The organism is Sphingomonas swuensis, from assembly GCF_039538045.1.
In the GTDB taxonomy this organism is placed as follows: Bacteria; Pseudomonadota; Alphaproteobacteria; order Sphingomonadales; family Sphingomonadaceae; genus Sphingomicrobium; species Sphingomicrobium swuense.
In genome coordinates this window covers 380,671-436,974 of sequence record NZ_BAABBQ010000001.1, presented here as the reverse complement: position 1 = coordinate 436,974, position 56,304 = coordinate 380,671, and the positions used below count along the sequence as shown (strand labels likewise).

Sequence of the window (56,304 nt, the reverse complement as noted above, 5' to 3'; positions counted from 1 at the left end):
CGCGGCTTCGCGGTCGTCGCCGATCTCGTCAGCGCGCTTGCCATGCGTGCCGAGGAGGAGGCGAAACGCGCGCGCGGCCAGCTGACGGTGACGCAGACCGACATCGTCGCCGCGGTGGAAGCGGTCGAGAAGGTCGACCACGCGCTCCAGAACATTTCGTCCGACGTCGACGAGGTTCACCAGCTGCTCGGCCAGATGGCAAGCGACAACCAGGCGCAGGCATTGGCCATCACCGAGATCAATGCCGCCATCGCCAGCATGGACCAGTCGACCCAGCAGAATGCGGCGATGGTCGAGCAGACCTCGGCGGCGGCGCGCAACCTTCTCGCCGAAGCGAGCAGGCTGGCCGAGCAGGCCGGGCGCTTCCGCGGCGCCGATGCGGGGCCTGCGCTGGTCTCACCGCCGACCGGGGAGGCTCCTGCACCAGCGGCCAAGGGACCCGTCCCTGTGGCGGCGAAGGCGAAGACTGCGGCTGCGGAGGAGACCCCCGCCAAGGCGCCTGTGTCCCTTCCGAAGCATGGCAAGGAAGGCAGCTACCAGTCGCCGGTCCGGTCGCTGCCGGCGGTTTCACTCCACGCGCTGGCTTCGGGGAGCACCGTCTCCCCGGCGATCGTCGGGGCTACCGCCGGCGAAGACGACGACTGAAAGGAATTCTGACGCTCGGCCCTTCTCCCCCACCGGGTCGGCGTAGAGCCCGGCAGCGAGGATGCTGCCGGGCTCTTTTGCTTAGGGGTGACGAATAGAGCGGCGGCCCGGTGCGGACCGGCGCCGCTCATGCCGCGAGGTGATCGCCGTCGGGGCGCCGGGTGGCGGACACGGGAGCAACCGGGGCGAGGTCGGATAGTGCGACGACCTGGGTGGCGCGATTGTGCGCGGCGCGCGGGTCGGGAAGGATCCCCGGTGCAGGTGCGGCGGCCCTGGAGCGACGGCTGGCGATGGTCGGGGCATAGTCGGCCATCACCCGGAAGCGCGGGTTCTGCTCGGCCAATTCGGCCATGGCTCGGGCGGCGCGCTTGCCGATCTGGCGGACCTGCTCGCGATTGAGGCCGCTGCCCTCGGGCGCGTCATAGTCGGCCAGTTCGCCGAACACGCGTTGCTCGAGGATTTCGCGATCGCGCTCGAGCCGGGCCTCGATCCCGTCGAGCGCCTGCGGGTCCAGCGAGGCGCGGCCGCCGGCCTTGAGCGCCCGGGCAAGCTCGCGCTTGGGCTGCTTGCGGCGGAGCGTCTCGAGCGCGGCATGGCGGCCCTTGGCGACGAATTCCTCGATCAGGCACTGGGCGGCGGCGCGGGCGAGATAGTCGCTGGCCGCGCGCTCCGTGCGCTCGAGCGCCTCCTCGTCCTCGACCAGGCTTTCGAGCGAGCTTTCCTCGCCATCGTCGCCGGTGACGAAGGAGTGGAGCGAGACGGTGGTCGCCGAGACCTTCTGCGCAGAGGGGCGCTGGTCGGTCATCAGGCGGAAGCGGAGCGACTGCAGCTCACCACGAATCTGCCAGTTCACGAAGGTGGTGAACTGCGCCTTCTCGGGCTCATAGGCCTCCACCGCACGGTGGACGGCAATGGCGCAGCACTGCTCGGCATCGTCCCAATGGTTGCCGAGCCCATATTGGCGGATGAAGTGGCGGAAGCGGGGGCTCAGCAGCTTGAGGATGCGGGCGAAGGCGCGGTCGGTCGCGACCCGCTGCCGCGGGCTCGGCCGAGTTCCGGCAGGGGCACGGACGTGGAGCAGCTCGGCGACTGCGGCTTCAAGCGCGGCGGTGGTCTTCGACATGGGTCCCCCCGGACTTCGGCGAGGGGACAATTCCCGGCCCGCCCGATGCCTGGGAGAAGGCGCTTGCGGCAGTTAATCGCGGTAAACCCGTGCCTCCGAAGCGGAGTTAATGGTGCCTCGCGAGAGAGAGCGAAGGGCAGATGCCTCAACTTTGGAGGGAGTTCGTCAGGCCGAAAGAAAGCGGGTCGGACGGACCCGGCGATCGACATAGGCGAGCAGCCAGTCGCGGTGCGCCTCGGCCGCGCTGCCGGCAGCGGCGATCCGGCGGCCGGCAGCGGCAGCCCCGACCTGCGCGGCGAGCAGTCGCCCGGCCCGGCCTTCGTCGATCCCGCGGCCGAGAAAGCGCAGCGCGTCGCCGAGCCCGAGATGATGGGCGAGATAGGCGGCGCGAGCCTGGGCAGGCAGGTCGTCGCTGCAAACTCCCTGGGCGCGCAGACGGCGAAGATTGCTCGCGGCATGGTCCGCGACGGCCTCGATCGAAGCCCGGGGATCGAAGCGAAGCGCGAGCAGCGCCTCGCGCGCCTCGGGGCGGACCGCGCCGGCCGGCGTCAGCCAGTCGCGGCTGCGCGCGGTTTCGAACAGCCAGCTTCCCGGGCGGCGTGCCTCCCCGAGCCAGGTGCCCGCGAGGAACTGGCCGAGACCGGCGGCAGTGCTGCGCGGGTTCCGACTGACGGGATCCCACTGCCCGCCCCCGGTCTTGGCGGCCTCTGCATCGATGATGGCGGCGAGCAGGGCCGGATCGAACCCAGTGCGTTTCGCCGCCTGCTCAAGCAGGGGCTGGTAGGCGGCATTGGCGCCGAGACCGGGCAGGTCGGGCGATCGCCCCACAGTCGGATCGGACGAAGCGCCGGCGAGGCGCGGCGCTAGCCGGTCGTCGGTGCTCAGCGCCTCGACCAGGGCCTCGAGGCGAAGCGGGCTTGCGGCGGCCTTGAGCTCGGTGGTCGTGGCCAGGCCCGCGGCGCGACCAAGGGCTGCTTCCCACAAGCGCGAATCGAGGTCGGTTCGGGCGAGCCGGTAGATGAGGTCGGCGCGCTCGGCCGGAGCAAGGCCCGCGAGTTCCGAAGAGATCACCGGGACACGCTCCAGCTGGCGCCGGTGCGGTCGTCGAGCGCGTCCTGCTTCGCCTTGTCGCGGCGACGTTGCTCGGCGACGCGCGCGGCGTGGTCGGCATCCTCGAGCAGCGAGAGGCGGGCCCGGGCCTCGGCGGCGGCGGCGCGAAGTCCGGCGAGACGCTCCCCGGACAACTCCTTCTCGGCGGCGAGGTCGTCGAGCCTTGCGGCGGTGACGGCGAACCAGCGATCCGGATCGAAGGGCGACGACGATGCCAGGCGACGCTCGGCCATTCGGCAGTCCCGGAGCGCCTCGCCGGCGGCGGCGAGTTGGTCGCTCCTCCGCCGTTCTCCGGCAATCGCCAGCGCGAGCTGGTCGAGGGCACGGCGGCGAATCCGCAGCGCCGTCACGAAACGGCCGCTCATCCGGTCTCGCCGAGGATATCGGCGAGGTCCGCGAAAGCCTGCGCGGGATCGCCACGATCGTCCTTGCCCTGCGCGACCATCGCCTCGATCCGCGGAGCGAGATCGATCGCGCGATCGACTTCGGCGCTGGCCCCGGGCGCATAGGCGCCGAGACGCACCAGTTCCTCCATGTCCGCCCATGTCGCGAGGACCTCGCGGGCCCGAAGGCGGGTCCGGTCGGCCTGCGGATCGAGGCAGTGCGGAAGCGTTCGGCTGACCGACCTGAGCAGGTCCATGGCGGGATAGCGCCCGCGCTCGGCGATTCGGCGGCTGAGGACGACATGGCCGTCGAGGATCCCGCGCACGGCATCGGCGATCGGCTCGTCATGATCGTCGCCGTCGACCAGCACGGTGAACAGGCCGGTGATGCTCCCCTGCCCGGCAAGGCCCGGCCCCGCCCGCTCGAGAAGCCGGGGCAGTTCGGCGAAGACGGAAGGGGTGAAGCCGCGGGTGGCGGGCGGCTCGCCGCAGGCAAGGCCGATCTCGCGCTGGGCCATGGCGAAGCGGGTGACCGAGTCCATCAGGCACAGCACCCGCAGGCCGCGGTCACGGAAATGCTCGGCCAGGGCGAGCGTGGTGAATGCGGCCTGGCGGCGGAGCACTGCCGGGGAGTCCGACGTGGCGACCACGACGATCGAGCGGGCAAGGCCTTCGGGCCCGAGGTCGTCCTCGATGAACTCCTGCACCTCGCGGCCGCGCTCGCCGACCAGCCCGATGACGGCGACGTCGCAGTCGGACCAGCGGGCAAGCATCGACAGCAACACCGACTTGCCGACTCCCGAGCCGGCGAACAGGCCGAGCCGCTGGCCCTCGCAAAGCGGGGCGAAGCAGTCGAGCGCGCGCACGCCGGTGGCAAGCAGCGGACCGACGCGGCCGCGCGCGGCGGCCGGGGGCGGGGTCGACCGGAACGGCGCCGGGACAAGACCGAACGGCAGCGGGCCCCCAGCGTCGAGCGGGCGCCCAAGCCCGTCGACCACCCGGCCGAGCCAGGCATCGCACGGACGCAGCGCGGAAATGCCGGGGAGAAGCTCGACCCGGACTCCGGAGACGAGCGCGTCGGTCGCGTCGAATGCCATTGCCGACACCGTCTGGCCGTCGATGGCGGCGACCTCCGCCTCGACCGGGCCATCCCGGCCTTCAATGCGGAGGCGACTTCCAAGGGTCGCCGCGCCTCCGAGGCCATCGACCTCAAGCAGCGCGTCCCGCGCCTTGCGCAAGGTACCGAAGCGGCGATGCGGGTCGGCTCCGCGGATCCGGCCTGCAAGGCCGGACAAGGCGGCAAGGCCGTTCAGGCGGCGACTTCCGTCACCTGCGCGAGGGCGTCATGCTCGAGCCGCATCAGCGTCCGGCAGTCACCTAGCGCGCGGTAGTAATCGGTAAGCGCGGCGCGTTCGGCGAAGCGGGCGGTGGCCGCCCTGCCCTGCTCGCACGGGAGGAGGCGGGAGACCGACTGCAGCGTGTCGACGATTCGGCGGTGATGCTCCTCGAGCCGCTCGGGGTCGAGATAGGCCATCATCGTGTGGAAGTAGAGCGCGCGCGCAGGGGTGCTGGCCTCGGCCGGAGTCATGATCTCGCGGCCGCGGAGGATCGTCACCTTGCTCTCGATCGCGAGATCGGTCCGACCCGAGGAGCGGATCACGGCGCCGTTGATCACGACCTTCTCGCCGTCGCGAAGTGAAATCCTGAGCGTCATTGGCCTGTTCCCTCACCAGTTGGTCCCTCCCTTCTAGGTCGCGGCAGGGCGTGGCGGGCGCGAGGGCGGCAAATCTTGCCGCCTGCGCGGGGGGTCGGACGGCGCTCCTATAAGGAGGCCATGAGCCCGGCCGATGCCGGCGCAAGGATGGGAGGCAGCAGCCTTGAGTCTCTATTCGGCCCTTTACGCCGGCGTGTCCGGCCTTGGCGCGCAAAGCTCGGCGATGGCGACGGTCGCGGACAACATCACCAACATCAACACCATCGGCTACAAGGGCGTCGCGACCGAGTTCCGGACGCTGGTCACCGACGGCCGGATGAAGTCGTCCTATTCGGCGGGCGGCGTCGCCGCGGCCCCGCAGGCGCTGATCAGCAAGCAAGGGCTGCTCCAGGCGTCGAGCGGCCAGACCGACCTCGCCATCGACGGCGCCGGCTTCTTCGTCGTCCGCACCGGCGCCGATCCCGCAAGCGAGGTCGCCTTCACCCGAGCGGGCGCGTTCAAGCCCGATCTCCAGGGCTTCCTGCGCAACACCAGCGGCTATTATCTCCAGGGCTGGCGGCTCGATGCGACCGGCAACTTCGTCGACACCGGAAACCTCAACGCGCTCGAACCGGTGCGCCTGTCGGAGCTGACCGGCTCGGCGGCGGCAACCAGCCGGCTGCAGATGCGCGCCAACCTCCAGTCGGACGCGGCGGTGTTCGCCGGCGCCTACACCGCCGGGGACATGAGCGCGGGAACGGTCACCCCGCAGTTCCAGCGCAGCTTCGACATCTACGACGCGCAGGGGGGCGCGCACCGGATCAGCCTGTCCTTCCTCAAGACCGCCGCCAACCAGTGGGTAGCCGAAGTCGCCGCGGTGCCGGCCGGCGACGTGACCGCGCCGGGCGGACTGCTGGCGAGCGGGACAGTGCTGTTCAACCCCGACGGAAGCCTCAACGTCGCGGGGTCCTCCCCTGCCCTCTTCGGCAGCCTGACTCCGAGCTGGACCAACGGCGCGGGGTCTCAGCCGATCGACCTGCAGCTGGGCTCCGACGGCGGGCTCGACGGCCTGACCCAGTTCGGCGGGCAGAGCGCGCTGATCAGTTCCAGCGTCGACGGCGGGCTGCTCGGCAACATCGCCAGCATCGAGGTCGACGACACGGGCGTGGTCAGCGCGATCTTCGACGACGGCACCGCCCGCAAGGTATTCCAGCTGCCAGTCGCGACCTTCCAGAATCCCGATGGGCTGACCCGGCTGACCGGCAATGCCTTTGCGGTGTCGAGCGCCAGCGGATCGGTCGCGATCAATCCGCCGGGTGCGCTCGGAGCGGGGATGATCTCGAGCGCGACCCTTGAAGCCTCGAACGTCGACCTCGCGCAGGAATTCACCAACATGATCCGCTTCCAGCGGGCCTACAGCGCCTCGTCCAAGATCATCACCACGGTCGACGACATGCTGCAGGAACTGTCCAGCCTGAAGCGCTAGGCAGGGCTGAGCGGTGAGCCTGTCGGAGATCCTCGGCTCGGCCCTGTCGGGACTGAACGCGTCGCAGGCCGGGCTGCGCTCGGCCTCGAACAACATCGCCAACGTCAACACGCCCGGCTACGCCCGCGAACGGGTGCCGCTGGAGACCGGCGTCACCGCGGCGCAGGTCAGCGGGGTCCGGACCCTCGAGGCGGTGCGCGTCGCCGATCGCTTTCTCGAGGCCACCGTCTACCGCCGGGCGGGCGACTGGGGTTCGGCCGAGGCGGTCGCGAACTCGCTCGATCGGCTGCAGTCGCTGCTCGGCGCGCCCGGCGAGGCGAGCGGGCTCCCGGCGCGGCTCGATGCGATCGGCGCGGCGGCGGTGGCGATGACCGGCGCGGCCGGAAGCGAACCCACGATCCGCGGCTTCGTCGGCGCGGTGCAGCAGGCGCTGACCGCGCTTCAGACGCTCGATCAGGACGTCGCGGGGCTACGCGAGGATGCCGAGCGCGAGTTCAGCTACACGGTCGACTCGATCAACAACCTCCTCCGACGGATCGATGGGCTGAACGACGCGGTGGCCCGCCAGGCGTCGAGCGGACGTGCGGCCAACGGGTCGATCGACCAGCGGATGAGCGCGGTCGAGGAGCTTGCCGGACTGATCAAGATCGAGGTGCGCGAGGGCGCCGACGGGAGGCTGACGATCGACACTGCCGGCGGAGTGACGCTGCTCGACCGGCGCCTCCGGCAGCTCGACTATCCGCCGAGCGAGGGCAGTGCCCAGCCGCTCTATCCGCCGGTCAAGCTGCGCTTCGTCGAGGCCGACGGGAGCCTCGGGGCCGAGACAGGCGAACGGCTCGACAGCCCCGCGATCGGCGGCCGGCTGGGCGGGCTGATGGACCTGCGCGATCGCCGCCTGCCGAGCTTCCAGGAGGAGATCGGAAGCCTGTTCGGTGGGCTCGCGGAGGCGCTGAACGCGGTCAGTAACGCCGAGACGACGGTGCCCGCGCCCAATCGCCTCGATGGCGCGACCACGGGCTTCGGAACGAGCGACCGGCTCGGGTTCAGCGGCAAGGCGGTGGTCGCCGCGCTCCAGCCCGACGGGACGCTCGCCGCCAGCTTCACGCTCGACTTCGCCAGCCTCGGTCCCGCAGCCACGGTGCAGGACGCGATCAACGCGATCAATGCCGGCATGGGCGGGCTGGTCACGGCAAGCTTCGCGCAAGGGAAGCTCAGCCTCGTTGGCGCCGGGGCGCTTGGCGTCGCGGTGGCGCAGGATCCCGCCAGTCCGAGCGACCGTGCCGGGCTCGGCTTCGCCCAGGCGTTCGGGCTCAACGACCTCGTCAGCGGACCGCGCAGCTACGGCCCGAGCGGCTTCACCGCCGCCGACGCGCATGGCCTGGCAGCGGGCGGGAACACAGAGTTCGTGCTTCGCGGGGCCGACGGACGAGTCCTCGCCGAGGCGACGCTCACCCCGGTCGCGGGCGGCACCTTCGGCGATCTCGTCAATGCACTCAACGCGGGGCCATTGGCCGCCTATGGCAGCGCGTCGCTCGATGCGCGCGGGCGGCTGGCCTTCACTCCCGTCGCCGCCATGCCGACCGCGACCCTCAACGTCGTCGCCGACACCACCGACCGCCTCGGCACCGGACGATCGCTTTCTTCCCTCCTGCTGCCCTCGGGACAGGAGACCGGGCTCGCGCTGGCGCAGGTCAGGCCTGACATCGTAGCCAGCGGCAAGCGGCTCCCGCTCGCGCGGCTGGACACGGCCGCCGCGGTCGGAAGCAGAGCCGTCGGTGGGGCCGACAGCCGCGGCGCGAACGCCTTCGTCGACCAGCTGACCGCCGCGGTCGACCTCGGGCGCGGCCGGATCAGCGGGATGGAAAGCTATGCCAGCTTCGTACTCGGCCAAGCCGGGCTCGACGCGGCCGGGGCCAAGGACCGGCTCGACGACATGGGGGCGCGGCGGGCCGACGCGATCAACCGCCGCGACAGCTATTCGGGGGTCAACATCGACGAGGAACTGGCGAGCCTGGTGACGCTCCAGAACAGCTATTCGGCGGCGGCGCGAGTCATGACCACCGCGACCCAGATGTATGACACCTTGCTCGGGATGATGCGCTGATGGCCGACTGGAACCGCGTTGCCACCATTCCCATGCAGCGGACGCTGTTCAGCTCGATCGCGGCCTCGCAGCGGCGGCTGGCCGAGACCCAGCAGCAGATGGCGACCGGCAAGAAGGCGCCCGACTTCGCCTCGCTCGGGATCGAGACGATGCGCAACCTGTCGGCACGGACGCTGCTTGCGCGGCAGGAGGCGCATGCCGCGGTCGGGGCGCGGGTCGGAACGACGCTCGCGCTGATGGACACGCAGGTCGCCGGGATCGAGGAGGCGATGAACAAGCTTCGCGACAATCTGCTGCAGGCGACGGGCACCAATCGTGCCGAGGGCTTGCAGGAAGTCGCCGAGGAAGCCTTCCAGCGCTTCCGCACCGGACTCAACAGCGACGAGGCGGGAAGCCATCTGTTCGCCGGGTCGCAGGTCGGCACCCCGCCGTTCGTTCCGGCGAGCCTGGCGGCCACTGCCGGACTGCCGACCGCGGCGGCCTTCGCAAACGACTCCGTCAACGCAAGTGCGCGTGTCTCGGACGGGCTGGACGTGACCTATGGCGTGACCGCGAGCGAACTCGGCACCGGCCTGTTCGAGGCGTTCCGGACGCTTGCCGACAGCGGTGTGATCGGCGACGTCCCGACCCCCGCGCAGAAGGCGGCGATGGATCAGGCGATCGGGCAGCTCAACGACGGTCTCAAGACGCTCCGTGCCCATCATGCCGAGAACGGGCGGCGGCAGGCACAGGTCGAGAGCCTGACCGAGCGTGCCGGCGAGCGCAGCCTGATCCTCGAGCGGCTGGTCGCGCGCAACGAGGATGCCGACATGGCCGAGGTCGCAAGCACCCTGGTCCAGCGCCAGACCGCGCTGGAGGCGAGCTACACGCTGTTCGGCCGGCTGGCGAACCTCAGCCTTGTCAATTTTCTGAAGTGAGGCGGGTGCCGGCGGGTGGCCCCGGCTCCTCGTTCAACGCGCCCAGCGCTCCGCTTCGGCGGGCATGGCGACCGTAGAAGAGTTCGAACAGCGGCGATGCCATGAGGGTGGTGACGATCGCCATCAGGACGAGGATCGAGAAGAGCGCCGGACCGATGACCCCGCGCTGGAGCCCGATGTTGATGATGATCAGCTCCATCAGGCCGCGCGCGTTCATCAGGCTGCCGATCCCGGCGGCGGTGCGGTGGTCCTGTCCGGTGGCCCGGGCGGCGAGGTAACAGGCACCGCCCTTGGCGACGATCGAGCCGACGAGGATCACCGCCGCAAGCAGGAGGAGGTCGGAATTGCCGACGAGGCTGAGCTGCGTGTTCAGCCCCGAGAAGGTGAAGAAGCAGGGCAGAAGGACCACGGTAGTCAGCGGCTCGAGCATCTTGCGCAGGTCGGTCGCGAAGGCTCCGCGCGGCATTACCGCGCCGAGGATGAAGCCGCCGAACACCGCATGGATGCCGATCGCGTCCATCGTCCAGGCCGAAGCCATGAACAGGATCATCACGACCGACAGCAGCTGATGGTCGATGTGCCCCTTCCTCGCGTGCCAGCTTCCGAGCCTGGCAAGCAACGGTGGCGCGAGCGTCAGCATGACGAGCGCGAAGGCGACCCCTCCGCCGATGGCCAGCATGGCGACGTTCGGGCCGTCGCCGAAGCTGGCCAGGACGATCGCCAGCACCATCCACGCGCCGGCGTCGTCAATCGCTCCGGCCGAGAGGGCAAGCGTGCCGAGCGAGCTTCCGCTGATCCCCCGCTCATGGATGATCCGGGCCAGCATCGGAAAGGCCGTGATGGCGATGCAGGCGCCCATGAACAGCGTCGCCTCGGCCTGGCTGATGGTCGGCGCGAACAGGCCGGGCGTGGCGAGCAGCCAGGGAGTCAGGGCCGTCGCTACCAGGAAAGGAGCCGCGATGCCCGACAGCGACACGGCGGCGGCGCTGCGCGCATTGCCGCGGAAATGGTCGAGGTCGAAGCCGAGACCGACGATGAACATGTAGAGGCCGACGCCGAGCTGCGCGACGACGAACAGGATTGGCTTGCTTTCGGGCGGGAAGAGGAAGGCCTGCGCCTCTGGCGCGAGCAGCCCGAGCAGCGAGGGCCCGAGCACCACGCCCGCGATCATCTCCCCGACGACCTGAGGCTGTCCGAAGAAACGCTTGGCAAGCCAGCCGACACCCCGGCAGCAGGCGATGATCAGCATCAGCTGCAGGAAGAAGGCGACAGATAGCTGGGCCGGAGTCATGGCGCCTTGCGTAAGTCGCTTGCCCGCCGGTGACTAGCGCACCGAGGACACAGGGCGAGACGGCTTGACCTTGCACCCAAGGGGAGCAAGGCAGGGACGATGAAGGTCGAGGTTCGCTTCTATGGCCGGCTGGCCGAACTGGGTGGGCGGACGCGGACGGTCGAGGTGGCGGAGGGCTGCACCCTGGCCGACCTGAGGCGCGAGCTTGGCGGCGCCTGGCCCGCGCTCGCCGATCGCGGCGTCCGGGCATGCCTCGACGACTGCCTCGCCGCCGACGATGCCGTCATCCTCGAGGGTCAGGCGGTCGAATTCCTGCCGGTGGTCTCGGGTGGCTGAGCCGCGCATCATGGTGGAGGTGGCGGATGCGCCGCTCGTTCCGGCCGAGCGGCTGGCGCGGTTCGAGGCGGCGCTCGGCGGTCGGGCGGGAGCGATGGTGACCTTCACCGGACTGACACGACGCGAGGCATCCGACGGCAGCGCCGTGAGCGCGCTGTTCCTCGACCATCATCCGGTGCTGACCCTGCGCTCGCTCGAGGACATTGCAGCGGCCGGCGCGGAGCGGTTCGACCTCGTCGCTCTGGAAGTCGCGCATCGCCGCGGGCAGGTCGCGGCGGGCGAGGCGATCGTGTGGGTCGCCGCCGCCGCGCCGCATCGGAGGGCTGCGTTCGAGGCGGTCGACCTGATCATGGACCGGCTGAAGACCGAGGCCGTCTTCTGGAAGCGCGAGGACGGCCCGGAGGGCTCGCGCTGGATCGAGCCGACCGCGCTCGATCGCGAGAGCCGGTCGCGGTGGGGCTGACGATGACCGGACGGATCGACGAGACACTGCCCTTCCATCCGCTTCGGATCGCGGTGCTGACGGTGTCCGACACGCGCTCGCTCGAGACCGACACGTCGGGCGGACTGCTGGCCGAGCGGCTGACGGCGGCCGGGCACGCGCTCGCCGGACGCGCGATCGTCACCGACGATGTTGAGGCCATCCGTGCGCAGGTCCGCAACTGGGTGGCCGACGCCATGGTCGATGTCGTCATCACCACCGGCGGGACGGGATTTGCGCCGCGCGACGTCACGCCCGAGGCCGTCCGGCCGCTGCTCGGGCGCGAGATGGACGGGTTCGCGGTGGTCTTTCACCAGGCCAGCCTCGGCACGGTCGGCCTCTCGACGCTGCAGTCGCGCGCGCTTGCGGGCCAGATCGACGAGACCTTCATCTTCTGCCTCCCGGGCTCGACGGGAGCGTGCCGCGACGGCTGGGACCTGGTGCTCGGCCTCGAGCTCGACAGCCGCTACCGGCCCTGCTCGCTGACCGAGTTCATCCCGCGCCTTCGGCGGCAGCCATGAGCGACCTCAGCCATCTCGACGACCAGGGCCGGGCACGGATGGTCGACGTGTCCGAGAAGCCGGCGACGGCGCGAATGGCGGTCGCGCGGGGGCGCCTGTGCTGCTCGGCCGAGACGCTCGCGCTGGTCGCCGACGGGAGGGCCCCGAAGGGGGCGGTGGTGCAGACCGCCGAGCTGGCCGGGATCATGGCCGCCAAGCGCACCGCCGAGCTCATCCCGCTCTGCCACCCGCTGGCGCTGACCAAGGTGGCGGTCCGGATCGCGCCGGACGATGGCGGCTTCGCGGTCGAGGCGGAAGTGCGGACGAGCGGGCCGACCGGCGTCGAGATGGAGGCATTGACCGCAGTATCGGTGGCCTGCCTGACCCTCTTCGACATGCTCAAGGCGGTCGACCGGACGATGGTGATCGAAGGCATCGCGGTTGCCGAGAAGAGCGGCGGGCGGTCGGGAAGCTGGCAGGCGTGATCGGCTTCGACGAGGCGCTGGCGCGGGTCGTCGCGCTGGCCCGGCCGCTCGGGACCGAGGAGATTCTGGTCGAGGAGGCGCACGGGCGAACGCTTGCGCAAGAGGTCGTCGCAAGGATCACGGCTCCCGCCGCCGACGTCTCGACGATGGACGGCTATGCGGTGCGGGGGCGCGACCTTGTGCCGGGGGCGATGCTTCGGGTCGTCGGCGAGCTGTTCCCCGGTGGCGGCGGCGGGGCGATCGGCGCCGCCGAATGCGCGCGGATCTTTACCGGTGCGCCGCTTCCCGAGGGCGCGGACCGGGTGGTCATGCAGGAGGAGGTGGAACGCGACGGCGAGATGGCGCGCCTCGCATCCTCGCTGTCGAGCGACTGCTTCGTCAGGGTAGCGGGCTCGGACTTTCGTGCGGGCGAGACGCTGCTCCCGGCCGGAAGCCGTCTCGGACCGCGCGAACTGGTCGTCGCGGCGGCGGGCGATGTCGCTCGGATCACGGTCCATCGGCGGCCGCGGGTGCGGATCCTCGCCACCGGCGACGAGCTCGTCGCTCCGGGCGAGGCGCTGGGCGGAGCCGGGATCCCGGACAGCATAGGGATCGGGGTCGCCGCGATGGCGAGGGAGCATGGCGCCGAGGTCTTCGGGACCCAGAGGGTCGGCGACGATCTCGCGGCACTCCGGCGCAAGGCCGGCGCGGCGCTCGGCGAAGCGGACGTGGTGGTGGTCACCGGCGGTGCCTCTGTCGGAGAGCGCGATTTCGGGCGCGCGATGTTCGCGGACCACGAGCTCGAGCTGGTCATCGACAAGGTCGCGATGAAGCCGGGCAAGCCGGTCTGGGTCGGGCGTGCGGGAGACCGGCTGGTCGTCGGGCTGCCGGGCAATCCGACCAGCGCGCTGGTCACGGCGAGGCTGCTCCTAGCCCCCCTGCTGCTCGGGCTCTGCGGGGCGCGGCCGCAGCTCGACTGGCGACTGCTTCCGCTTGCTGCGAGGCTGCCAGGGGCGGGTCCAAGGGAGACCTTCTCGCGCGGTTTTGAGAAGGGCGGCTCAGCCCACCTGCTTCATCCCCAGGACAGCGGTGCGCAGCGGATCCTGGCACAGGCGACGCTGCTGATCCGGCGACCGCCGGGCGAGGAGCCGCTCGCCGCCGGGAGCGAGGTGGCGACGCTGTCCTTCTAGTCTTCGCATCGCCCCTCGCAGCGTGTAGGCTTGCCGCTTGGAACCGCCACCCCCTTCCGCCTCTCCGGGTCGGGTGATCGACCGGCACCGGCTGTCGACCCGGCTTTGGCACTGGCTGAGCGCGCTGGCGGTGATCGTCCTGCTGATGAGCGGGCTGATGATCTCCAACGCACATCCGCGGCTCTACTGGGGCGAATATGGCGCGAACTTCGATGCCCCATGGCTCGAGCTTCCCAACTTCCCCGGATGGATCACCATCCCCTCGACCTACGACCTCGCCGGGGCGCGGCGCTGGCACCTGTTCTTCGCCTGGGTCTTCGGGCTGAGCCTGTTCCTCTATCTCCTGTGGTCGCTGGTGAACGGGCACCTTCGGCGCGACGTGGTGCCGGGCGCGAGGGAGCTTGCGCCTTCGCATCTCTGGCAGGACATCAAGGACCATGCCCGGCTGCGCTTCCCGACCGGCGAAGCGGCGGCGCGCTACAACATCCTCCAGAAGCTGAGCTACGGTGGCGTGCTGCTGGTGCTGCTTCCGCTGCTGCTGCTGACCGGATTGGCGATGTCCCCCGCCATGGGCGCGGCCTGGCCGTGGCTGAACGAGCTGTTCGCCGGGCGGCAATCGGCGCGCTCGATCCATTTCATCTGCGCGTCGCTGATCGGCCTGTTCATCATCGTCCATGTCGTGATGGTGGTGCTGGCCGGGCCGATCAACGAGATGCGCTCGATGATCACCGGACGCTACCGCCTGCCCGACGGGCCGGTCGAGCCGCAGGAGCCCGCCCATGCTGACTAGGCGCGGACTGATGGTCGGGGGCGGTGCCTTGCTGCTCGGCGGATGCGACCGGCTCAACCAGAGCGCGGGCTTCCGCGAACTTCTCCGCTCGTCCGAGGGGCTGACGATGCGGGCGCAGCGGCTGATCATGAACCGCAATGCGCTGGCGCGGGAATTCAGCGAAGCCGACATGTCGCCAGTGTTCCGCTCGAACGGAACGGCCATGCCCGACACGCCCGACTATGCCCGGCTGCTGGCGGAACGCTTCGAGAGCTATCGGCTGCGGGTCGACGGGTTGGTCGCGCGGCCGCTGTCGCTGAGCCTGGGGCAGCTGCGAAGCCTTCCAATTCGAACCCAGATTACCCGCCACGATTGCGTCGAGGGCTGGAGCGCGATCGGCAAGTGGCATGGGCCGCGTCTCAGCCGACTGCTCGAGGCGGCGGGGCTGAGCAGCCGGGCGAAGTACATCGTCTTCCACTGCATGGATCGCTACGGCAGCGAGCCCTATTACGAGAGTATCGACCTGATCGATGCCTTCCACCCGCAGACCATCCTCGCCTGGGCGATGAACGGCGCGCTGCTGGGGGTCCCGCACGGAGCGCCGGTGCGGCTTCGGGTCGAGCGGCAGCTCGGCTACAAGCAGGCCAAATATATCGAGCGGATCGAGGCGGTTGAAAGCCTCGCTTCGGTGCAGGGCGGCAAGGGCGGCACCTGGGAAGATCGCGCCGACTATGAGTGGTACGCCGGCATCTGACGGTCAGAAGAGGCCGAGCAGCTTCACGCCCGCGACGACCAGCACAAGGCCCAAGGCCTTCAAGATCAGCGGCGCCTCGAGCCGGATGCCGAGGGTCGTCCCGGCAAGCCCGCCAAGCAGCACCGCGCCGGCATAGAGCGGAAGCTCAGCCGGAAGTCGCCCGACCGAGGCCAGATTGCCGAGCAGTCCCGCGGCCGAATTGGCGAGGATGAAGAGGGAGGCGACGCCGGTCAGGGGCTTGGGCATGCTCCAGCCCAGGAACAGGAGCAGCGGCGAAAGGAAGATTCCGCCGCCGGTCCCGGTCAGCCCGGAAAGAAGCCCGATCCCTGCACCGATCGCGATCGCCAGCCAGATGGGAGGATCGCGGCTTTCGTGCATCGCCCTTATCTCGCGCGGCCAGAGCAGCCGCACGGCCGAAAGCAGGAGCACGATGCCGACCAGGGGCTTGTAGAGATCGGCCGGCAGGTGGATCGCGCCGCCGGCGACGGCGAAGGGCATGGCGCCGACCAGGAACGGCCACAGCGTTCGCCAGCGGAACTGTCCCGCGCGCAGGTAACGGAGCGACCCCAGTCCGGCGACCAGCAGGTTCAGCACCAGCGCGGTCGGCTTCATCACCGCCGGCGGAAGGCCGAACAGCGCCATCAGCGCGAGATAGGCCGACGCTCCTCCATGACCGACGGTCGAGTAGAGCATGGCGCCGAGCGCCAGGCAGAATGCGAGCAGGAGCGACGTGTCCAAGAGGTCAGCCGCCGGTGACACTCATGTGGCGGTCGACGGCGGGACGCTCGGCAGCGATCCGGAAATCGTGGCGCCGCGGCTTGCCGGCGACCAGCGCGTCGAGCGCGGCATCGACCGTGCCCGCGGCTCCGGAGCGGAGGAGGTCGCGCAGCTCGACCTTCTGGTCGTGCCCGAGGCAACCATAGACGGTTCCGGTGGCCGACACGCGAATGCGATTGCAGCTGTCGCAGAAATTGTTGCTGAGCGGGGTGATGAAGCCGAGGCGGCTGCGCATTCCCTCGACCTCGAAGTAGCGCGCCGGCCCGCCGCTCCGCTGTGCCAAGGGGAGGAGGCGGAAATGCTGCTCGAGATCCCGGCGAACCGCATCGAGGGGGAGGTAATAAGCGGTGCGATCCTCCTCCACCGCGCCGAGCGGCATGGTCTCGATCAGCGTCAGGTCATGCCCTTCGGCGTCACACCAGCGAAGCATGGTGGCGATCTCGTCCTGATTGACCCCGGCGAGCGCGACCATGTTGATCTTGACCTTGAGGGCAGCAGCCTTGGCCGCGGCGATGCCGCCGAGGACTTGGCCGAGATCACCGGTGCGGGTGATCCGCCGGAACCGCTCCGGATCGCGCGTATCGAGGCTGACGTTGATCCGGCGAACGCCGGCCGCGAACAGGGCACCGGCAGCCGCGCCGAGCCGCGTTCCGTTGGTCGTCAGGGTAAGCTCGTCGAGGCCATGGCCGATCCGCTTTCCGAGACGCGCGACGAGACCGAGCACCCCGCCCCGGACCAGAGGCTCGCCACCGGTCAGACGAATCCGCCGGACACCTCGCGCGACCAGCAGGTCCGCAAGACGTTCGATCTCATCGAGCGTGAGCAGGCGCGAGGCTGGAGCGAACTCCATCCGCTCGGCCATGCAGTAGCGACAGCGAAGATCGCAGCGGTCGGTGACCGACAGCCGGGCATAGGTGATGCGCCGGCCGAAGCCGTCGATCATGCCACGATTGTCCATCACCGTCGCCATTCGCCGCTCCGCTAGCGCACGCGACGCGCTAGCATGGCGGAGCGGCTGTGCCCACGCGAACTGCCGACCTCCTATTTCGGGCGGTAATCGATCTGCGCCTCTCGCAATTGTCCTGCGGCCCTTGCGGCCTGGTCGATGAGTCGGGCACCGGTTTCGGCGGCCGCTTCCGGCGTCATGGCGACGTTGATGCTGTCTGGACCGTCCATTAGGACCTTGCCGTCCTCGGCGATCACGTCGCTCGGCCTGCTGTAGGTTTCCTGGGTCATGGCCGCAGAAGCGACACGACAAGCGTGTCGTTCCAGACCTTTCGCCTGCGCAAGGACCTCAAATCTATCGGTGGCGCTTGATCGGCACGACCTTGCGGTCCCCGTCTTCCACCAGGCGATTGATCGCCGCGGCGAGATCGGCCTGCCGGAAGGGCTTGGCGAGTTGCGGGAGATCAAGGTCGAGATCGCCGCCCGCGTAGCCGGTCACGACGAGCACCGGCATGGCCGGAGACTGCTGGTGAACCCGTGTCGCAAATTCAGCGCCGTTCATCCGCGGCATCATGTAGTCGGTGACGATCACGTCGGCCGCGAGTCCGGACGCCAGAATGCCAAGCGCCTGCGAACCCCCAGACGCTTCGTGGACCTCATGTCCGATGTCGCGCAGCATCTCGGCGGTTCCGGCGCGGACCAGATCCTCGTCGTCGACCAGGAGCACCTTGAGCTTTCGAATCGCCGCGACGCTGTCGGAGCGGGCGATGCTCAGCGGCTGCGCGTCGGTCTGGGCGACCGGGAGGTAGAGGTCGGCGCGAGTCCCGCGGCCGACGGCGCTGGTCAGCTCGAAGGCGCCGCCGAGCTGCGCGGCAAGTCCGTGGACCATCGACAGCCCCAGGCCGGTGCCCTTGCCGATGCCCTTGGTCGAGAAGAAGGGTTCGACCGCCCGGGCAAGGGTTTTGGAGTCCATGCCCTCGCCGGTGTCGATCACCGAGATGCGGATATATTCTCCGGGCCTGAGCTTGTCGTTGTGGTTCGGGCCGACGACCGAATGCTCGGCCGAGAGGGTCAGCGTGCCGACCCCATTCATGGCGTCGCGGCCATTGACGCACAGGTTGAGCACCGCGAGCTCGAGCTGGTTGGGATCGGTCAGGGCCGGCGGGAGATCGCGGCCGAGCACCAACCGCAGCTCGACTGACGGACCGATTGAACTGACCACCAGGTCGCGCATGCCCTCGAGCAGCGCGGCGGGATCGATCGCCCGGGTCTCGAGCGCCTGGCGACGAGCGAAGCCGAGCAGCCGGCTGACCAGGATCTTGGCCCGCTCCGCCGACTGCAAAGCGCCGTCGAGCAACCGAGCCGAACGGGGATCGTCGGCGCCGTAGCGCCGGTTGAGGAGGTCGAGCGCTCCGGTGATCGGAGTCAGCAGATTGTTGATGTCGTGGGCGACGCCGCCCGTCAGCTGCCCAATGGTTTCGAGCTTCTGCGCCTCGTGGAGCTGCGACAGGGCCGCTTCGCGTTCGGCGACGGCATCGGCCACCCGCCCCTCGAGCGTCTGGTTGAGAGTGACCAGCTCGGCCTCGGCACGCTTGCGGGCGGTCACGTCCTGGAAGATGACCGCGACCTCGTTGCGCGATGTCGGATCGACCCGGAAGGCGGCGAGTTCGAGATGGCGCCTGGTCGCCTCAAGCTCGCGTTCGAAGCGGATCGGCGTTCCGGTCAGAAGCACGTCGCGGTAGAGGCGGACCCAGCCCTCCGCCTCTTCAGGGACCATCTCGCGGACTTTCTGCCCGACGACGTTGGGGATGCCAGCGTGCCGCTCATAAGCGGGGTTCGCCTGGATGTGCACATAGTCGCTGAGCGGCCCATGCTCGCTGTCGATGAATTCGATCACGGCGAAGCCCTCGTCCATCGTCTCGAACAAGGTACGGAAGCGGCTCTCGCTGTCGCGTAGCTCCTCGAGGCGGGCACGGGCGTCATACTGCCGCTTCCGGCCGCGGAGCGCGGAGCGGGCGAGGCTGATCAGCGTCGTCGGGTGGAACGGACGCTCGAGGAAGGTGACGTTGCCGAGGACGTCGAGATAGCGGCTGGCCGCGGGATTGCGTTCGAGGCCGCCACCACGGCTGGTCAGCAGAACGAACGGCAGATCGGACCATTCCTGCTGGTCCTCGATCCATGCCGACAGCGCATGGAGGTCGGCACTGGCGATCGCTTCCTCGGTCACGATGACGAAGGCGGCACCCTGGTTGAGCTCTTTGATGAGGCAGTCGAGTGTCTGGCAAGCAGTCGCCTCGATCCCGCCCTCGCTGAGCATGGCGGCGGCGATCTGAGCGTCACGGCCACGCGGCGCGAGGACGAGCGCTCGCTCCGACAGGGTCGTGCGCTTCATTACTGGGGCCGGTCAGTCATGAGGCTCGAAGCATCGGATGCGGTCGGAACCCCGCGCAGCACGCCCTGGAATCCTTCGAGAGGCGGACCCAGCGCAACGCCGTTCGATCCGATGCGATATTCGCGGATGGTGTCCTCGTGGGGCCCGGTCCGCTTCTTCACGATTGAAATGGCGCGGCGAACCCTCCCGAATGCCTCGAAGTAGCGGAGGAGGATGACGGTGTCGGCAAGGTAGGTGACATCGACCGGGGTCTGCATGTCGCCGATCAGGCCATGCTGGGCCACGGTCAGGAAGGTCGTCGCGCCCTGTCGGTTGAGATACTGAAGGAGCTCGTGGACATGCAGTACCAGCGCGTGCTCGCCGGGCATCGCGGCCTGGTAGCCATTGAGGCTGTCGATCACGACGGTTCGAGCACCATGGATCTGAACGCAGTTGCGGACGCGCTCCGAGAATTCGCCCGGAGTCATCTCGGCCGCGTCGATCTGCTCCAGGGTAAGATCGCCCTTTTCGATCATCGCCGTCAGATCGAGGCCGAGACCCTTGGCCCGCTCGATCAGCAGGCCCAGTTCCTCGTCGAACACGAACATCGCCGCTTTCTCGCCGCGCTGGATGGCTTGCGCGACGAAGGTCAACGTCATGATCGACTTGCCGGTGCCGGCAGGACCGAGAATGAGGACGCTCGACCCTCGCTCGACACCGCCTCCCAGCAATGCATCGAATTCCGCCGAGCCGGTGCCTACGGCGCTCCGGTCGAAGGTCCTGCGATGCTCCGCCGAGACCAGGCGCGGGAAGACCCTCACCCCGCCGAGCTTGATCGCAAAATCATGGTAACCACCGCGAAAGCGCCGGCCGCGATATTTGATGACCCTGAGGCGTCGCCGTTCCGAGCCATATTCGGGCGCCAGCTCTTCCAGCCGAACCACCCCGTGGGCGACGCTGTGCACGGTCTTGTCATTGACGTCCGTCGTCAGGTCATCGAGCATCAGAACGGTCGCGTTGCGCTTCGCGAAATAGTGCTTCAGCGCGAGGATCTGCCGACGATAGCGAAGCGAGCTCTGCGCCAGGAGACGGATTTCCGAGAGGCTGTCGAGCACCACCCGTTCAGGGTCGATGTCCTCGAATGCCTCGAAGATCCGCCTGGTGGTTTCGCCAAGCTCGAGGTCGGAGGAATAGAGCAGGCTTTGCTGCTGCTCCTCGTCGAGAAGATTTTCGGGCGGCACGAGCTCGAAGATCGGCAGGTCCGAGAGATCCCACTCGTGCGACTTCGCGGACGAGCGGAGCTCATCCTCGGTCTCGGACAGAGTAATGTAGAGGCACCGTTCTCCCCTCGCGACACCGGCGAGAAGGAACTGGAGGGCGATCGTGGTCTTGCCGGTGCCCGGGCTTCCCTCGAGGAGAAAAACCCTTCCGCGCTCGAGACCTCCGTTGAGGACGTCGTCGAGGCCATCGATACCCGAAACTGCTTGGGTCGTCCCGACCTCCCTCGCCGCACCTCACGAGAACCGCGGCGCCTGCCGCACCAAACCCGCGCGGCGCGGGTTGGTTCCCCGGGGACGCGCAATGATCAGTGCCGGAAGGGCAAGTTCAGGCGGACGGCTTCCTGGCCAGGAGGCAGATGTTGATCATCTCGCCGCGGAGCGGCTGGCAATGCTCGTCGACCCAGCGTGACAGGCCGTGAAGCCCGAACTGAAAGGGGAAGGCGTGAAGCCCCTTTTCGCGGATCACCTCCATCCCGCCCTCGGCAAGCGTTCCGCGCAGCCCGCGCCACGAGCTGAAATTCTCATATCCGTCGAACGGGCGGAGCCGGAGGATGGAGGCGAGACGGACGACCGGCCACCACAGGCGGTTCGGGGTGCTGATCGAAAGCAGGCCGCCCGGCTTCACCATCCGCGCCATCTCCAGCACGGCGCGTTTCGGGTCGGGCGTATGCTCGATGCATTCGGACGAAAGCACGATGTCGAAGCTCTCGGGTTCGAAGGTCGCGGACAGGTTGAGCGCATCGGCGACGACGGCCTTGCACCCGACCCGGGCACGGGTTCGCTCGACCAGCCCTGCACCAAGGTCGCAGGCGGTCACTTCGGCGCCGAGGTCGGACAATCGCTGGCTGAAGTCGCCGAGGCCGCAGCCGACGTCGAGGACCTTCGCGCCGCGCAAGCGCTCGGGGCCGAGGAAGTCGTCGACCAGCACCTCGACCCGGCGATCGGTATCGTAGCGCGACAGGGCGAAGGCGAAGCGATCGCCGAGGCGCTCGTGGGTCAGTTCGCGTTGATCGACATGGCGGTTCATGACCGTGCGTCTTCCTTGTGGGAGCGGGTTGGGCCGAGCGGCGGCTGGGTGGCTTCGTTCGGGAAGACCCACCGGCTGATCAGGATGTAGTTGAGGAGCACCAGAGGCAGCATCGCCACCGGCCAGCCGACGAGCGGCGGCAGCCCGGCGCCGTCAATTGCCGCCGTCACCAGGACGGTACTGACGAGCAGGCACAGGACTTGCGCGACGATGAAGCGGAGCGCCTCGCCGCCGACCCCGCCCGCCGATCCGTCCGTGGAGCGGAAGACCCACTGGCGGTTCCAGAAGAAGGACCAGGCCGTTCCGATCGCATAGGCGACGGCCTGGGCGGCGGGCGTGCGCCAGCTTCCGAGCGGAGCGCCAATCGCCCACACCGCCTGGAACAGCAGCATTCCCAGAAGGAAATTCGACCCTCCGACGAGGACGAAGCGGACGAACTTCCCGTGCTGCGGTGCGAGCAGCCTATCCATGATCGGCACCGGCCGCCTCGATGCGGTCGTGGACCGGCCAGGCAGCAGGCCTTGGCGGCATGTCATAGTCCGGGTTCGCGACGCCGGCATATTCGTCGATGATGAACACCGGCCGGCTCTGCAGCACCGAATAGATGCGCGAGATGTAGAGCCCGAAGATGCCCATGACGGCGAAATGCATGGCGAACAGGAAGGAGATCAGGCCGGCGACCGAGGCCCAGCCCGGGACCCCGGCTCCGCTCATCGCGATGTAGAGGACGTAGAAGAGCTCGGCGATGGCAAGCAGCCCGACCAGCCCCGCGATCCACAGCCCGATGCGCAGCGGCTTCATCGAGAAGGAGGTCATCGCCGTGACCGAGAAGGAGACCATCCGCGCGAGACTGTAGGCGCTGGTTCCCGCGGACCGCTCGCCAACCTGATAGTGGAGGGTCGTCGAGGGGAAGCCCATCCAGTTGACCGAGCCACGCAGGAAGCGGTCGGTGCCGGCGAAGCGGAGCAGGACCGTCAATGCCTTGCGGTCGAGCAGTCGGAAGTCCGACGCGCCCGACCCCATCGAGATGTCGGTCATGAACGAGAAGGCCTTGTAGAAATAGCGCGAGGTCAGGCGCTTGAAGGCCGAGGTCTCGCGCCCCTCCTGGCGGCAGGTGGTGACCACCCGCCAGCCCTCGCGCCACGCCTTGATCATGTCGGGGATCAGTTCGGGCGGATGCTGGAGGTCGCTGTCGAGGCTGACAACGGCGCGTCCCCGGGCATGCGCGAGCCCGGCGATCAGCGCATTCTGGTGCGAGAAGTTGCGGCTGAGGCGGAGGCCGATCACGTGGGGATGGTCGGCGCGGAGCTGCTCCATCACCTCCCAGCTATGATCGACGCTGCCGTCGTCGACGAGGATGAGTTCCCACGCTTCGGGAACCTCGCCCATCGCGGCTTCGACCCGGCGAACGAACTCCGGCAGATTGTCGGCCTCGTTGTAGCAGGCAGCCACGATCGACACGGTGACCATCTGTTGTTGCTTCACTGCCCACCTCTTTCCGGACGGCGCGGGTCCAGATCGTAGTAAATGTCATAGTCGCCGACCGCCTCGCGGCGCCCGGACCATCGCTTGAGCTCCGCCACGAGGGCCAGCACCTCGGGGGTGTTGTACTTGTCCTGGCGGCGATGGATGAGCAGCGCCGGCGGCGCACGGCGAAGCTGGCCGAGCGATCGGCGAAGCGCCGCCTCGTCCTGAAGCTCAAGCGCAGTAATTCCGTGCCGGAACGGCGACCGGCGCTGGGCAAGAAAGTAGAATTCGGGGTTGAACGGTGCGGCCAGCACCCGCTGGTCGCCGGCGCTCCGCTGGTCGATCCGGACGAGGATCTTCGCCATCGCCTCCCGGTCGTCCGCCGTGGTGCGGATCGAGGCGAGCGGATGCGCCGCGCTGGCGTCGAGGGCGAGAGTGCGGCCGGTCAGGGTCGCATCGAGACCACGCGCGACGGGCTGCCCGGCCTGGAACAGAAGGGCGATTCCGCACAGCGCCGCAACCCCGCCTGCCCAGAGGCTCCGTTCGCGCCAAGGCAGGTCAAGCGAGAGGATCCCGGCGAGCGTCAGGAAGCTGGTGTAGTTGAGGTAGATCGGGATCTCGTAGTGGATCGAGACGAGGCCGAAGAAGATCGCGACGACCGCGAGCGGGGTCAGCGCGTCCCCGTCGGACGAGCGGGCGGTGCGGAGTGCCCGCAAACCGAGGACGACCGGTGCGAGCAGCAGCGTCAGCCAATAGGCCAGGTTCAGCCAGCCGAGCATTCCGGCGGAGGGGCTCAGCTGCGCGATGCGCACGAACAGGGCGCCGAAGCTCGCCCCGTCGAAGAAGTCGAGGCTGGTGAGAAGAAACGGCGCGACTAGGGAATCGTGGAGCCACGAACCGACGGTGCCGGTGATGCCATGGTAGATTGCGAGCGGGACGAAGGCAGCGCAGCCGCCCGCGATCATGGCCAGCATGCTGCGGCTGGTGAATGGCTCGTCGCTCGCCGCTGCAAGGACGCCAGAGGCCGACCAGGCCCGCGCCAGAAGGAAGAAGGGCCAGATGCCGAACAGCAGCAGCCCGGTCATGCTGCCCTTGGACACGAGATAGGCGCCAAGCCCGAGGCCGATCAGGATCAGGACGGCGCGCGCGACGCGGCGGTCCGCGACCCCGGCGGGGCGATGCTTGAGGATCAGCCAGCAGAGGACGCCCATGGCGAGGAACACCGCGCTGAGCTGGCGGAAGAGGAAGGCATTGCCGAGGAGGAAGCCAAGCCATGGCGCCATGCTCGCCAGCTTCAGCCGCGGCCATGACAGCAGCGCGATCGTACCCACCGCCAAAAACAGGGCGTACCAGTTGGCGGTCGGATTGACGAACAGCACGAAGGTCAGCGCGGAGGCCGCAATTGCGCCGACGGTGGCGACCACGGGCCCTCGCCCGCGCAGCAGCCAGTAGGTTAGCGCCGACTGGACGACGGTCAGCGCGGCAAGCGGGATACGCATGGACAGCATGTCCACACCCCACAGGCGCATCGCCGCGGCGTTGATGAAGTTGATGTAGCCCGGGTGGACGTCGGCGACGTCCCGGCCAAGCACGTCTCCTTCGAGCAGCCGCCAGGCGACATAGGCGTAGGCGCCGTCGTCGGGTGCCCACCACGAGCGATTGTAGAAGAGATAGAGGATGAGTGCCGACAGCGCGGTCGCGAGGAGCCCAAGCAGCCGGTGTTCGCGCTCCGCCGACACCGACCAGCCGCTGCGCGGTGCGAGCGCCGCCGGCGCGCTCAGCGTCTCGCTAGGCTGCGGCATCGCTCGGCCGGCGATCGGTTGCGATGCACGCAAGGCTGGCGGAATGGTCCCCCCGCCCCGTCATGACGACAGGCCGAGCGTCTTCTGCAGCGGGGCCTTGCGCACCTTCCAGATCAGCGAGTCCACGACATAATGGTGGAAGTTGATGATCTGGAAGATGACGATCGTCGCCGACAGGCCGGCGAAGAACAGCCAGTCGATGCTCCGGATCAGCCCCCAGTAGATGACCGCGGTGATCGCGAGGCAACTGGCGAGATACATCCAAAGTCGCCCGTTCTGGCTGATGTAGGACAGCAGCGGGGAAGCGGGATCGACGCCCTTGTTGAAGCGGCGATTGTTGAACATCCAGACGAACAGGATGTACTGCGCATTGTGCCACATGTTGACGACGAGCCATCCCACCGAGATGTCGTCGATCGCGACGTAACCGATCCAGAAGATCGAGAAATGGATCACCATGTAGGCGGTGTGGAGCAGGGCCAGCCGACCCTCGCGGGCGGCCTGGATGCGGCGCCAGATCCAGATCGCGACCAGCACGGCGGCGGCCGCGGCCGCGACCTGCACGACGATGTCGGCGACCGGGACATAGGCGACCTCGAGGCCGATAAAATTGGGCTGCTTCTGATTGGAACGGTGGAGGATGCCGAGCACGGGCAAGGCGTAGAAGATCGCCTGGTCGAGCCAGCCGTCGTCATAGGCGGCGCCCCTGTCCTTGGCGCGATAGACCCGCGACACGCCCCAGCTCTGGCGGGTGTAGTGCCACCATTGCCAGTAGAAGTAGATGGTGACGATCGCCCACAGGCCGACCTTCCAGGCGATCAGGCCGGTGATCGCGACCACCGCCGGGAACAGGGCCACGATCAGCAACCGGTGCTCGCGGTAGCTTTCCTTGTCGAAGAACAGCCGGGTGTAGGTGGCGATGACGTGATGGTAGCCAAGCAGCCACAGGTCGATCGCCAGGATTGGGTAGAAGAGCCTCGGCTCGACCATGACGACGAGACCGGTGGCGACCGCCATGAAGAAGATGCCGTAGAGGAAGAGCCCATCGAAGGCGGCATTGCGCAACCATGGCAGTCCTGTCGACGGACTGTCCGGCGCCTGCGCCACCACGTGATTGCTCGCCATCTGAACCCCCCGGTACCCTACATTTTTAGCAACCTAGGTAGAGACGGTCTACGTTCCGTTAACGCTGATCCCGGCAGCGGCTCAACGGTCGAATAGGCTTAGGCACGCGCGGGCTCGTCAGACGAGCGGACGGGCGGCGATGGTAGGATCGGCAAAAGGTCCGGGGCATTGACCCGACCGGAAGTGGTGCCGCTTACAGGACTCGAACCTGTGACCCCCTCATTACGAATGAGGTGCTCTACCAACTGAGCTAAAGCGGCCTGCCCGAGCGCGCCCTATCAGGCCGGGTCGCCATGCTCAAGCGCGGCAATTCGCTATTCTCGCGCGCCTGCCCGGCGCTCAGCGCAATTCGAGCGTCAGCCGGAGCGCACCGAACAGCAGCGGGTCCGCGTCGCGACGACCGCCGGGATTGTGGATCCACTGGACGCTTGGCTGGAGGGAGACGGGTCCGAACAGATGGTCCGAGATTGTCAGCTCGAAGCCCGTCTCCGCGCCTGGCTCCTCGCCCGCCGCCCGGGCGAGCTCCCTCTCGCCGGGCGAGAGCCTGGCGTGGTGGACGCCGAACGCGGCCGCGCTGTCGGGGCGGATCGCGAGGAACGGGCGCTTCTCAAGGCCCCCTTGGACGCTGGCGCGGAAGGCGGTGGTGCCACCTCCGGCAACGCCGGCACGGGCGAACCCCGACCAGCTTTCGGCGAGCGGCGCCTGAGCGAGGAGATAGGCGCCGCGGGTGCGACCGAGATCACTCGGGGATGACGCGCCGTGCACCTCGTGGCGCTTGGAGTAGGCCCAGCCACCGATTGCCAGCTTGGCGGCGCCGCGCTCGAAACCGCCCTCGACGATCCCGAGGACACCTTCGCGAAAGCTGGTGTCGATTCCGCCGCGGTCGCCGAGCGTGCCGGCGGCGGCGTTGATCACGGCGGCCCTGACGATTCCGCTCGCGCCAATCCGCACGTCGCCGCGCGCGGCGAGACCGGTGAAGGGGAAGATCGAAGGTCCGCGCGAACCCGTCGCCGACAGCTCCGGCCCGATCCCGTAGGAGGGCCCGACGAACAAGGCCGACGCGCTGGTGGTGTAGAATTCGCTGTTAAGGTCATAGGCGCCGACCCGCAGCGACCCGCCGCCGAGATCCTGCTCGAACCAGGCCTCGAACAAGCGGACGCCGCGATCCGGGACCTCGATGTTGTCGAGCCCCTGGAGCGTCCCGCCGCCCTCGTTAGGCCGGCCGCCGCTGCTGGCCAGGACATTGACCTTGAAGCGTCCGCCGCGCCAGCCGAGGCCACCCGTCTCGCCGGTCGCGGTGAGGCTGAGCTTGTCGAGCCGCTCGATCCGACCGGTGCCGCTGGTCAGGTCGAGATTGTAGACCGCGAACAGCTCGACCTTCCGGCTTGCAGCAGGAAGGGCGCTCGGCGACGTGGCGGGCACGGTATCGGCGCTCGCCAGCAAGGCGAGGAACATGACCGGGGCGGACATCGGGTGGCTCCTTCGAAATGGGTCGCTTGGACCCATAATAGAGGGCTCGACGGCCTTCCCGGACGCATCGCCCTATGATGGTTAAGCGCGGGCGTCGGCCCGCCAACCTTGAGACAGACGAGCGGGGACGATGATGTCGCTTGACCGAATGACCGACCGGGTGCGCTGGCTGATGCTCGGGCTGCTTCTGCTGTGCGGCGGGCTCGGCATCGGTGCGACGATGCTGCTGCGGTGGTCGAGCAGTGCGCAGGAGCAGGCGACCACCCTCCTCCGCCACCAGATGACCGCCGACATGATGCACGACGCGATCCGCGGCGACGTGCTGGCGATCCTTGCCTCGCGTGATCCGATGCTCGCAATCGATGGTGAGGGCGCTCGAAGCAGCCTCGATGAACGCATCACCGAGTTCCGCGCCTCGATGGCAAAGACCCGTGCCTTTCGCGACAGTCCCAGCGTGTCCGCGGCCGCGGCCGCCGTGCAGGAACCGTTCGAGGCCTACAACCAGGCGGCGGTCGAGATCGCCGGCCGCGCGATCGTCGATCCGGCGGGTGCGGCCCGCCTTCTTCCCGGCTTCTTCGAGCGCTTCGAGCAGCTCGAGGTTGGCATGGAGAAACTGACCGAGGCGATCGAGCAGCATGGAGCGTCGACCAGCAGGTGGGCACGGCTGCTCGGACTGTTCGCGATCGGAATCATCTCGGTGGCGCTGCTCGGTGCGCTGGTGGTCGCCGTGCGTGTCGCCCTCGCGATGCGCAGGCAATTGATCGAACCGCTGATCGCCACGTCGGCGGCGATCGAGCGGCTTGCGGCGGGCGACCGGACGCAACAGGTCGAAGGGACCAACCGCCCCGACGAACTCGGCACGCTCGCCCGCGGCGTCGAGCAGCTCCGCACCCGGCTCGACGACGCAGAGAAGCAGGCCGCGGCCCAGACCGAACTGATTGTCGGGAGCATTGGAGAGGGCCTCGAGGCGCTTGCCCGGAGCGACCTCAGCAGGCGGGTCGAGGTCCGCAGCGGCGACGCGCTCGCCGCGCTTACCGTCAACTTCAACCGGGCGCTCGACAGCCTCTGCGGGGTCGTCCGCCAAGTCGCCGATAGTGCCTCCACGCTTCGTGGCGGAGCCGGCGAGATCGCCAGCGCGACCCAGGACTTCGCCCGCCGGACCGAACATTGCGCCGCGAGCATCGAGCAGACCAGCCATGCGCTGGTCGAGGTCGACAACCGCATTCGCGGCGCGGCCGAGACCGCGGCGTCGACGGTCGCCCAGGCCAATCAGGGCATCGCCGTGGTCGAGCGCGGGCGCGCCACGACCGACGAGGCGGTGGCGGCGATGGAACGGGTCAGCGACAGTGCGACCGGAATCGACAGCGTCATCGAGGGGCTCGACAAGATCGCATTCCAGACCCGCGTGCTGGCGATGAACGCGGCGGTCGAGGCGGGTCATGCCGGAGAGGCGGGCAAGGGCTTCGCGGTGGTCGCGGACCTCGTCAGCGCGCTCGCCATGCGGGCCGAGGAGGAGGCCAAGCGGGCGCGTCACCAGCTGACGGTGACCCAGGGCGAAATCGCGGGCGCGGTGACCGCGGTCCGCTCGGTCGACGGCGCCTTGAACGAGATCGCCGGAAGCGTCTCGGGAGTGCACCAGCTCATCGCGACCATCGCCGCCGACAATCAGGCGCAGGCCGGATCCATGAGCCAGATCCGCGAGGCGATGGCCGCCCTCGATCGCGCGACCCAGCAGAATGCGGCGATGGTCGAGGAAAGCTCGGCCGCGACGCAGGAGCTTGCGCAGCAGGCCGATCGCCTGACCCGCGAGGCCGCGCGCTTCGTGCTGCCCGAGGCGGGCGCCGCACCGCGGGCCGGGCCTGCGCTGGTCGCGCGCGCGGCCTGAGCCAGAACAGGTCCACTCCCGCGGCCTTGTGCCAGGCCTCCTGCCCGCCCTAAGCTGGCGGCGGGGGTTCTTCCATGACGACCATGCTGGTCCTGTTGCTGCTGGGCTATGTGATCTACCTCGACCGGCGTGTCGGCAAGCTCCAGCAATGGGTCGCCGTGCTCGAGACGCGGTCGTGGGACGTGCCGCGCGCGCAGCCGACGGCCGAGTGGGCGCCCGAGCCCGAGCCCGCGGACGACGTCGAGCCCGAGGTGGAAGCGCCCGGTCGCCTGCTGCGGGCCGAGACTCGCCCAGGCGAGCAAGTGGTCGCCGATGAGCCAGAGTACGAACCCGAAGCGGATTTCGAGCACGAAACGACCTCCGAGGCCGGAACTGAGCCAAGGCCTGAACCCGAGCCGGTGCTGGCGGCGGATCGATCGCGCACCATGGCCTGGGATGATCAAAGGCCGGTCCGCGGCCTCTCGTTCGAGGAATTGTTCGGGCGCAAGCTGCCAATCTGGGGTGGCGGGATCACGCTTGCCGTCGCGGGCTTCCTGATCGTCAAATATTCGATCGATGCCGGCCTCTTCTCGCCGGGTCTGCGAGTGATCGCGGGCCTGCTGTTCGGGCTTGCGCTGGTCGCCGGAGCCGAGTGGGCACGACGGCGGGAAGATTTCGTGCAGGACGAGCGAGTTGCGCAGGCGCTCGCGGGGGCCGGAATCGCCAGCCTCTATGGTGCCGTGCTGGTCGCGGCCAACGTCTACCAGCTCATCGGCCCGGGACTGGCGATGGTCGGAATGGCGGCAGTCACCGCGCTGGCGCTTGCCCTTGCCACTCGCTTCGGCAGCCCGAGCGCACTGCTCGGCCTTGCCGGCGGCCTCGCCGCGCCCGCGCTGATCGGGTCGGCCGAACCCAATGTCCCGTTGCTGATGGTCTATCTCGCACTCGCCGTGGGCGGGCTGACAGCGGTCTCGCGGCGGCAGCGCTGGGCGTGGCTCGGCATCGGGGCGCTGCTCGGCGGCTTCGGCTGGAGCCTCGTGCTGCTGCTGACCGGTGCGCTCGATACCGTCTCGACGCTCGCGCTCGGCCTGTTCGTGCTGCTGCTCGGGCTGGTGTTGCCGGGCATGGCGCTGGCCGACGGGAACAGGGGACGGCTGCGGCTGGTGGCGGCTGCCATCGCCGCGGTGCAGATCGCCGCATTGGTCGCGACCGGCGGCTTCACCCCGCTCAACTGGGGCCTCTTCGCGCTGCTCGCCGCGGCGGTCCAGTGGCTCCGTCGGCACGAGCCCGAACTGGCGCTGCTGCCGCCGCTGGCGCTGACCGTCGGGCTGCTGCTGGCCTTTGCCTGGCCGGAGCCAAGCGCGCTGGCGCTCGCCCTGGTGGCGGCCGGCGGGCTGCTGATCTTCGGGCTTCCAGCGGCGCGACGGCTGTGGACGGCTGGCGGCGGACTGGTCGAGGCCGGGCAGCTTGCCGCGCTCGGCCTCGCCCTGCCGCTGCTCTGGCATTGGCAGCAGGCGAGCAATCCGTGGGACGCGCATCCGCCGAGCGGGCTGCTCGGTCTCCTCGCCGGCGCGGCGCTCGCCGCGCTCGCCTGGCTCGGCTGGAGCAGGCCGGAGCGGCAGGGGGACAGCCGCTTCGCCTTGCTGTGCAGCACTTCCGCCGCCTGTCTCGGCCTTGCCGCCGCCGACCTCCTGCCGTTGTGGGCGGTCGCGATCGGGGTCGCTGCAATCGCCGCCGCGGTCCTCGAAGTTCGCCGCCAATCCGCCGATCCGCGGCTGGAGCAGGTCGCCTGGGCTTTCCTGTTCCTTGCGAGCCTGGCACTCGTCCCCGGCCCGTTCGAGACCCAGCTCAATCGCGCGATGGGAAGCGACATCGGACTTGGCCTGCAAGGGCTGCTCCGCTGGCTCGCAGTGGCCGCTGCCGCGGCTCTGTTCGCGTGGCGCGCGAGCGAGCTGCCGCTGCGCAAGGTGGCGCAAGGGACGAGCCTGCTCCTGGCCTATGTCGGGCTGGCGCAGCTGTGGCCGGCCGACTGGCTGCCGCTGCTCCCCCCGCTCCTGCTGCTCGCCGCACTTCTGCTGGGCAGGAAGCTGCGCATCGCACTGCTGCCGGCGCTGGCGAGCGCGGCCTTGCTGATCCTCGGCTGGGCACTGTGGCCGCTGGCGAGCTGGGCGATCCCCGCAGGCGGCGCGCTGTTCGGCGATCCGCTGCTGGCGAGCGACTTGCCGGTTGCGGGCGAGGCGCTGTGGCGGCTGGTTCTCCCCGGCGCGGCGCTGCTGCTGGTCCGCCACCGCGCCTTCCGCATTCTCGGCGGCACGCTGGTGCTGGTCGGCGCGCACAGCCTGTTCAAGCAATTGTTCGGGCTTGCCAGCCTCGCCGACTTCGAGGCCCGGGGACTTGCCGAGCGACTGGTGTGGGACGGGCTGCTGCTCGCCATTGCTGCCCTCGCGTGGCGCTGGCGGGAGGCGCGCTGGGCCGCGCTGCCGCTAATCGGGGCGGCGGCGGCGCACCACCTGCTGTTCACCCTGCTCCTCCACAATCCCTTGTGGGCGAGCCAGCATGTCGGCTCCATCCCGCTCTTCAACTTGCTCCTGCCTATGTACCTGGTCCCGGCCGCCGCACTGTTCCTTGCCGACCGGCGCGGACTGGTCCCGGCGCAGTGGCGGGTGGTCGGGCACGGCGCGCAGATGCTGCTCGTCTCGCTGCTGCTGCTGTCGCTGCTCCGGCAGGCGTTCGTGGGCACGCTGCTGACCGTGCCGGGGCTTTCGCAGTCCGAGGATATCGCCCGCTCGATCACCGCGATCGCGCTCGCCATCGGCTTCCTGCTGTGGGGCATTAGGACGGGCGAGCGGTCGTGGCGGGTGGGGTCGCTGGTGCTGATGATCGGCGCGGTCGCCAAGGTGTTCCTGCTCGACGCCTCGGGGCTGACCGGCCTCGTCCGGATCGCGAGCTTCGTCGCGCTCGGCCTCAGCCTGATCGGGATCGGCTGGCTCTACTCACGGCAGCTGAGCCGCGCCCCGGCGAACTAGCTCGCGAAGCTGGGATCGAGGCGGTAGGCCTTGCGGAGCAGGGCGGGCCAAGCGAGGAACTGGGCGGCGGCCTTGAGGCCCATCGCGCCCTGCTCGGCGGCGACCTCGGGCGTGCCCTGCGGCGGATTGTTGACCGCCTCGCCCGCCGACAGCGCGTAGATCTGCGCCTCGCAGGCGCGCTCGAGGAAGTAGATGCGGATGAACGCCTCGCCGACGGTCGAGCCGACGCTGAGCGTGCCATGGTTGCGAAGCAGCATGGCGTTCTTGGTGCCGAGGTCGGCGACGATCCGCTCGCGCTCGTCATGGTCGGTGGCGACGCCCTCATAGTCATGGAAGGCGAGGTCGCCGCGGATCAGCATCGCGGTCTGGGTCAGCGGCAGAAGCCCCTCGGAGTGGGCGGCGACTGCCTGCCCATGGGGCGTGTGGAGGTGGATGACCGCATTGGCATCCTCGCGCGCCATGTGGACCGCGGAGTGGATGGTGAAGCCCGCGGGATTGGTGATGAAGGGCGAAGGCTCGACCGGATTGCCCTGGAGGTCGACCTTGACGAGGCTGGAGGCGGTCACTTCCTCGAACATGAGGTTGTAGGGGTTGAGCAGGAAGTGGTGCTCAGGCCCCGGAATGCGGACGCTCATGTGGGTGAAGATGAGGTCGTCCCAGCCGTAGTGCGCGACCAGCCGGTAGGCGGCGGCGAGGTCGACGCGGAGCTTCCACTCCTCGTCGCTGACCTTGCCTTCCATGCTCGGGATCTCGACTTCCTGGAGCGTACGGACCTTGTCGAGGCCGGCGGTCATGTTGTCGACACGGTTCATGCGGCGGACTCCTGGGCATCGGGATGGGCGGCGGCGAAGGCGGGCAAGGCGAGCGAGGCGGCCTCGGCGCGAAGCAGCGTCGGATAAGCGTCGAGCGGGACGTCGAAGCGACGGGCGTTGAACAGCTGGGGCACGAGGCAGATGTCGGCCATGCCGACCGTATCGCCGTAGAGGAAGGCGCCGGCGCGCGGCGCTGCAAGCGCCTCGAGCGCGGCGAGGCCTTCCACGACCCAGTAGCGATACCAGGCGTCGACCTCGGCCTGCTCGTGGCCAAGCTCGTTCTTGAGATATTTGAGCACGCGCAGATTGTTGAGCGGGTGGATGTCGCAGGCGATCGTCAGCGCAAGCGAGAGGACGTGGGCACGGCCATCGGGGTCGCCCGGGACCAGCGGCGGCTCCTTCACGTGGCTGTCGAGGAAGTCGAAGATGGCGAGGCTCTGGGTCAGCCGTTGCCCATCCCATTCGAGCATCGGAACGAAGCCCTGCGGATTGATCGCGCGATAGGCCTCGCTCTTCTGGTCGCCATTGAGCAGGCTGACCTCGTGACGCTCGTAGGCGACGCCCTTGAGGTTGAGCGCGATCCGTACCCGGTAGCTGGCCGAGGAGCGGAAGTAATCGTGGAGGACGACCCGGGTCATGCGCGGTCCGAGCCCCGGCCGAAGTTACCGAAGTTACCCTGGTGCGCACCCCGCGCGCATTCGCGATCCGGAGCGAAGTTACCGAAGTTACCCTGGTGCGCAGGGTTGCGGTGCGATGCCTTCGTCAGGAGGTCGGCCATGGCGTCGCTTGTGCCAAAAGGGCGCCGTGTAGGACAGCGAAAACTCAGGCCAGGAAGGGGGCGACGATCTCGCGCGTGATGCGCTGCGGGCGGCCCGTCGCCTTGTCGAGCATCGCCCAGCTGGTGCGGGCGCGGACCAGCAGCTTCCCCTCGGCGGAGGTGAACTCCATGAAACGATCGAACCTGGCACCGCGCGGGGCTTCGTCGACCCAGGTCCGCCCGGTGACGATGTCGCCGACCAGCGCGGGCCGGAGATAGTCGATCTCGTGGCGGATCACGACCCAGACGAAGGCGTCGCGATATTGCTCGGGCGCGGTCGCATACCAGTCGCTGGTCGCGACATGCTGGATCCACTGGACCCAAACCGCATTGTTGACGTGGCCGAGCTCGTCGATGTGCTCGGGCTCGGCGGTCAGGTCGAGGGTGAAGACGGGCATGGTCACAGCAGCCCCGGACGTCCGTCGGGGCCGGGAGCGGACGGTACGCCGGCGCTGGCGAGGAGCGCGGTCCACCCGGCGGGCGTCGCCTGCGGGCCGGCCAGCAGCGGGCGGATCCGGACCCCGAGGCCGCGTCCGGCCGGATAGCTCTCGAGCAAGGCGATCCATTCGGCGGTCGAGACCGTCCGGTCGTTGCGGTTGGCGGCAATCAGGCGGCGGACGAAGGCCGGATAATCGCCGCCCGCGACCCGCTCGGCAACCAGCGAGAGGATCGCGCCGCAGTCATATTTGACCTGGAAGTCCTGGCGCTCGGCACCGTCGGCGACGCCGCCCTTGGCCGAGGCCGAGAGGCAGCCCGTGAGCGAGGTCTGAAGCGCCTTGCGGGCATCGAAGGTCGGATCACTGTCTGCCAGGGTCCGGATCGCGAGCAGCTCGGCACCACCCTCGACGATCCAGTTGTCGGCAACCCGGTCGTAGTCGATCGCCTGGCCGAGCCAGAAGTGGGCGCTCTCGTGGGCGATGTAGCGATGGGCGAGCGCCCGGACCGGCGGGTGGGGCCGGGTCGCGGCCTGCCCCGACATCCGCATCAGGACGAGGCCCTTGAGCACGCCGCCGTTGAGGCTGGCTCCGGGCTTGTCCGCGCCAGCCCAGCTGGCGAGCACGGTCGGGCGAAGCTCGCCGGGGGAGCCGAGAAGCCGCCGGTACCGGCCGAGCACCTGCGGGGTGAAGCTGCGGATGTCCTCGGCGAGCCAGGCGGGCATGGCGGGATCGACCACGGTGGCCATGCCGTTCCGCTCGACCGCGTTCGCCACCCCGAACAGGCCGTAGGTCCCGGCGCTGCTGGCGCGGCGGTAGCCGGCGGTGTCGCCCGCCAGCCGGAGCGTGCCGCTCGGCGCACGAAAATCGACGCGCGTGCCGCTGTCGCCGATCCCGCCATCCTGCGGGTCGAGCCCGAGCCGGTCGAGGCGGTCGGCGCTGCCGATCGAGAAGAGCGAGAATTGCCCGTCGAACAGGGCAATTCCGCCGCCACCGAGCCGAAGCGCCGGGACATAGTCGCTTAGCACTTCGCCGGCATAAGGCGCGATGCGGACCTTGACGGTGCCCGGAACCGCGGCGCCACCCTCGCCGACCAAGGCGTCGTAGCTCCCCCGCCGCTCGAGCCTGACACCGGGCGTGAGGATGGTCCAGCTGCGCGGCCGCCAGGGCTGGCGATCCTCGGCGGCGAGGCCCGAGCGGAAGAAGCCCCAGGCGGGCGCCGGGCGCGGCAGGACATAGGTCGCCTCGAACGCGTCGCCCTGGCGGGTGACGGTCACCTCGACCGGACGTTGCGCCGGAGCGGCGGCGGCCAGCGCCGCGGCGAGGAAGAGGCTCATTGCGCGACCTTGAGCTGGGTGAGGACGAAGGCATAGTCCTCGGCGGTTTCGCGGAGCGATTCCCAGCGGCCCGACTTGCCGCCGTGGCCCGCGCCCATGTTGGTCTTGAGCATCAGGAGGTTGCGGTCGGTCTTGTTCGCGCGGAGGCGAGCGACCCACTTGGCAGGCTCCCAATAAGTGACGCGCGGATCGTGGAGTCCGGCGGTGACCAGCATCGGCGGATAGGCCTGGCGTTTGACGTTGTCGTAGGGGCTGTAGCTCAGCAGCAGCTTGAAGGCCTCGGGATCGGTGATCGGATTGCCCCACACCGGCCACTCGCCGGGGGTGAGCGGAAGCGTGTCGTCGATCATGGTGTTGACGACGTCGACGAAGGGCACGTCGGCGATCACCGCGCCCCACAGGTCGGGGTCGGTGTTGACCACCACCCCCATCAGCTTGCCGCCCGCCGAGCCGCCCTGGATCGCGATCCGGCCCGGCCTGGCGAAGCCTGCCGCGTTGAGGCCCTTCGCGGCGTCGACGAAGTCGTGGAAGGTGTTCCAGCGGTGGGTCGCGGTGCCCTGCAGATACCAGTCGTAGCCGAGGTCGTCGCCGCCGCGGATGTGGGCGATGGCATAAGCGAAGCCGCGATCGAGCAGCGAGAGCCGGGCCGAGGAGAAGCTCGGCGGGATGGCATAGCCGTAGGCGCCATAGGCGTAGAGGAAGAGCGGCTGGCTGCCGTCCTTCCTGTAGCCCTTCTTGTAGACCAGGCTGACGGGGATCTGCTTGCCGTCGCGGGCAGGGATCATCAGCCGCTCGGTTGCATATTGCGACGGATCATAGCCCGACGGAATCTCCTGCACCTTGAGCGTGGTGAGTGTCCGGCTCTTCGGGTCGTAGTCGTAGACGGTGCCCGGAGTGACCATCGACGAATAGCTGAGGCGATAGGCGGGCGGGTCGAACTCGGGATTGCTTCCGAGCCCGGCATTGTAGCTCGCCTCGGTGAACGGGATCCGCTCCTGCCCGCCGTCGCGGTAATTGGCGAGAACCAGCTGGTCGAGGCCGTCCTGGCGGGTGGTCAGGACGAGATGGTTGCGGAAGGCGGCGAGGCCGCGGATGTAGGTCCGCTCGGAGCCGGGAACGACCTCGGTCCACTCGCCGGGATGCTTCGGATCGGCGGAGACGACGCGGAAGTTGACGTGGCGGTCGTTGGTCAGGATCCACAACCGGCCGTGCGCGGCGTCGGCTTCGTAGAGCCGGTCCTTCTGCCGCGCGCTGACGAGGGTCAGGGGGCCAAGCGGTTCGGCGGCGGGGACGAAGCGGACCTCGCTGGTGCGGTTGTCGCCGGTCGCGACGAAGATCAGGCTCTTGTCCTGGCTTTCGCCGAGGCCGACCGAGAAGCCCTTGTCTTCGGTCTCCTCGTAGATGGTGCGGGCATTGGCCGGATCGTCGCCGAGCCGGTGATGGCGGGCGCGGTAGCTGCGCCACTGGTCATTGACCTCGGTGAACAGCACGGCCTTGCTGTCGGCGCTCCACACGGGGGAGCCGATCCCGACTTCGGTGACGGTCTCGAGGTCCTTGCCTGTCGCGAGGTCGCGGATCTTGAGCTTGAAACGCTCGGAGCCGTCGTCGTCGGCAAGTACCGCAGCCAGCCTTCCGTCGGGGCTGACTTCGAACGCGCCGAGGCGGAAATACTGCTTGCCTGCGGCCTCGGCGACCTCGTCGAAGACCAGCTGGTCGGCGCCGCCCGCGACGGGCTTGCGATACCATTGGCGATACTGGGCGCCGGGCTCGAAGGCCCACCAGTAGAGCCACTCGCCGTCCTTGACCGGGACCGAGCGGTCGTCCTCCTTCTGGCGGCCCTTCAACTCCTCAAAGAGGGTATCGACGAGCGCCTCGTGGGGCTTCTTCCAGGCGTCGAAATAGGTGTTCTCGGCCTTGAGATAGTCGAGCACCGCGGTGTCCTCGACCTTGGGATAGCCCTTGTCGCGGAGCCAGGCGTAATCGTCGGTGACGGTGATCCCGTGGCGCTCGAAGCGGGTCGGGCGGGCCTCGGCGCGGGGCGGCGTTGGGAGCTGGTCGGTCATCGGGGCTTTCGGGGCTGTGGCGGGGACGGCCGCGAGGATCAGCGCGGCAAGCAGAACGGACGGCATCGTTGCTCCCCCCAGATGGGCTCGCCACGCAGTTGCGCCAAGAGATGAGGTTTCGTCCAGCCCCCCGCCCGCGCTAAGGCGGGGTCATGACCGTTCATTCCGACCGCCTCGCCGCCCTCCGTGCCACCCTCGCCGCCGACGGCCTCGACGGCTTCGTCGTCCCGCTGACCGACGAGCATATGAGCGAATATGTCGGAAGCTACGCGCAGCGGCTGGGCTGGCTGACCGGGTTCGAGGGCTCGGCGGGGTCGGCGGTGGTGCTGGCCGACAAGGCGGCGATCTTCACCGACGGGCGCTACACGCTGCAGGTGCGAAGCCAGGTCGACGGGGCCGACTGGAGCTACGAGGCGGTGCCCGAGAGCAGCCCCGCCTCGTGGCTGAAGCTGCATGCGCCGGAGGGCGGGCGGATCGGCTACGATCCGTGGCTCCACCGCCGCGACTGGGTCCGGCAGGCAAGCGAGGCGCTGAAGGCGCGCGGGGCGAGCCTCGTCGCGGTCGGCGACAATCCGGTCGACCGGGTGTGGCGCGACCGGCCGGCGCCGAGCATCGCCCCGCTGACGGTCCAGCCCGAGCGCTTCACCGGCCGTTCGAGCGCCGACAAGCGCCAGCAGGTCGCCGAGTGGCTCGACCAGAACAAGGCCGACGCCGCGGTCCTGGCGGCGCTCGATTCGATCGCCTGGACCTTCAACGTCCGCGGGACCGACGTCAGCCACACGCCGGTCGCGCTGGCCTATGCGCTGGTCCATGCCGACGGCACCGCCGACCTGTTCGTGGCGGGCGAGAAGGTAACGCCGGAGCTTCGCCAGCATCTCGGGAACGGGGTCCGGCTGCACGAGCGGGCAGCGTTCGAGAAGGCGCTCGCAGGGCTCGAGGGCAAGACGGTGGCGGTCGATCCCGAGCGGTCGGTCGCGGCGATCTTCGAAGCGCTCGACAAGGCCGGCGCGACGATCGTCGAGCTGCGCGACCCGACCGTCCTGCCCAAGGCCTGCAAGAATGCGGCCGAGCTCGCCGGCCACCGCGCCGCGCAGGCCCGCGACGGCGCGGCGATCACCCGCTTCCTCAAGTGGGTCGAAGAGACGGACGACCTCGACGAGCTCAAGGCGTCGGGCCGGCTCGAGGCGATCCGCCGCGAGGACCCGGCGATGCGCGACCTCAGCTTCGACAGCATCTCGGGCTATGGCCCGAACGGCGCGATCGTCCACTATCGCTCGAGCGAGAAGACCAACCGGCGGTTCGAACCGGGCTCGCTCTACCTGATCGATTCGGGCGGGCAGTATGAGGACGGAACCACCGACATCACCCGGACGGTGGCGATCGGCGAGCCGACACAGGAGATGCGCGACCGCTTTACCCGCGTGCTCCAGGGCCATATCGCGATCGACCGCGCGGTCTTCCCCAAGGGCACGCGCGGCGGCCAGCTCGACAGCTTCGCCCGGCGGCCCTTGTGGGAAGCGGGGCTCGATTATGCCCATGGCACCGGCCACGGAGTCGGAAGCTTCCTCGCGGTGCACGAAGGCCCGCAACGGATCGCGCCGGTCGGCGGCGCCTATGCCGGGGGCGACGAGCCGCTGGCGGCGGGCATGATCCTCTCGAACGAGCCCGGCTACTACAAGGCCGGCGAGTATGGCATCCGGATCGAGAACCTCGTGCTGGTGGTGCCGGTCGAGGTCGAGGGCGCGGAGAAGGAGATGCTCGGCTTCGAGACCCTCACCTTCGCCCCGATCGACCGCCGGCTGATCGTGGCCGAGATGCTGTCAGCGGGCGAGCGGCAGTGGCTCGATGACTATCACGCCGAGGTAGTGCGGAAGATCGGGCCGGGCCTGGGAGCGGAAGAGCGCGCCTGGCTCGAGGAACAGTGCGCACCGCTGTGAACGAAGGTCTGCTTACGACCCATTGCGGACATTCAGTTGCACATTAGAGCCAGTGCACGATGGTCACGCTACAAGTTATTGCCGGAGTCGTCGTGTCCCTGGTGATGGACTGGTCCATCTACACGCAAGTCTCAGTTTTCTTGCCCATCCGCTACCCAAAGTGGCAAGTTGCAAACTACGCTGAGCTTTCGAAGGGCTCACCTCTTGCCCGCATTCGAACTTTGACCGTCATTCTCGCAGGCGGGTTGGGAGGACTTTCGTTCTCCTTCAGAGACGGCTCATTATGGCTTGTCACTTTCGGCGTATTCGCAATCGCGCATGTGACTCTATACATCCTGCTCTATCGGCAACCCCGACTTCCATAGCGTTGAAGGTCCGCTTTCGACCCTCGCGGACAGGTCGTTACTGACCCATTCCGGACCCACATGCGCCTGCTAGCCTTGTGGCGTGCCGGTCGAGAACCTCCCCATTGCTCCGCAACGGGGAGGTTCTCGTTTGTCCGCATCCTCGGCGTCAGCGGCTTTCCTCGCTCGGCGGCGGCTCGGTCGGGGGCTTGGCCGGGGTCGCCCCGGCCTTCCGCTTCCTGAGGTTCTCGCGCAACGCGGCGGCGAGGCGGGCGTCCTTTTCCTGCTTATCCATTCTCTTCCCTTGACACTGTGCGGGGCCAACCGCCATAGGCCCGCCCGTCTCCGGACAGTGCTGCCGTAGCTCAGTGGTAGAGCGCATCCTTGGTAAGGCTGAGGTCGTGAGTTCAATCCTCACCGGCAGCACCATCATCCAAGAATGACCGTCCGGCGGACGGTTATTCTTGGATGATCCCCCGGAGGGCACCCCGAAGTCATGCGCTTCTTCTCCGACAATGCGGCCGCCGTTCACCCCGCGGTCTTCAAGGCCATGGCCGAGGCCGACCGGCTCGACACCGCCTATGACGGGGACGAGTGGAGCTGCCGCCTCGACGCGGCTTTCTCGACGCTGTTCGAGCGCGAGGTCACCGCGCTCTGGGTCACCACCGGCACCGCCGCCAACTGCCTGGCGCTCGCCGGGATGGTGCCGCCCTATGGCGGAATCCTCTGCCACCGCGAGGCGCACATCCAGGTCGACGAGGCGGGCGCGCCCGAATTCTTCACCGGCGGGGCGAAGCTGCTGCTGGTCGATGGGCCCGGCGCCAAGCTGACGGTGGACGCGCTCGAGGAGGCGCGGAGCCGGATCCGGCCCGACGTCCACCAGGTCCAGGCCGATGCACTGTCGATCACCAACGCGACCGAATATGGCCTGACCTATTCGGCTGCCGAGACCCAGGAGCTGGGCGACTGGGCGAAGCGCCACGGGCTCCGCTTCCATCTCGACGGGGCGCGCTTCGCCAATGCGGTCGCCTCGACCGGGTCGAGCGTCGCCGACCTGACCTGGCGCGCGGGGGTCGACGCGCTGTCGTTCGGCTTCGTCAAGAATGGCGGGCTGTCGGCCGAGGCGCTGATCCTGTTCGATCCCGAGCTTGCCGACGGCATCCGCCGCCGCCGCAAGCGCTCGGGGCACCTGCTGAGCAAGGGCCGCTACCTGGCGGCGCAGCTGCTGGCGATGGTCGAAGACGGAATCTGGCTCGACAATGGCCGCAAGGCCAATGCGGCGGCGCGGCGGCTGGCCGAGGCGGCGGGCGAGCGGCTGGTGTTTCCGGTCGAGGCCAATGAGGTGTTCCTTCGGGTCACCGCCGATGAGGCAGAAGCGCTCCGAGGCAAGGGCTTCGACTTCTACGACTGGGGGATCGGCGAAGCGCGGCTGGTGACCAGCTGGGACCAGGACATGGACGCCGTCGAGCGGCTCGCCCGGGCGATCGAGGCGCTGTGAGCGCCCCGCTCGGGCGCGGCACCGTCCTCCTCTTCTTCTGCATCATCACGCTGATCTGGGGTTCGACCTGGATCGTCATCCGCGACCAGCTGGGGGTCGTCCCGGCGCACTGGTCGGTCGCCTACCGCTTCGTCATCGCGGCCGCGGCGATGGCGGCCTATACGCGCTGGCAGGGCAGCGGCCTCAGGCTTCCGCCGGGCGCGTGGAAAGTCGCGGCCTTGTTCGGCTTTTGCCAGTTCTGCGTCAATTTCAACGCGGTCTATCTCGCCGAGCATCACATCACGAGCGGGCTGGTCGCCTGCGTCTTCGCGCTGCTGCTCATCCCCAACAGCCTGCTCGCCTGGGCCTGGACCGGGCACAAGCCGGGGCGGAGCTTCATCCTTTCGGCCATTCCCGCGATCGGCGGGATCGCGCTGCTGTTCGTCAACGAGGCGCAGAGCGCGCGGGCACCGGCGAGCGAAGTGGTGCTGGGGGTTGGGCTGACCCTGCTGGGGGTGATGGGCGCGAGCGTGTCGAACGTGCTCCAGACCACCGAGAAGGCCAGGGCGGTGCCGCTACCGACCATGCTGACCTGGGGGATGATCTTCGGCGCCGGCTTCGACGCGGCCTTCGCGCTCGTCGTGAGCGGGCCGCCGGTGTTCGATCCACGGCCGGGCTACTGGCTCGGGCTCGCCTATCTGGCGCTGTTCGCCTCGGCGCTGGCCTTCAGCCTCTACATGCCGATCATCCGCACCATCGGGCCGGGCCGAGCGGCCTATTCGAGCGTCATCGTGCCGATCATCGCGATGGCGCTGTCGACGCTGTTCGAGGGCTACCGCTGGACCCCGCTGGCGGCCGGCGGGGCGGTGCTGGCGATGGCCGGGATGGTCTGGGCGCTGACCAGCCGGCGCGATCCCGAGCCGGTGCCGATCGCCGACTAGTCCTTCGGCGGAAGCGGCGCCGGGCGAACGATGGCGCGCTTCTCGGGCGGTAGCTCGGCAAGGTGCCGGGCCTTCCACTCCATCGCCATTCGGACGCGATTCGCGCCGCTCGGATGGTCGAAGAAGACGATCTCCTCGAGCGGACCAGCCTCGAGCTTGCGATATTCGCCGAGCATCATCGAAACCGCGGCAAAGCCGTCGGGCTCGCGCGCGGCGTCGAGGCCGAAGGCGTCGGCTTCGATCTCGTTGACCCGGATGATGCTCTTGGTCGCCGGGGTCAGCAGCAGCATGACGACCGCGGTGATGGCGGCGAACAGGGGGAGCACCGCCGGGTCGGCGACCCCCTCGACCTTCCAGCGCGCGCGGTGACGCTCGAGCAGCCGGGGCGAGAGCCACCACAGGGCGAAGAACAGGACCAGGAAGATGGCGGCGAAGGCGGCGATCAACCGGGGAATATGGTTGAGGACGTAATGGCCAATCTCATGGCCCATCACCGCCTTGATCCCTTCGGGCGGCACGCGGCGGAGAAGATTGTCGTTGAGCGTGATCCGGATCGTCGGCCCGAGACCCGAGACATTCGCCGAGACCCGGTCGCTCTGCTTCGAGGCGTTCGAGACATAGACGTTGTCGGCGGGGATGTGCTGGGCGTGCGCCATCGCCAGGATCTGGTCGCGCAGCGGACCCTGCTGCATCGGCGTGAAGTCGTTGAACAGGGGCGCGATGAAGACGGGCGAGAGCAGCGCCCCGAAGGCGGTGAAGGCGGTCAGCACGCCGGCTCCCCACAGCCACCAGCTGCGCGGCGCGCGGCGGATCACGGCGAAGATGGCGGCGAGGATCAACGGGCCAACGACCAGCGAGACGATGAGGCTGGTGACTTCCTGCGTCGCCCAGCCGCCGAAGCCGAGATTCGACAGGCCATATTGATGCTCGCGGAAGAAGTCGGTGTAGATGGTCCAGGGCAGCAGCAGCAGGCTCGTCGCGAGGATGTAGGGCAGCGCGTAGAGCATGGTGCGGAGCCACGGCCGCGCGGTGCGGCGGCTTGCCCAGGCGCTCCACCGCGCCGACCAGCCGAAGTGCAGCAGCGCCCAGTTGACCAGCACGCTCAGCAGCGTGCCCCACAGCAGCAGCCAGTAGCCGCCTTCGAAATAGGCGTCGGAGCGGGCTCGGGCGGGTCCCTGGACCATGGCCAGATAGGCGCGGGTCGCGGCCTCGACGTCGAAGCCGGACGCGGTCGCGGCGGCGATGCTGTGCGTGATCATCGTGTCTTCCCCCCGGAATATGCCCCGGCATAGCGCCCCTCGGGCTTGTTTGCACAGGGGGCGGGATGAGCAGCGCCGAGGGCGGCTTGTCGCTGGCCAGTGCGCCCGATACGGCATTGGTCATGCTCGACATTCGTCCTGGCCTCGAGGCCGCCGCCGCCGCTCCCGCCGCCATTCGCCGCGAGGATTATCGGGCGCCCGACTGGCTGGTGCCGGAAGTCGCGCTGAGCTTCGAGCTCGATCCGGCGCGGACGATCGTCAAGGCACGGCTGAGCGTCACCCGCAACGGCGAGCACGACCGGCCGCTTCGCCTCGACGGGGAGGAACTGGAGCTACTCGGGGTGCGGGTCGACGGCGCGGCGGTCGAGCCTCGGTTCGAGGACGGGCGGCTGGTGGTCGACCTGGCCGGCCCGGCCGCGGTGGTCGAGACCGAGGTCGCGATCCTCCCCGATAAGAACAGCCAGCTGATGGGGCTCTACGCGTCGGGCGGGATCCTCTGCACCCAGTGCGAGGCCGAGGGCTTCCGGCGGATCACCTTCTTCCCCGACCGGCCCGACGTGCTCAGCCGCTACACGGTGCGGCTCTCGGCCGACCAGCACGCATTCCCGATCCTGCTCGCCAACGGCAATCCGGTCGACAGCGGGATCGGCCCGGGTGGAAGTCACTGGGCGCTGTGGGAAGATCCCTTCCCCAAGCCCTGCTACCTCTTCGCGATCGTCGCGGGCGACCTTGCCTGCAACCAGGACAGCTTCCGGACCGCGAGCGGACGGACGGTCGATCTCGGAATCTGGGTGCGCGAGGCGGACCTTCCGAAGACCCAGCTTGCGATGCAGGCGCTCAAGGACGCCTTCGCCTGGGACGAGCGGGTCTACGGCCGCGAATATGACCTCGACCGGTTCAACATCGTCGCCGTCAGCGACTTCAACTTCGGAGCGATGGAGAACAAGGGCCTCAACATCTTCAACACCCGCTACGTGCTGGCCGACCCCGAGACCGCGACCGACGCGGACATCGACGCGGTCGCGGCGGTGGTGGCGCACGAATATTTCCACAACTGGTCGGGCAACCGGGTCACCTGCCGCGACTGGTTCCAGCTCAGCCTCAAGGAGGGCCTGACAGTCTTCCGCGACCAGGGCTTCAGCGAGGACATGGGGTCGGAGGCGGTGCAGCGGATCGACCAGGTGCGGACCTTGCGCGCGGCGCAGTTCCCCGAGGATGCGGGACCACTTGCCCACCCGATCCGGCCCGACAGCTACATGGAGATCGCCAACTTCTACACCGCGACCGTCTACAACAAGGGCGCGGAAGTCATCCGGATGATGCGCACGATCCTCGGCCCCGAGCGCTATCGAAAGGGCACCGACCTCTACTTCGAACGGCACGACGGGCAGGCGGTGACCTGCGAGGACTTCGTCCGCGCGATGGAGGATGCGAGCGGGGTCGACCTTGGCCAGTTCCGCCGCTGGTACAGCCAGGCCGGGACGCCGAAGGTCCATGCGCGGCTCGAGCAGAAGGACGGCAAGGCCGCGCTTCACCTCCGGCAGGACGTCCCGCCGACCCCCGGGCAGGAGGCCAAGAAGCCGATGGTCATTCCGCTCCGGGTCGCGCTGATCGGCGCCGACAGCGGTCGCGAGCTCGGGCCTGAACGGACCGTGCTGCTGACCTCCGCCGAGCAGGTCGAACCCTTCGCGGAGGTCGGCGAGCCGGCGTTCCTTTCGATCAACCGCGGCTTCTCGGCCCCGGTGGTGATCGAGGCCGAGCGCCGCCCGGGCGAGATCGAGGCGCTCGCAGCGAGCGATCCCGACAGCTTCGCCCGCTACGAGGCCGGGCAGGAACTGATGGCGCGCGACCTGCTGGCGGCGATCCGCGGAGCCGATCTGCGGACCGACGCGGTGGTGGCCGCGGTCGGCGCGACGCTTCGCTCGAATCAGCTCGACCCGGCGTTCAAGGCCGACGCCATCGCGCTCCCCGCCGAGAGCCAGCTGATCGAGAAGCTCAACCGGGCGGACCCGGGCCGGGTGCACGACGTCCGCGAGGCGATGCGCCGGGCGATCGGACAGGGCCTGAGCGACGACCTGTCGCGCGCGCACATGGCGGCGGGCGGAGCCGATCCGGCCAGCCTGTCGGGCGAAGCCAAGGGGCAGCGTCGACTGCGCGGCGCGACCCTTGCGCTGCTCGGGGCGGGCGACCCGAAAGTGGGCGAGGCGCTTGCCAGCCGCCAATATGCGGGAGCCCGCACGATGACCGAGCGACAGTCGGCGCTGATGACGCTGGCGATGCTCGGCGGCGACAAGGCCGAGGAGGCGCTCGGCGACTTCTACGCGCGCTTCGAGGACGATGCGCTGGTCATCGACAAGTGGTTCGCGGTGCAGGCATCGGTGCCGGGCGAAGCGACGCTCGAGAAGGTCGAGGCGCTGATGCGCCATCCGGCCTTCACCATGACCAACCCCAACCGCCTGCGCGCGCTTGCCGGCAATTTCGCAAGCACGCCCTCGGCCTTCCACCGCGCCGACGGGGCCGGCTACGACTGGCTGGCCGAGACGATCGTCGCGGCGGACAAGCTCAATCCGCAGACCGCGGCGCGGTTCGTCGCCCCGCTTGGCCGGTGGCGCAGGATCGAGGAGGGCCGCGCCGCGAAGATGCGCGCGGCGCTGGAGCGGATCCTGCGCGAGCCGGGGCTCAGCAAGGACGTGTTCGAGCTGGCGAGCAAGAGCCTGGGGTGATCAAGATCCTCCCGGTTGCGGCGCAATCGGGAGGTTCTTGCTAGCCTAGCCCCCGATCCATCCTGCGAACTGGCGGGCGACGGTGTTGGCGGCCGAGTTGAGGGCCGGGCCGACTGTCGCGGCGGTGCCGTCGGCCGGGGCCGAGGCGGTGAAGCGGCGGGACTGGACGGTGACGCCGCGGGTCGCGGTCGCGTCGTAGGTCACGACCACGGTCCGCGAGGCGCTGTCATAGCCGAAGCGCTGGAGCACGCCCGAGACCCGGGTGCCCGGGTCGACTCCGGTCTGGCGCGGGTCGACGACCACGCGTCCGGTCGTGCGCTTGACCGTCTCGCTCAGCAGCTGCTGGAACAGACGGTCGGGGCTTTCGACATATTGCAGGTTCTTGACGTAGGTGACCTGCCCCGGCGCTTCCTGGACGGGCACGCGGACCTGCCGGATCTCCTTCGAGGCGACCGGGACTTCGATCGAGATCGCCTCTCCGGCGGCGCTGGTGCGGTCGAAGGCCGCGTCGGCCACCGCCGGGCTGAGGGTCAGCAGCGTCGGCGGGACCTTGGCGCCGCCGAAGCAGCCGGCGAGCGCAAGAGCGGCGAAGGCGGGAACGAAGCGGCGCATCAGCGGGACTTTCCGGGATTGTGGTCGGGGAGCTTGGGCGCGCCGAGCACGCCCGTGACGCCGCCCTGCTCGAGCCTGCTCGACACCCCGTCGAGGCTGGTCGTCAGGTCGCGCAGGTCGCGCACGAGGCGATTGACCTCGGGCAGCGTCGACTTGGAGAAATTCTGCACGCCGGGCTGCGCATCGGCGACCAGCGAATCGATCTTGGCCGAGGTCTGCTGCAGCGACTGCAGCGTCCTGCGGAGATCCGCCGCGGCCGGCTGCACGTCGCGCTGCACCACCACGTTGCTGCTGTTGGCGAGCTTGGCGACCTCGTCGGCGGCACGGCCGGCGTTGCGCGCGGCGACCCGCGCTTCGGCCAGCGTGTCGGCCATCTCGGGCGCGCGATCCGCCAGCACCTTGCTGGTCTTGTCGATGTTCTCGAGGATGTCCGAGATCGCATTCTGGTTGCGGTCGCTGAGCAGTTCGGTCAGCCGCTCGGTCAGGCGCTGGATGCGCTCGAGGAGCTCCGGGGCCGAATTGAGCAGCGCGCCAAGGCCGCCGGCCGAGCTCGGCACGACCGGGCAGCCCTGCGGGCCGACCGAGGTCAGCGGACGAGCGCCCTTGACCGCACCGTCGAGCTGGATCTCGCTGACGCCGGTGAAGCCGACGCCCTTGATCTGGGCGGTGGTTCCCTGGAGCACCGGGGTGGAATCATCGACCTCGATCCGGACCCAGACGAACTCGGGCCGGTCGGGAAGCAGCGAGACCTTGGTGATCTGGCCCACGGGAACGCCCGAGAAGCTGACGTTGGAGCCGCGATTGAGGCCGCCGACGCCCTGGCTGAAGTAGATGTCGAAGCATTTGCGCTTCTCGGTGTTGAGACCGACGATCCACACCGTGAAGAACAGCAGCGCGACCAGAAGCGCGAGGACGACGGTGCCGACGAGCACCTGATTGGACCGAGTTTCCATGAGCGCTCGCTATGCCGCCGCCGCGGCGCGGCCGCGGGGTCCGTTGAAATATTCCTGGATCCAGGGATGGTCCAGCTGAAGCAGCCGGTCGATCGTGTCGACCGCGATGACCTTGCCGTCGGCCAGCACCGCGACCCGGTCGCAGATGGCGTAGAGGCTGTCGAGGTCGTGGGTGATGAGGAAGACGGTGAGGTCGAGCCGATTCTGCAAGCCCCGGATGAGCTGGTCGAAGGCCTGCGCGCCAATCGGGTCGAGGCCGGCAGTCGGCTCGTCGAGGAACAACAGCTCGGGGTCGAGCGCAAGCGCGCGGGCCAGTCCGGCCCGCTTGCGCATGCCGCCCGACAGCTCGCTCGGGAACTTGGCCCCGGCGTTGTCGGGAAGGCCGCTCATCGCGATCTTGTAGCCGGCGATCTCGCCCAGCAGCGGCTCCTTGATGAACGGGAAATATTCCCGGATCGGAACCTGGACGTTCTCGGCCACGGTCAGGGTCGAGAAGAGCGCACCGTTCTGGAACAGGATGCCCCAGCGGCGGCGGATGTTCTTGGCCTCGTCCTCGGGACGCCCGACCATATTCTCGCCGAGCACCTCGACCTCGCCGGCGGACGGCGTCTGGAGGCCGATGATCGAGCGCATCAGCACCGACTTGCCGGTGCCCGAGCCGCCGACCACGCCGATGATCTCGCCCCGGCGGACGTCGAGGTCGAGGTCCTTGTGGACGAACTGGTCGCCGAACCGGTTCTCGAGCCCGCGGACCCGGATGATCGGGGTCTCACCGTCGGGCAGGATCGGGCTGGACTGGGGGAAGTCGGTGCTCATCAGATCCAGCCGATCGAGCTGAAGAAGACCGCGAACACCGCGTCGAGGACGATCACGAGGAAGATCGACTGGACCACCGCCGCGGTGGTCTTGAGGCCGACCTGCTCGGCGTCGTTGGCGACCAGCATGCCCTGGAAGCAGCCGGCGAGCGCGATGATGAAGCCGAACACCGGCGCCTTGATCAGGCCGACCCACAGGTCGGTCGCGGGGACGACTTCGGAAATGCGCTGGATGTAGGTGAGCGGCGGGATATCAAGCCCGATCCAGCAGAAGACGCCGCCGCCGACGATCGCGGTCAGCATTGCCCAGAAGGCGAGCAGCGGCATGATGAGGATGGTCGAGAGGATGCGCGGTACCACCAGCGCTTCCACCGGCGGGACGCCGATGGTGCGCATCGCGTCCACTTCCTCGGTGATCTTCATGGTCCCGATCTGCGCCGCGAACGCCGAGCCAGAGCGGCCGGCGACCATGATCGCGGTCATCAACGGCCCGAGTTCGCGGACCGTGATCCGGCCGATGAGGTTGATGGTGTAGACCTCGGCGCCGAACTGCTGGAGCTGGACCGCGCCCTGCTGGCCGATGACGATCCCGATGAGGAAGCTCATCAGGCCGATGATCCCGAGCGCGCGGACTCCGACGACGTCGAACTGCTGGACGACCGCATTGTAGCGGAAGCGCTTGGGGTGGGTCAGGACCGACGCGAAACCGATCAGGGTCGCGCCGAAGAAGCCGAGCAGGCCGGTGAAGGTCCGGCCGCTGGCGATCACCCATCCGCCAAGCTCGCCGACGGCGCTGGTCTTCTTGGGACGCTTGGTGTCGACCGCGCGATCGGCCTCGGCAACCTGCTCAAGGAGCTTGCCGACGTCGGCGCTGGCGCCGGTGACCGCTGCCCCGCGATCGCGCACCGAACGATGGATCAGCCAGGCTCCGACCGTGTCGATCCGCTCGACCCGGGCAAGGTCGATGGTCAGCGGGTCGGGAGTGGCGTCGAGCTCGCGCTGGGTCGAACCGGCACGCGCGATCGTCAACGCGCCGCTGGGCGCGAAAACATGTCCATCCGTCTCGGGCTGCGCCGCTGAAGCCATCAGGCCAAAGCCATGCCTTCAAAGCAGTCGTTGGGCAAGGTCGCGGGGTCGGTCACCGCTGTGAAGCGCATGGCGGCGGGGGTTGTTCCGGCGCAAGAACGAACATGTGCCTTGTTCTTGCCAAGCTTTGCCGCTTTGCCCCACGCGACCATGTCCGAGACCCCTGCCCAGCCCGTCCAGTTCATCGCCGAAGGTGACCCCGAGGTGCGCCTGTTCGGGCGGACCGCGCGGGCACGGGCCGAGCAGGTCGCGGCGAAGGCCGGGCTTGCGGTCGGAGAGGTAGAGGATCCCTCGCGCAGCCGGATCCTCGCCGACATGGGCTTCGCCTGGGACCCGGCCTGGCTGGCCGAGCTCAAGCAGCGGCCGGGCGCCGCGCTGATGCTCGACGGCAAGCCGGTGCTGGTGCACGTGCCCGCGGGCACCGGCCCCGACGCCGACCTGTCGGGCTTCGAGCAGCTCGACGCGCGTACCGCCTCGCTGTCCTATTTCGAGCTGCGCAAGCGCGAGCGGCCGTTCGTGCTCCCGCTCGATCCCGCCAATCCGCTGCCGGTCGAGCGCGCGCTATACGATGCCGCCTACAAGGGCGTCACCGACGTCCTGACGCTCTACCTGTGGCGCCGTCCCGCCTTCTGGCTGACCCGCTGGGCGGCGCAGGCCGGGATGAGCCCCAACCAGGTCACGCTGATCGGCTTCGTCTTCTGCCTCGTCGCCTTCTGGCAATTCTGGCAGGGGCATTACTGGAGCGGTGTCGCCACCGGCTTCGTATTCATGGTGCTCGACACCGTCGACGGGAAGCTCGCCCGCTGCACCGGACAGTCGAGCAAGTGGGGCGACGTCTTCGACCATGGCATCGACCTCATCCACCCGCCCTTCTGGTGGTGGGCGTGGCTGCACGGGCTGGGCGCCGCGGGGCACCAGCTCGAGGAAGTCTACAAGGTCGGGCTGCTGGCGGTGATCGTCGGCACCTATGTCGCCGGCCGGGTCATCGAGGGCTGGTTCAAATATCGCTTCAAGATGCACATCCACGTGTGGAAGCCGATCGACAGCCGCTTCCGGCTGGTCACCGCGCGGCGCAACCCGAACATGGTGATCCTCGTCGCCTGCCTGATCTTCGCCCGCCCCGATCTCGGGATCGAGCTGGTCGCTTTGTGGTCGGTGCTGAGCCTGATCTTCCACGCGGTCCGGCTGGCGCAGGCGGAGAATGTCCGGCTGCGCGGGGGCGCCATCGTCAGCTGGCTCGACGCGGCATGAGCAGCGAACGCTGGACCGTACTGCTGCTGGCGGGCTCGCGCCCTGGCGGCGATCCGCTGACCCGAAGCCTCGGAGTCGACTACAAGCCGCTGCTTCCGATCAAAGGCGAGCCGATGCTGCTTCGCCCGATCCGGGCGCTGCTCGAGGTCGAGGAGATCGCGGAGATCCGCGCGCTGACCCAGCAGCCCGAGCGGCTCGAGGGCGTGCTTCCCGACGACCCGCGGGTGGTGGTAGTCCGCTCGGACCAGACCATCGCGGCGACACTGACCCGGATCTGCGATGACCCGGCGACCCCCTTTCCGCTGCTGGTGACCGCGGCCGACCATGCGCTGCTGACCCCCGAGATGATCCGCGAGTTCCTCGCCGCCTCGGCCGATTGCGACGTGTCGGTGGCGGTGGTCAGCAAGACCAACATGCTGCGCCGCTTTCCCGAGGCGCAGCGGACCTGGCTTCGGTTCGGCCGCGAACTCTACAGCGGCGCCAACCTGTTCGCGCTCAAGACCCCGGCCGCCAAGGCGGGGGTAGAGCGGTGGCGGGCGATCGAGCAGGACCGCAAGAAGGGCTGGCGGGTGCTTCTCCAGCTCGGCCTGCCGCTGTTCCTCGGCGCGGTGCTGCGGGTGCGCGACATCCACAAGACCGCGCGTGGCCTGGGCAAGGTGCTGAAAATCCGCCTCAAGGCGGTGGTGATGAGCGATCCCATCGCGGCGATCGATGTCGACAAGGCGGCCGACTACACGCTGGTCAACGCGATCCTCGACGGACGCGCGTAGGTGGACCTCGCCATCTACGACATGGACCGGACGGTGACCCGCCGCCCGACCTACACCAGCTTCCTGCTCCATTGCGCGCTCCGCCGTGCCCCGTGGCGATTGCTGTTCGTGCCGATCGTGTTGGGGTCGATGCTGGCCTATGTGCTGAAGCTGATCAGCCGGGCGACCCTGAAGGAAGTGAACCACCGGCTGCTGCTCGGGTCGAGCATCGCGCCTGCGGACCTCAAGCCGCTGGTCGACAGCTTTGCCGACGCCCAGGTCGCCACCAACATCCGTCCGGGTGCGCGCAAGGCGATCGCCCGCGACAAGGCAGAGGGGCGGCGGATCGTCATGGCGACCGCCAGCTACCGCTTCTACGCCGCCGCCATTGCCGAGCGGCTCGGATTCGACGACGTCATCGGGACCAACACGCTGCTCGGACTCGACGACCATGTGATCTGCCGGATCGACGGCGAGAATTGCTATGGCGAAGCCAAGATGCGGATGGTCGCCGACTGGGTTGCGGCCTCGGGCCTGACCGGCAAGCATGGCCATGTCCGCTTCTACAGCGACCATGTCACCGATGCGCCGGTCTTCGAATGGGCCGACGAGCCGGTCGCGGTGAATCCGCACGACAAGCTCGCCCGGCTCGCCACCGAGCGCGGCTGGGCGCGAGAAGACTGGGGCTAGGACCTCCGGGCCTCAGTGGGTCCAGTCGAGCTTCAGATTGTCGAAGTGCCAGCGAAGCTGAGCGGGGGTGGCGCCGTCGACGTCGTTGACCCGGCGGAGGGTGGCGGTGCCCTCGTAGCGCACCGGGCGGCCGTCGCGGTCGGTGCCGGTGATGGTGATCGGTGCTTCATAATAGAGCGAGCCCGCGGCGCCCTCCATCGTGCCGCCCGGAACGGCGACGGTGATCTTGCCGAGATCGGCGAAGTTGGCGGCGAACGCGCTCCTGCTCCAGCGCGCCTTGTCGCCCGGGGAGAGCATGGCCCAAGCCTGGCCGAACTGCTTGAGCTCGATCGCCCGAGCGAAGGACAGGAGGACGTTGCGCGCGCCCTTCTCGCCCCGCTCGGCCTCGGGAACGAGCGGCGGCGGCGACAGGTCGGGCGCCTGCTCTGCGGTATTCGCGGGAGCTGGCGTGGTTGGGGCCGCCGGGGCTGGTGCGGGGGCCGGTTGCGGGACGGAAGGGAGCGCCCCGGCCGGGTCGCCAGCGGGTGCGTCGGCCGGCGCGTTGGCGATCGTCGCCGTGTTCGTCTGATCGGCGGAGTTCGACCCGCAGGCCGCCAGGGTGGCGAGGCTTGCGAGCGCCGCGAGGACAGGAGTGGTCTTCATTCCAAGCCAATGCCCGGCTCGGCGCGGCGTTCCGGGACGACGGGTGAGCCGCCGTCCCGGAACGACGGTCAGACCGCCTGGAGCGCGTGCTCGAAGTCGGCGATCAGGTCGTCGGCATTCTCGACGCCGATGCTGATCCGGACGAGGTTGTCGGTGATTCCGAGCGCCTGCTTGCGCTCGTCGGGAACGCTGAGGTGGGTCATGGCCGCCGGCGCGCTCGCCAGCGTCTCGGTCCCGCCGAGGCTGACCGCGAGGTGGGCGATGGTGAGGTTGTCGAGGAAGGCGAAGGCCTCCTTCTCGCCGCCCTTCAGATAGAGCGAGAAGGTCGAGCCGGCGCCGGTGCAGTGGCGATTGTAGATGTCGGCCTGGCGGCTGCCTTCCTCAAGGAAGCCCAGATAGCCGACGCTCTCGACCTTGGGATGGGTGCGGAGGAATTCGCACACCTTGGCCGCATTCTCGCCCGCCCGGCTCATCCGGAGCTCGAGCGTCTCGAGGCTGCGCAGAAGCATCCAGGCGGTGTTCGGATCACAGATGGTGCCGATGGTGTTGCGCATCATCCGGATGGGATCGAGGAACTTCTTCGAACCGACGAGGCCGCCAGCAACGAGGTCGCTGTGCCCGCCGGCATATTTGGTCAGGCTGTAGACGGTGATGTCCGCGCCCTGCGCCAGCGGCTTGGCCCAGAGCGGGCCGAGGAAGGTGTTGTCGATCGCGATCGGCGGCACGTCGCCGCCGGCGAAGGCGGCATCGCGGGCGGCGCGGACCGCCTCGACGTCGACCAGCGCGTTGGTCGGGTTGGCCGGGCTCTCTAGATAGATGAGGCTGAGCCGGCCCTTGGCCTTGGCCGCCTCGATCACCGCGGCGATTTCCTCCTGTGTCGAACCCGCCGGGAAATCGAGCCAGGTGATCCCGAACTGGCCGAGGATCTTGGCGATCAGAGTCTCGGTCGCGGCGTAGAGCGGACCCGAGTGGACGATCACGTCGCCCGGACGGGCGTAGGTCAGCAGCAGGGTGGCGATCGCCGACATGCCGCTCGAGAAGGCGAGTGCCTCCTCGGCCTCTTCCCACAGCTTGAGGCGGGCTTCGAGGATCTCCTGGTTGGGACCGTTGAAGCGCGAGTAGACGAGGCCCTCGGCGCCGCCCGGACGCTTGCCGGTGATGCCTTCGAAGAAGCGCTTTCCGTGCGCCGCGGTCTCGAAGACGAAGGTCGAGGTGAGGAAGATCGGCGGCTTGAGGCTGCCCTCGGACAGGGCCGGATCGAAGCCATAGCCCATCATCAGGGATTCGGGGCTGAGCTGGTGGTTGCCGATCGCGGTCGGGCTCTTCTTGGGGCGGCGGCTCGCGGGCACGCCAGTCATCTCGGCTTCGTTTTCCATGACGCGCCCCCTAGCCCTTCTGCCGATGCGGCGAAAGGCGGGCTTGCGTGTTTCATCAGGCATGAAGAGCCCAGCCCTCCTTGCCGCCGCCCTGATGCTCGCCGCCTGCGGGAGCAACGTTCCGCCCCCGCCTGCCGAAGGGAATGGCATGGCGGCGATGCCCGGTATGGGCATGCCCGCGCCGACCGGCGACCAGGACCGCGACTTCGCGCGGATGATGATCGTCCATCACCAGGGCGCGATCGAGATGGCGCGGCAGCAGCTCGCGCGTGGTCGCGACCCGGGGCTGCGGAACCTCGCCAACGAGATCATCGCCGCGCAGGAGCGCGAGATCGCGGTTCTGAACGCCTATCTCGATCGCACCGGCGGGCGCTAGGATCCCATCAGGGGCCGGAGCAGCCACACCGTTCCGACCAGCAGCGGCACGCCGGCGAGGTCGAGCCATAGCCCGGCCTTGAGCATCCGCGGAAGCGCGATGTGGCCTGTCGCCCAGGCGATGGCGTTGGGCCCGGTGCCGCTCGGCAGCATGAAGCCCCAGCTTGCCGCCCAGGCCGCAGGCAGCGCGAGCAGGATGGGATCGATGCCGGTCGCGGCGATCAGTCCGGCGACGACCGGAATGATCCCGCTCGCGGCGGCGACGTTGCTGGCGAACTCGGTGATGAGAACGACGAGGCCGACCAGGGCGAGGGCGATCACCAGCGGATGGACCGACTTCAGCGGCGCGAGCGCGGTGCCGAGCCACTGGTCGAGGCCGCTCTCGCCGATCCCGGCGGCGAGCGCGAGGCCGCCGCCGAACAGCATGATCACGTCCCACGGCGCGCGATTGGCTTCCTGCCAGTTGAGCAAGGGGCGACCGCTTCCGTCGGGGATGACGAACAAGGCGAGCGCGGCGAGGATGGCGACGGTGCCGTCGACCAGCACGTCCTTGGGTAGCCGGTCGGCGACGAGCGGGAGAAGGACCCAGGCGAGGACGGTCAGCAGGATGACGGGGACGAGGCGCTTCTCGGCGGGCGACCAGGGGCCCGCCTCCCCGAACGCCTCGATCGCCCGCGCGGCATCGAAGTCGGTCGGCGCGACCTTCTGGACCCGCATCAGGATCCACCAGCAGAGCGGGATGGCAGCGAGCACGAGCGGCACGCCGAAGCTCGCCCAGGTGAGGAAATCTATCCGCAGGCCGACCGTCCGCTCGATGATGCCGGCGGCGATGGCGTTGGTGGGAGAGCCGACGAGGGTCGCGAGGCCGCCGATCGAGGCGGCGAAGGCGATGCCCATGGCGAGTGCTCCGGCGAAGCCGCCGGTGTGGCCGGGCTCGATCCGCGCGGCGTGGAGCACCGCGAGCGCGATCGGCATCATGATCAGCGTGGTCGCGGTGTTGCTGACGATCATCGAGACGATCGCGGTGGCGGCCATGAAGGCGAACAGCATCGCGCCCGGGGTCGCTCCCCCGCGCCTCACGATGGCGAGCGCGAGGCGGCGGTGGAGCCCGGTGCGCTCGATCGCCAACGCGAGGATGGCGCCGCCGAGCACGAGAAAGAGGATCGGACTGTAATAAGTCGCCGCGGCGTCGGTCGCGGTCATGATCCCGA

At 68.9% G+C, this 56,304-nt stretch carries 52 protein-coding genes and 2 tRNA genes (2 of these 54 cut by a window edge); 22 read left to right on the top strand and 32 right to left on the bottom strand.

Translation table 11 applies throughout. The annotated features are described in order from the left end of the window. Window positions 1-645, top strand: partial view of a methyl-accepting chemotaxis protein gene (locus tag ABD727_RS02240; RefSeq protein ID WP_344705761.1) — the 3' end only. 900 nt of this gene lie to the left of the window's left edge; 645 of the gene's 1,545 nt are visible here — the last part of the coding sequence; the start codon falls outside the window, past its left edge; the stop codon is at window positions 643-645. Between the two features lie 127 nt (window positions 646-772). Here the strand turns inward: ABD727_RS02240 and ABD727_RS02235 are convergent, their stop codons facing one another. The 5 genes from ABD727_RS02235 to ABD727_RS02215 all read right to left on the bottom strand — a co-directional run bounded on the left by ABD727_RS02235 (window position 773) and on the right by ABD727_RS02215 (window position 4,975). Beyond that, window positions 773-1,768, bottom strand: a complete 996-nt coding sequence (locus tag ABD727_RS02235; RefSeq protein ID WP_344705760.1) for a sigma-70 family RNA polymerase sigma factor — start codon at window positions 1,766-1,768, stop codon at window positions 773-775. Between the two features lie 165 nt (window positions 1,769-1,933). After that, window positions 1,934-2,839, bottom strand: a complete 906-nt coding sequence (locus ABD727_RS02230) for a peptidoglycan-binding protein (RefSeq protein ID WP_344705759.1) — start codon at window positions 2,837-2,839, stop codon at window positions 1,934-1,936. Continuing rightward, window positions 2,836-3,243: a hypothetical protein gene (locus ABD727_RS02225; RefSeq protein ID WP_344705758.1), complete on the bottom strand. Its 408-nt coding sequence runs from the start codon at window positions 3,241-3,243 to the stop codon at window positions 2,836-2,838. The genes ABD727_RS02230 and ABD727_RS02225 overlap by 4 nt, the downstream gene beginning before the upstream one ends. After that, on the bottom strand, window positions 3,240-4,556 hold the full coding sequence (locus ABD727_RS02220) for a FliI/YscN family ATPase (RefSeq protein WP_344705757.1): 1,317 nt from the start codon (window positions 4,554-4,556) through the stop codon (window positions 3,240-3,242). Before ABD727_RS02220 ends, ABD727_RS02225 begins: the two co-directional genes overlap by 4 nt. A 14-nt stretch (window positions 4,557-4,570) precedes the next feature. Continuing rightward, entirely contained in the window at window positions 4,571-4,975 is a 405-nt protein-coding gene (locus ABD727_RS02215; RefSeq protein ID WP_344705756.1) for a flagellar biosynthesis repressor FlbT, read from the bottom strand. Window positions 4,976-5,138: 163 nt separating this feature from the next. Between ABD727_RS02215 and flgE the strand changes: the two genes are divergently transcribed. The 3 genes from flgE to ABD727_RS02200 are packed head-to-tail and all read left to right on the top strand — an operon-like array spanning window position 5,139 to window position 9,461. Further along, window positions 5,139-6,440, top strand: a complete 1,302-nt coding sequence (gene flgE, locus ABD727_RS02210) for a flagellar hook protein FlgE (protein WP_344705755.1) — start codon at window positions 5,139-5,141, stop codon at window positions 6,438-6,440. Between the two features lie 13 nt (window positions 6,441-6,453). Beyond that, on the top strand, window positions 6,454-8,544 hold the full coding sequence (locus ABD727_RS02205) for a flagellar hook-associated protein FlgK (RefSeq protein ID WP_344705754.1): 2,091 nt from the start codon (window positions 6,454-6,456) through the stop codon (window positions 8,542-8,544). After that, window positions 8,544-9,461 carry a flagellin gene (locus tag ABD727_RS02200; RefSeq protein ID WP_344705753.1) on the top strand — a complete coding sequence of 306 codons (918 nt, stop codon included), beginning with the start codon at window positions 8,544-8,546 and terminating at the stop codon, window positions 9,459-9,461. Before ABD727_RS02205 ends, ABD727_RS02200 begins: the two co-directional genes overlap by 1 nt. Here ABD727_RS02200 and ABD727_RS02195 read toward each other — a convergent pair. Next, a complete protein-coding gene (locus tag ABD727_RS02195) occupies window positions 9,445-10,752 on the bottom strand; it encodes a cation:proton antiporter (protein WP_344705752.1) in 1,308 nt (435 codons plus the stop codon). The two genes, ABD727_RS02200 and ABD727_RS02195, sit on opposite strands and share 17 nt — an antisense overlap. Window positions 10,753-10,851: 99 nt before the next feature. On the opposite strand from ABD727_RS02195, the gene ABD727_RS02190 reads away from it, so the two are divergent. The 7 genes from ABD727_RS02190 to ABD727_RS02160 are packed head-to-tail and all read left to right on the top strand — an operon-like array spanning window position 10,852 to window position 15,246. Beyond that, window positions 10,852-11,088 (top strand): MoaD/ThiS family protein, encoded by a 237-nt coding sequence (locus ABD727_RS02190; protein ID WP_344705751.1) that lies wholly within the window; start codon window positions 10,852-10,854, stop codon window positions 11,086-11,088. Window positions 11,089-11,098: 10 nt separating this feature from the next. Continuing rightward, entirely contained in the window at window positions 11,099-11,551 is a 453-nt protein-coding gene (locus ABD727_RS02185) for a molybdenum cofactor biosynthesis protein MoaE (RefSeq protein ID WP_344705750.1), read from the top strand. A 2-nt stretch (window positions 11,552-11,553) separates the two neighbouring features. Further along, window positions 11,554-12,090, top strand: a complete 537-nt coding sequence (moaB, locus tag ABD727_RS02180) for a molybdenum cofactor biosynthesis protein B (protein ID WP_344705749.1) — start codon at window positions 11,554-11,556, stop codon at window positions 12,088-12,090. Continuing rightward, window positions 12,087-12,554 carry a cyclic pyranopterin monophosphate synthase MoaC gene (gene moaC, locus ABD727_RS02175; RefSeq protein WP_344705748.1) on the top strand — a complete coding sequence of 156 codons (468 nt, stop codon included), beginning with the start codon at window positions 12,087-12,089 and terminating at the stop codon, window positions 12,552-12,554. Before moaB ends, moaC begins: the two co-directional genes overlap by 4 nt. After that, window positions 12,551-13,723 (top strand): molybdopterin molybdotransferase MoeA, encoded by a 1,173-nt coding sequence (locus tag ABD727_RS02170; RefSeq protein WP_344705747.1) that lies wholly within the window; start codon window positions 12,551-12,553, stop codon window positions 13,721-13,723. Before moaC ends, ABD727_RS02170 begins: the two co-directional genes overlap by 4 nt. A gap of 37 nt (window positions 13,724-13,760) precedes the next feature. After that, entirely contained in the window at window positions 13,761-14,513 is a 753-nt protein-coding gene (locus tag ABD727_RS02165) for a cytochrome b/b6 domain-containing protein (RefSeq protein ID WP_425566746.1), read from the top strand. Further along, window positions 14,503-15,246 (top strand): molybdopterin-dependent oxidoreductase, encoded by a 744-nt coding sequence (locus ABD727_RS02160; protein ID WP_344705745.1) that lies wholly within the window; start codon window positions 14,503-14,505, stop codon window positions 15,244-15,246. The genes ABD727_RS02165 and ABD727_RS02160 overlap by 11 nt, the downstream gene beginning before the upstream one ends. 3 nt (window positions 15,247-15,249) lie before the next feature. On the opposite strand, the gene ABD727_RS02155 is transcribed toward ABD727_RS02160, so the two are convergent. The 12 genes from ABD727_RS02155 to ABD727_RS02100 all read right to left on the bottom strand — a co-directional run bounded on the left by ABD727_RS02155 (window position 15,250) and on the right by ABD727_RS02100 (window position 27,510). Then, window positions 15,250-15,984, bottom strand: a complete 735-nt coding sequence (locus ABD727_RS02155) for a sulfite exporter TauE/SafE family protein (protein WP_344705744.1) — start codon at window positions 15,982-15,984, stop codon at window positions 15,250-15,252. A 4-nt stretch (window positions 15,985-15,988) separates the two neighbouring features. Further along, window positions 15,989-16,993, bottom strand: a complete 1,005-nt coding sequence (gene moaA, locus ABD727_RS02150) for a GTP 3',8-cyclase MoaA (protein WP_344705743.1) — start codon at window positions 16,991-16,993, stop codon at window positions 15,989-15,991. A gap of 71 nt (window positions 16,994-17,064) precedes the next feature. Then, complete coding sequence (locus ABD727_RS02145; RefSeq protein ID WP_344705742.1) at window positions 17,065-17,259, bottom strand: hypothetical protein; 195 nt, start codon at window positions 17,257-17,259, stop codon at window positions 17,065-17,067. 64 nt (window positions 17,260-17,323) lie between these two features. Further along, window positions 17,324-19,360 carry a response regulator gene (locus ABD727_RS02140; protein WP_344705741.1) on the bottom strand — a complete coding sequence of 679 codons (2,037 nt, stop codon included), beginning with the start codon at window positions 19,358-19,360 and terminating at the stop codon, window positions 17,324-17,326. Beyond that, a complete protein-coding gene (locus ABD727_RS02135) occupies window positions 19,360-20,811 on the bottom strand; it encodes an ATPase domain-containing protein (protein ID WP_344708004.1) in 1,452 nt (483 codons plus the stop codon). The genes ABD727_RS02140 and ABD727_RS02135 overlap by 1 nt, the downstream gene beginning before the upstream one ends. 133 nt (window positions 20,812-20,944) lie before the next feature. Next, window positions 20,945-21,646, bottom strand: coding sequence for a class I SAM-dependent methyltransferase (locus ABD727_RS02130; RefSeq protein ID WP_344705740.1), 702 nt, complete (start codon window positions 21,644-21,646; stop codon window positions 20,945-20,947). Then, window positions 21,643-22,116, bottom strand: coding sequence for a GtrA family protein (locus ABD727_RS02125; RefSeq protein WP_344705739.1), 474 nt, complete (start codon window positions 22,114-22,116; stop codon window positions 21,643-21,645). Before ABD727_RS02125 ends, ABD727_RS02130 begins: the two co-directional genes overlap by 4 nt. Continuing rightward, window positions 22,109-23,131 carry a glycosyltransferase family 2 protein gene (locus tag ABD727_RS02120; RefSeq protein ID WP_344705738.1) on the bottom strand — a complete coding sequence of 341 codons (1,023 nt, stop codon included), beginning with the start codon at window positions 23,129-23,131 and terminating at the stop codon, window positions 22,109-22,111. Before ABD727_RS02120 ends, ABD727_RS02125 begins: the two co-directional genes overlap by 8 nt. Further along, entirely contained in the window at window positions 23,128-24,915 is a 1,788-nt protein-coding gene (locus ABD727_RS02115; protein WP_344705737.1) for an ArnT family glycosyltransferase, read from the bottom strand. The genes ABD727_RS02120 and ABD727_RS02115 overlap by 4 nt, the downstream gene beginning before the upstream one ends. Window positions 24,916-24,975: 60 nt before the next feature. After that, window positions 24,976-26,040 (bottom strand): hypothetical protein, encoded by a 1,065-nt coding sequence (locus ABD727_RS02110; RefSeq protein WP_344705736.1) that lies wholly within the window; start codon window positions 26,038-26,040, stop codon window positions 24,976-24,978. A gap of 184 nt (window positions 26,041-26,224) precedes the next feature. Further along, window positions 26,225-26,300, bottom strand: a tRNA-Thr gene (locus ABD727_RS02105). Between the two features lie 79 nt (window positions 26,301-26,379). Next, a complete protein-coding gene (locus tag ABD727_RS02100) occupies window positions 26,380-27,510 on the bottom strand; it encodes a carbohydrate porin (protein ID WP_344705735.1) in 1,131 nt (376 codons plus the stop codon). Between the two features lie 130 nt (window positions 27,511-27,640). On the opposite strand from ABD727_RS02100, the gene ABD727_RS02095 reads away from it, so the two are divergent. Together ABD727_RS02095 and ABD727_RS02090 are read left to right on the top strand one after the other, a co-directional pair. Beyond that, on the top strand, window positions 27,641-29,395 hold the full coding sequence (locus ABD727_RS02095; protein WP_344705734.1) for a methyl-accepting chemotaxis protein: 1,755 nt from the start codon (window positions 27,641-27,643) through the stop codon (window positions 29,393-29,395). 74 nt (window positions 29,396-29,469) lie between these two features. After that, window positions 29,470-32,400, top strand: coding sequence for a DUF2339 domain-containing protein (locus ABD727_RS02090; RefSeq protein WP_344705733.1), 2,931 nt, complete (start codon window positions 29,470-29,472; stop codon window positions 32,398-32,400). On the opposite strand, the gene ABD727_RS02085 is transcribed toward ABD727_RS02090, so the two are convergent. From ABD727_RS02085 to ABD727_RS02065, 5 genes are all read right to left on the bottom strand, one after another. After that, window positions 32,397-33,140, bottom strand: coding sequence for a class II aldolase/adducin family protein (locus ABD727_RS02085; RefSeq protein WP_344708003.1), 744 nt, complete (start codon window positions 33,138-33,140; stop codon window positions 32,397-32,399). The genes ABD727_RS02090 and ABD727_RS02085 overlap by 4 nt on opposite strands. A gap of 68 nt (window positions 33,141-33,208) precedes the next feature. After that, window positions 33,209-33,850 (bottom strand): maleylacetoacetate isomerase, encoded by a 642-nt coding sequence (gene maiA / locus ABD727_RS02080; RefSeq protein ID WP_344705732.1) that lies wholly within the window; start codon window positions 33,848-33,850, stop codon window positions 33,209-33,211. Window positions 33,851-34,034: 184 nt separating this feature from the next. After that, a complete protein-coding gene (locus ABD727_RS02075) occupies window positions 34,035-34,427 on the bottom strand; it encodes an acyl-CoA thioesterase (protein ID WP_344705731.1) in 393 nt (130 codons plus the stop codon). Window positions 34,428-34,429: 2 nt separating this feature from the next. Beyond that, window positions 34,430-35,800, bottom strand: coding sequence for a gluzincin family metallopeptidase (locus ABD727_RS02070; RefSeq protein WP_344705730.1), 1,371 nt, complete (start codon window positions 35,798-35,800; stop codon window positions 34,430-34,432). Further along, on the bottom strand, window positions 35,797-37,863 hold the full coding sequence (locus ABD727_RS02065) for a S9 family peptidase (RefSeq protein ID WP_344708002.1): 2,067 nt from the start codon (window positions 37,861-37,863) through the stop codon (window positions 35,797-35,799). Before ABD727_RS02065 ends, ABD727_RS02070 begins: the two co-directional genes overlap by 4 nt. Window positions 37,864-38,015: 152 nt before the next feature. On the opposite strand from ABD727_RS02065, the gene ABD727_RS02060 reads away from it, so the two are divergent. Beyond that, a complete protein-coding gene (locus ABD727_RS02060; protein WP_344705729.1) occupies window positions 38,016-39,800 on the top strand; it encodes a M24 family metallopeptidase in 1,785 nt (594 codons plus the stop codon). Between the two features lie 513 nt (window positions 39,801-40,313). Here the strand turns inward: ABD727_RS02060 and ABD727_RS02055 are convergent. Further along, complete coding sequence (locus ABD727_RS02055; protein ID WP_344705728.1) at window positions 40,314-40,439, bottom strand: hypothetical protein; 126 nt, start codon at window positions 40,437-40,439, stop codon at window positions 40,314-40,316. Window positions 40,440-40,498: 59 nt separating this feature from the next. Here ABD727_RS02055 and ABD727_RS02050 point away from each other — a divergent pair. The 3 genes from ABD727_RS02050 to ABD727_RS02040 all read left to right on the top strand — a co-directional run bounded on the left by ABD727_RS02050 (window position 40,499) and on the right by ABD727_RS02040 (window position 42,562). Continuing rightward, window positions 40,499-40,573, top strand: a tRNA-Thr gene (locus ABD727_RS02050). Between the two features lie 67 nt (window positions 40,574-40,640). Continuing rightward, window positions 40,641-41,642, top strand: coding sequence for a threonine aldolase family protein (locus tag ABD727_RS02045; RefSeq protein ID WP_344705727.1), 1,002 nt, complete (start codon window positions 40,641-40,643; stop codon window positions 41,640-41,642). After that, on the top strand, window positions 41,639-42,562 hold the full coding sequence (locus tag ABD727_RS02040; RefSeq protein WP_344705726.1) for a DMT family transporter: 924 nt from the start codon (window positions 41,639-41,641) through the stop codon (window positions 42,560-42,562). Before ABD727_RS02045 ends, ABD727_RS02040 begins: the two co-directional genes overlap by 4 nt. Here ABD727_RS02040 and ABD727_RS02035 read toward each other — a convergent pair. After that, a complete protein-coding gene (locus ABD727_RS02035) occupies window positions 42,559-43,821 on the bottom strand; it encodes a M48 family metallopeptidase (protein WP_344705725.1) in 1,263 nt (420 codons plus the stop codon). The two genes, ABD727_RS02040 and ABD727_RS02035, sit on opposite strands and share 4 nt — an antisense overlap. Before the next feature lie 122 nt (window positions 43,822-43,943). Between ABD727_RS02035 and pepN the strand changes: the two genes are divergently transcribed. Then, a complete protein-coding gene (gene pepN, locus ABD727_RS02030; protein ID WP_344708001.1) occupies window positions 43,944-46,544 on the top strand; it encodes an aminopeptidase N in 2,601 nt (866 codons plus the stop codon). Window positions 46,545-46,589: 45 nt separating this feature from the next. On the opposite strand, the gene ABD727_RS02025 is transcribed toward pepN, so the two are convergent. The 4 genes from ABD727_RS02025 to ABD727_RS02010 are packed head-to-tail and all read right to left on the bottom strand — an operon-like array spanning window position 46,590 to window position 50,010. Beyond that, on the bottom strand, window positions 46,590-47,156 hold the full coding sequence (locus ABD727_RS02025; protein ID WP_344705724.1) for an ABC-type transport auxiliary lipoprotein family protein: 567 nt from the start codon (window positions 47,154-47,156) through the stop codon (window positions 46,590-46,592). Next, entirely contained in the window at window positions 47,156-48,109 is a 954-nt protein-coding gene (locus ABD727_RS02020; protein WP_344705723.1) for an MlaD family protein, read from the bottom strand. The genes ABD727_RS02025 and ABD727_RS02020 overlap by 1 nt, the downstream gene beginning before the upstream one ends. Before the next feature lie 9 nt (window positions 48,110-48,118). After that, the gene (locus ABD727_RS02015) at window positions 48,119-48,925 is read right to left on the bottom strand and encodes an ABC transporter ATP-binding protein (protein WP_344705722.1); all 807 of its coding nucleotides are present in this window, start codon (window positions 48,923-48,925) and stop codon (window positions 48,119-48,121) included. Beyond that, window positions 48,925-50,010: an ABC transporter permease gene (locus tag ABD727_RS02010; RefSeq protein WP_344705721.1), complete on the bottom strand. Its 1,086-nt coding sequence runs from the start codon at window positions 50,008-50,010 to the stop codon at window positions 48,925-48,927. Before ABD727_RS02010 ends, ABD727_RS02015 begins: the two co-directional genes overlap by 1 nt. Before the next feature lie 150 nt (window positions 50,011-50,160). On the opposite strand from ABD727_RS02010, the gene ABD727_RS02005 reads away from it, so the two are divergent. From ABD727_RS02005 to ABD727_RS01995, 3 genes are read left to right on the top strand one after another with little or no spacing between them, the layout of a single operon-like run. Then, window positions 50,161-51,261 carry a CDP-alcohol phosphatidyltransferase family protein gene (locus tag ABD727_RS02005; RefSeq protein WP_344705720.1) on the top strand — a complete coding sequence of 367 codons (1,101 nt, stop codon included), beginning with the start codon at window positions 50,161-50,163 and terminating at the stop codon, window positions 51,259-51,261. Further along, window positions 51,258-52,031 carry a nucleotidyltransferase family protein gene (locus tag ABD727_RS02000; RefSeq protein WP_344705719.1) on the top strand — a complete coding sequence of 258 codons (774 nt, stop codon included), beginning with the start codon at window positions 51,258-51,260 and terminating at the stop codon, window positions 52,029-52,031. Before ABD727_RS02005 ends, ABD727_RS02000 begins: the two co-directional genes overlap by 4 nt. Then, a complete protein-coding gene (locus ABD727_RS01995) occupies window positions 52,032-52,700 on the top strand; it encodes an HAD family hydrolase (protein WP_344705718.1) in 669 nt (222 codons plus the stop codon). Window positions 52,701-52,712: 12 nt separating this feature from the next. On the opposite strand, the gene ABD727_RS01990 is transcribed toward ABD727_RS01995, so the two are convergent. After that, on the bottom strand, window positions 52,713-53,342 hold the full coding sequence (locus ABD727_RS01990; RefSeq protein WP_344705717.1) for a hypothetical protein: 630 nt from the start codon (window positions 53,340-53,342) through the stop codon (window positions 52,713-52,715). Window positions 53,343-53,410: 68 nt separating this feature from the next. After that, window positions 53,411-54,718 (bottom strand): cystathionine gamma-synthase family protein, encoded by a 1,308-nt coding sequence (locus ABD727_RS01985; RefSeq protein WP_344705716.1) that lies wholly within the window; start codon window positions 54,716-54,718, stop codon window positions 53,411-53,413. Window positions 54,719-54,779: 61 nt separating this feature from the next. On the opposite strand from ABD727_RS01985, the gene ABD727_RS01980 reads away from it, so the two are divergent. Continuing rightward, entirely contained in the window at window positions 54,780-55,094 is a 315-nt protein-coding gene (locus ABD727_RS01980) for a DUF305 domain-containing protein (protein WP_344705715.1), read from the top strand. On the opposite strand, the gene ABD727_RS01975 is transcribed toward ABD727_RS01980, so the two are convergent. After that, on the bottom strand, window positions 55,091-56,304 hold the 3' portion of the coding sequence (locus tag ABD727_RS01975; RefSeq protein ID WP_344705714.1) for an SLC13 family permease. Its footprint extends 193 nt past the window's final position; 1,214 of the gene's 1,407 nt are visible here — the last part of the coding sequence; its start codon lies off the right edge, out of view; its stop codon occupies window positions 55,091-55,093. The genes ABD727_RS01980 and ABD727_RS01975 overlap by 4 nt on opposite strands.

Coding starts and splice junctions, on each gene's coding strand:
- ABD727_RS01985 (WP_344705716.1), bottom strand. CDS start 54,718: ATGGAAAACGAAGCCGAGATGACTGGCGTGCCCGCGAGCCGCCGCCCC.
- ABD727_RS02185 (WP_344705750.1), top strand. CDS start 11,099: ATGGTGGAGGTGGCGGATGCGCCGCTCGTTCCGGCCGAGCGGCTGGCG.
- ABD727_RS02195 (WP_344705752.1), bottom strand. CDS start 10,752: ATGACTCCGGCCCAGCTATCTGTCGCCTTCTTCCTGCAGCTGATGCTG.
- moaA (WP_344705743.1), bottom strand. CDS start 16,993: ATGGCGACGGTGATGGACAATCGTGGCATGATCGACGGCTTCGGCCGG.
- ABD727_RS02045 (WP_344705727.1), top strand. CDS start 40,641: ATGCGCTTCTTCTCCGACAATGCGGCCGCCGTTCACCCCGCGGTCTTC.
- moaB (WP_344705749.1), top strand. CDS start 11,554: ATGACCGGACGGATCGACGAGACACTGCCCTTCCATCCGCTTCGGATC.
- ABD727_RS02130 (WP_344705740.1), bottom strand. CDS start 21,646: ATGAACCGCCATGTCGATCAACGCGAACTGACCCACGAGCGCCTCGGC.
- ABD727_RS02200 (WP_344705753.1), top strand. CDS start 8,544: ATGGCCGACTGGAACCGCGTTGCCACCATTCCCATGCAGCGGACGCTG.
- ABD727_RS02140 (WP_344705741.1), bottom strand. CDS start 19,360: ATGAAGCGCACGACCCTGTCGGAGCGAGCGCTCGTCCTCGCGCCGCGT.
- ABD727_RS02005 (WP_344705720.1), top strand. CDS start 50,161: ATGTCCGAGACCCCTGCCCAGCCCGTCCAGTTCATCGCCGAAGGTGAC.
- ABD727_RS02020 (WP_344705723.1), bottom strand. CDS start 48,109: ATGGAAACTCGGTCCAATCAGGTGCTCGTCGGCACCGTCGTCCTCGCG.
- pepN (WP_344708001.1), top strand. CDS start 43,944: ATGCTCGACATTCGTCCTGGCCTCGAGGCCGCCGCCGCCGCTCCCGCC.
- ABD727_RS02010 (WP_344705721.1), bottom strand. CDS start 50,010: ATGGCTTCAGCGGCGCAGCCCGAGACGGATGGACATGTTTTCGCGCCC.
- ABD727_RS02215 (WP_344705756.1), bottom strand. CDS start 4,975: ATGACGCTCAGGATTTCACTTCGCGACGGCGAGAAGGTCGTGATCAAC.
- ABD727_RS02190 (WP_344705751.1), top strand. CDS start 10,852: ATGAAGGTCGAGGTTCGCTTCTATGGCCGGCTGGCCGAACTGGGTGGG.
- ABD727_RS01990 (WP_344705717.1), bottom strand. CDS start 53,342: ATGAAGACCACTCCTGTCCTCGCGGCGCTCGCAAGCCTCGCCACCCTG.
- ABD727_RS02075 (WP_344705731.1), bottom strand. CDS start 34,427: ATGCCCGTCTTCACCCTCGACCTGACCGCCGAGCCCGAGCACATCGAC.
- ABD727_RS02055 (WP_344705728.1), bottom strand. CDS start 40,439: ATGGATAAGCAGGAAAAGGACGCCCGCCTCGCCGCCGCGTTGCGCGAG.
- ABD727_RS02070 (WP_344705730.1), bottom strand. CDS start 35,800: ATGAGCCTCTTCCTCGCCGCGGCGCTGGCCGCCGCCGCTCCGGCGCAA.
- ABD727_RS01980 (WP_344705715.1), top strand. CDS start 54,780: ATGAAGAGCCCAGCCCTCCTTGCCGCCGCCCTGATGCTCGCCGCCTGC.
- ABD727_RS02000 (WP_344705719.1), top strand. CDS start 51,258: ATGAGCAGCGAACGCTGGACCGTACTGCTGCTGGCGGGCTCGCGCCCT.
- ABD727_RS02235 (WP_344705760.1), bottom strand. CDS start 1,768: ATGTCGAAGACCACCGCCGCGCTTGAAGCCGCAGTCGCCGAGCTGCTC.
- ABD727_RS02125 (WP_344705739.1), bottom strand. CDS start 22,116: ATGGATAGGCTGCTCGCACCGCAGCACGGGAAGTTCGTCCGCTTCGTC.
- ABD727_RS02085 (WP_344708003.1), bottom strand. CDS start 33,140: ATGGAAGGCAAGGTCAGCGACGAGGAGTGGAAGCTCCGCGTCGACCTC.
- ABD727_RS02100 (WP_344705735.1), bottom strand. CDS start 27,510: ATGTCCGCCCCGGTCATGTTCCTCGCCTTGCTGGCGAGCGCCGATACC.
- ABD727_RS02095 (WP_344705734.1), top strand. CDS start 27,641: ATGATGTCGCTTGACCGAATGACCGACCGGGTGCGCTGGCTGATGCTC.
- maiA (WP_344705732.1), bottom strand. CDS start 33,850: ATGACCCGGGTCGTCCTCCACGATTACTTCCGCTCCTCGGCCAGCTAC.
- ABD727_RS02060 (WP_344705729.1), top strand. CDS start 38,016: ATGACCGTTCATTCCGACCGCCTCGCCGCCCTCCGTGCCACCCTCGCC.
- ABD727_RS02065 (WP_344708002.1), bottom strand. CDS start 37,863: ATGACCGACCAGCTCCCAACGCCGCCCCGCGCCGAGGCCCGCCCGACC.
- ABD727_RS02025 (WP_344705724.1), bottom strand. CDS start 47,156: ATGCGCCGCTTCGTTCCCGCCTTCGCCGCTCTTGCGCTCGCCGGCTGC.
- ABD727_RS02015 (WP_344705722.1), bottom strand. CDS start 48,925: ATGAGCACCGACTTCCCCCAGTCCAGCCCGATCCTGCCCGACGGTGAG.
- moaC (WP_344705748.1), top strand. CDS start 12,087: ATGAGCGACCTCAGCCATCTCGACGACCAGGGCCGGGCACGGATGGTC.
- ABD727_RS02110 (WP_344705736.1), bottom strand. CDS start 26,040: ATGGCGAGCAATCACGTGGTGGCGCAGGCGCCGGACAGTCCGTCGACA.
- ABD727_RS02115 (WP_344705737.1), bottom strand. CDS start 24,915: ATGCCGCAGCCTAGCGAGACGCTGAGCGCGCCGGCGGCGCTCGCACCG.
- ABD727_RS02145 (WP_344705742.1), bottom strand. CDS start 17,259: ATGACCCAGGAAACCTACAGCAGGCCGAGCGACGTGATCGCCGAGGAC.
- ABD727_RS02160 (WP_344705745.1), top strand. CDS start 14,503: ATGCTGACTAGGCGCGGACTGATGGTCGGGGGCGGTGCCTTGCTGCTC.
- ABD727_RS02035 (WP_344705725.1), bottom strand. CDS start 43,821: ATGATCACGCACAGCATCGCCGCCGCGACCGCGTCCGGCTTCGACGTC.
- ABD727_RS02225 (WP_344705758.1), bottom strand. CDS start 3,243: ATGAGCGGCCGTTTCGTGACGGCGCTGCGGATTCGCCGCCGTGCCCTC.
- ABD727_RS02090 (WP_344705733.1), top strand. CDS start 29,470: ATGACGACCATGCTGGTCCTGTTGCTGCTGGGCTATGTGATCTACCTC.